A 56,147-nucleotide genomic window follows, 5' to 3' on the forward strand; every position below is an offset into this window, starting at 1 on the left:
CGTTGATGTCCAGCATCGCGGCGGCCCGCGGCGACGCGGGCGAGCCCAGCGCCGCGTACAGCGCGAGCAAGGGCGCGGTGGAGGCGCTCACCCGCCAACTCGCGGTGGAGTGGGGGCCGTACGGCATCCGGTGCAACGCGGTGGCGCCCGGCGTCATCGACACCCCCATGACCACCGTCTCGGGGAACCCGGACGCCTTCGCCCAGGTGCTGCGGCGCATTCCGGCCCGCCGGCTGGGTACGGCTGAAGAGGTCGCGCAGGTCTGCTTGTTCCTCGCGTCCGACCAGGCCGCGTACGTCAGCGGCACCGTGATCGCCGTGGATGGAGGACAGAGCGCGTCATGACCGCGGAACCGAACGCCGAGTCGCAGAACGCCGGAGGTCTGCCGGCCGAGCCCCTGTTCGTACGCACCAGCGGCAGCCCGCTGGACCGCGGACGGCAGTACGGCACCACCACCCGCACGCAGGTCCTGCGGTCGCTGGAGCACTACGAGCGCGTGTACGCGAAGTTCGCGGACGTTTCGTGGGACGCGGCGACCGCCCTCGCGGAGACCTTCGTCCCGGTGATCGCGGCGTTCGACGCCGATCACCTGGAGGAGATGCAGGGCATCGCGGAGGGCGCGGGCGTCACCTTCCCCGACGTCCTCGCGCTCAACCTGCGCACCGAGATCCTCTTCTCCGGCAAGGCGCGGAAGATCGCCGCGGGCGCGGCCGGACCGACCGCGCCGCCCGAGTGCACCGCGTTCGCGGACCTGCGCGGCCCGGAGCCGGTCGTCGGGCAGAACTGGGACTGGATCCCCTTCGCCCACGGCACCGTCGTGGTCCTGGAGACGGAGCCGACGAACGGCCCGCGCTGGGTCTCGGTGGTGGAGGCCGGGCTGCTGGCCAAGTTCGGGATGAACTCCGCCGGTCTGACCGTACTGACGAACGCCCTGGTCACGTCGTTGGACGTGGGCAGCCCGGGGATGCCGTACCACCTGCTGCTGCGGGCCCTGCTGGAGTCGGAGTCGCTGGAGGCGGCCGAGGAGAAGCTGCGTTCCGCGCACCGCTCGTCGTCGGCGAACTACCTCCTGGTGGGCGACGGTCGGGCGGTGGACGTGGAGACGCGCCCCGGCGGCGCCGACGACGTCAGCGTCCACCGGGTGGGCCCCGGCGGGCTGTTCGTGCACACGAACCACTTCGTCAGCGACGACTCGGCGTTCGCGTCCACGGGCACGGACCTCGGCCCGACCGTGATGGCGGACACCCTCTTCCGGCGCGGACGCACCCTGGAGTTGGCCGAGCGGATGCCGCAGCCGACCGTGGCCGGCTGGCACGAGGTGCTCAGCGACCACGGGAACTTCCCCGAGGCGGTGTGCTGCCATCCGAACCCGGCGGAGCACGCGTTGGAGCAGGGCTCCACGGTCGCCAGCGCCGTGATCGAGCCGGAGCGGCAGATCATGCACCTGGCGCTGGGCCACCCCTGCACCACGCCCCGCGCGCCGTACGGCTACCGCCCCTTCTTCAAGGGCCTGGCGTGAGGGGTCACGGGCCGGGCGTCACCGCGAGGATCTCCTGCCCGGCCCCGGACAGCCGGTAGGTCAGCGTGGGCTGGGACAGGCTCTGGTCGACGGAGTCGTACGGATAACCGGTGACCGACTGCCCGGCGTCCGCGAAGAGGTACGTCCCGTTCACCCCGCGGTAGGCGGACTCCCGCAGGTGCCCGCCGATCGCCGCCGGGTTGAACGAGCCCGTGATGGCGTGCGCGGCGTGCACCATCCGCACCTGGTCGTACGCGGCGCTCGCCTGGCTGCGACCGGGCGCGGAGCCGTACGCACGGGCGTACGCCGCGGTGAAGCGCCGTCCGAGCGGGTCGTCCGGCCGGCCGGTGACCGTCGACCAGATGACCTGCCCGCCGGGGTCGTGGGCGATGCGCCGGGCGAAGCCGGGCACCGACGGCGTGTAGATGTGGTACGTGAGCTGGCCCGGGTGGTGGCGGGTGATCGCGTTCTGGAGTTCGGCCGCGGTCTCCACGGACAGGTGCGAGAGCACCACGACGTCCGGCCGGTCGGCGAGCGCCTCGGCGACCAGGTCGTCGACGCGGTCCACGGTCAGACCGACCCGGTGCGTCGAGGTGACCTCCCAGCCGACGGCCGCGACCCGGGCTTCGAAGGTGTCGTCGGTGACCGCGCAGCCGTAACCGTCGAGTTCGACGACGGCGAGCCGGTGCCTGCGCTCGCCGCGGGAGGGGCAGCCACCGAGGAACGACAGCAGCGCCGCCTGGTACGTCGGCTCGGAGGGACAGGTCTGGAAGACGTGCCCGTACCGCCCCGGGTCCTCGCGCACGGCGGCCACGCTCCGCGTCCAGGTGTTGGTGTGCAGGAAGGTACGGCCGAAGTCCGCGGCGAACTCGAAGACGGCGGAGCTCAGGGCGCTGGCGTAGCTGCTAGTGATGGCGTCCGGGTCGGCCTCTTCCAGCGCGGCGAGTCCGGCGCGCACCGAGGCGTCGTCGAGGGGGTCGATGTGCACGGTGACGTGCTCCACGGCCTGCCCGAGGTCGCTGCGGAGGGTGTTGACGTCGCGGGCGGCGAGCGCCGCGCCCTGCGCGGTCTCGCGCCCGTCGGCGGCGAAGGCCCCGCCGACGGCGATGGTGGCGATGCGCAGCGTCTCCCGGCGCCGGGACCGGCCCGGACGGTGGGCCCGGGCGGTGGCGCGCAGCCCGGCCGCGGCGGCGCCGCCGCTGTGCCGCTCGATGTCAAGAACCCGAATGCTGTCGGTGCTGCTGTCGGTGCTGCTGTCGGTGCCGTTGGCCTCCGGCTTCTGTTCGACCCCGCCGGGGATCGGCAGCCGGATCAGGTCCCGGTCGACGGCGAGGGCCCCCGCCCCGGCCCGGGAGTCCTGCCCGAGCTTCTTCAGCAGCCGCTCGACCTGGGTGGTGACCGTACGGATGCTGGTGCCGAGCCGGCTGGAGATCTCCCGGTTCGACAGCCCGAGCGCCACCAGCGACACGATGTCGATCTCCCGGGCGGTCAGCCCGCCCGGAGGCCCGTCGAGCGGACTGAGCACGACCGCGACCTGCGCCTGCGCCCCGGGCCGCCGCTCCAGTGCGCACCGCGTCCAGCGTCCGTCCTCGCACCAGAGGAACCGCGCGTCCGGCAGCCCCGCGACGACGAACCCGACGACGCGCCGCAACAGCTCGGGCCCGAGCGCGGCGGACGCCCCCGGGACGTACGGGCCCGCGCCGCCCGGGGCGACGCTGACCTCCCAGAGCTGATCGACACCGCGGCCCGGGGCCACGTCGGTACGGGGAGCGGGCAGTGACCGCACGCGATGCCTCCTTCGTCCGGCCGGAGCAAGAAACCTCGCAAAGCACAATAATCGGCAAATCGCACGCGTACCAGACCCTTCTCCCGGGCGCCCGTCACACCCCCGGCGCGGTCCGCACCTCGATCCCGTGCCGCCCGAGCAGCGCGGCGGTGACCCCGTCCCCCTCCGTGAGCCGCCCCGAGAACCCCCCGTCGTACAAGACCCCCCGCCCGCACGACGGACTCCGCGCCATCAACAGCGCTTCCTCACACCCGGCCCGCCGCGCCACCTCCAGGGCCCGCCGCGCCCCCGCGACGAACTCCCCCGTGACGTCCCGCCCCTCGTCGTCCACCACCCGCGCCGCCCCGTCGAGCACCGCGTGCCCGTCGCCCCCCACCAGCTCGGCGGGCCGTCGCGGCGTCTCCAACCCACCCGCGACCTCGGGGCAGAACGCCACGACCTCCCGCCCCCCGATCGCCTCGACGACCTCGGGCACGGCCTTGTCGCGCCCGTCGAACCGACAGGGCACTCCTTGCAGACATGCACTGACCAGGATCTTCGTCATGGGGTCAGGCTAAGGGCCGCCCGGCGCGGGCCGTCCGGCACCCCGGACACAAAAAGGGCCCCTGACCTGCGTTTTAGCTGGTCAGGGGTCCTGAGCGACAGACGAGTCGGGACATACGCCGGGTTCTGTGCCCCGGGACCTCGCGGTCGTCGGGGCGACGGCCATCCATCTAGGACCGGTGTTGCCACCGGCCTCGTGCGGTCTACCCGCGGACTCGGGCGGGCAGCCCTCGAACGTCCGCGCAGGGACGCTTGCGCGTCCCCTTTTGACCTTGCTCCGAGTGGGGTTTACCGAGCCGCCTGGGTCACCCCAGGCGCTGGTGGTCTCTTACACCACCGTTTCACCCTTACCGAAGTCCGTACGGATACGGTCCCCGGCGGTCTGTTTTCTGTGGCACTGTCCCGCGGGTCACCCCGGGTGGCCGTTAGCCACCACCCTGCCCTGTGGAGCCCGGACGTTCCTCGGGAAGCCCGAAGGACTTCACGCGGCCGTCCGCCCGGCTCGTCTGCCGTGTCGACCATGCTACCCGCCCGCGGACCGGCGGCGGCGCGCCCGGGGCGCCGCGCTTGACCTTGCCGCAGCGTCATCGTTTCCACTGGGTGCATGAGGATCGGAGAGCTCGCAGCGCTCGTCGGGGTCACCCCGCGCACCGTACGCCACTACCATCACCTCGGGCTGCTCCCGGAGCCGGAACGACTGCCGAACGGCTACCGCAGCTACGGGCTCCAGCACGCCGTGACGCTGGCGCGGATCCGGCGGCTGACGGAGCTGGGGCTCGGGCTCGCGGAGGTGCGGGACGTGCTCGCGGACGACGCCGGGCACGAGTTGGCGGAGGTGTTGGAGGAGCTGGACGCGGACCTGGCGCGCCAGCAGGAGGCGATCGCGCGGCAGCGGGGCAAGCTGGCCGAGCTGATCGACCGGGCCCGCGCGGGGACGCTGCCCGTCGAGGGGCCCGTGTCGCCGGAGCTGGCCGGGCTGTGGGGGGCCTTCGCGCCCACCGACTCCGCCATCGCCGCGAAGGACCGCGAGCACCTGGCGCTGCTGGACGCGGTCATGGACCCCGCCGACCGCGGGCCGCTCTTCGACGCGCTGCGTCCGCTCGCCGAGGGCGGGGCGAACTCCCGGGTGCACGCCCTGTACGAGCAGCTGGACGAGTTGGCGGACGCCGGACGGGACGATCCGCGCGTGGCGCCCCTGGCCGCGGAGCTGGCCGCCTGCATGCCCGATGAACTCGTCGCGATGATGGGCGACCAGCCGCTGGAGGACGGCGGACTCGCGGAGGCGCTGTTCGCCGACTTCTCCCCCGCCCAGGCCGAGGTCGTCCGGCAGATGGTGGCCGTGTTGATCGCACGGAGGACGTCGTGAAGGACGTCGCGAAGGGAGACGCGGTGCATCAGGACTCGGTGAGGGAGAACCCGGTGAGGGAGGAGGCAGTGACGGAGCGCGGGCACAAGACGCGCGTCCTGCTGTGGACGCTGCTCCCCGTCGAGCTGGGCATCCTGGTCGCGGCGCTCGTCGGCGCCGGCGTCGCCCCCGCGGTGATCGCCGGCGCCATCGCACTGCTGCTGGGCACCGCGGCGGTGGAGTCCGCCCTGTTCGTACGGTTGTACGCGCGGGCCCGGCTCGACGGTGCGGCACCGCGCCCGGCGCTGCGGACGGCGGCCGGGCGGCTCGTGCCGCGGGTGGTGCGACGGCTGACGCTGCACGAGGTCCGCTCGGTGTACAGCATCTGGCTGTGGGTGCGGCGGCGCCGGCACGGGGTCGGCGCGGACGACCACGCGGCCGGCTACAACTCCGCGCAGGCCGCGATGATGTGGTCCTGGGTCGGGCTGTCGATCGTCGAGACGGTGGCGCTGGCGCTGCTGATCCCGTGGCCGCTGGTGCATGCGATCACGCTGTACCTGGGCCTGTACGGGCTGGTCGTCATGGTCGGCATCCTGGCTGCGTGCGTGGCCCGGCCGCACGTGGTGGGCGCGGACGGTTCACTGCGGCTGCGCTACGGCGCACTGTTCGACCTGCGGATACCGGCCGAGGACATCGTGCGCGTACGGCTGGACCGGCGGTTCCCGGACGGGCAGGCGATCGCGCCGCGCGAGGACGGCTCGCTGGACCTGGTCGTGGGCAGCCAGACGACGCTCGCGGTGGAGCTGGCGGCGCCGATCTCGTACCTACGACCGCTGGGGAAGACCGGCACCGCGCACACGGTCCGGTTCCACGCGGACGATCCGCAGGCGCTGCTGGCGGCGCTGAAGCGGACGGAGCGCGCGACGGGCTGAGGCGGGGGCTCGGGTGGTTCAGACGGCGGAGAAGAGGACCCTCGCCGTTCCGGGGCGGGCCGCGGGGTCCGCCCTGGTGAGCCGTACCCGCAGGGGTTCGCCCAGCGGGAGCGACCCGGCGCGGGCGCCGTCCGCCGTGACCCGGGCCACCACCGCGGGGTCGCGCAGCTGGACCGTGCCGGTCGCCGGGTCGTCGTCCCGTACGTCGATCACCTGGCCGTCGAAGACCTCGCCGACCCGCCCGTTCAACAGCGCCGCCTCGACGAGGTCGACGCACTCCCGCTCCACCGCAGCCGCGCGCCTGGCGCCCCCGGTCATCTCGGCCGGCAGGTCGTCGAGCGCGGTGAGCACCCACTCGGGCACCCCGCTCCCGGCGCAGGCGGCGACGCACAGTTCGCCCGCGTAGCGGTCGACGAGCCGGCGCAGGGGCGCGGTGCAGTGGGTGTAGGTGTGGGCGACGGCCGCGTGGACGGCCGGGTCGGGCAGCCGACCGCCGGTGAAGACGTGGTAGCCGGCGCCGCGCAGGAGCGTGGTGCACTCCTGGAGGAAGGCGGCGTCGCGGGGGTCGTGCGGATCGAGGGAGCGGACGAGGTCCGCGTACGAGACGTGGTGCGGCCAGTCGATGCGCAGGGCCCGCGCCGTGAGCCGCAGCCGGGCGACCGCGCCGACGGGGGCGGTCGGCAGCGTGCGCAGGACGCCGGTGCCGGCCGCGGCCATGAGGTCGGCCGCGGCCATGTTGGTGAGGAGGGAGAGCTGTGCGTTCCACCTCTCGACGGGCAGCGGCACCCGGTACGCGAGCGCGTAGCCGCCGTCGCTCGTGGTGATCTCCTGCTCGGGGACGCTGAGGGAGATGCCGCCGCGGGCGCGCTCCAGCGCCTCCCGCAGCAGCCCGATGTCCTGGAGCAGGGCGAGGGACTCCTCGGCGGTGCCGTCGTCGATGCGGCACTGGGCGGTGGCGTGGTCGAGCGCGGCGCGGCTGCGCACCAGGGCGCGGCGGACGTCGACGGAGGCGGTGCGGCCGTCCGCGTCGAGGTCGATCCGCCACAGCAGCGCGGGCACGGTGCGGTCGGGCAGGAGGCTGGCGGCGCCTTCGGAGAGGGCGGGCGGGTGCAGGGGGACGGTGCCGTCCGGGAAGTACAGCGTCTGGACGCGGCGGTGGGCTTCGGAGTCGAGGGTTCCGCCGGGCGCGACGAAGGCGGCGACGTCGGCGATGGCGTAGTGGACGCGGTAGCCGCCGCCGTCCCTGCGGGCCAGGTGCATGGCCTGGTCGAGGTCGCGCGAGCCGAGCGGGTCGACGGTGAAGAGGGGGAGGTGGGTGGCGTCGGCGTCGGGCAGCCGGGGCGCGGCGGCGGTGCGGTCGGCTTCGGCGAGCACGGCGGCCGGGAAGTCGGTCGGAACGCCGAGTTCCGCCCGGAGGTCGCGCAGCGCGTCGTGCAGCGCCTCTGCGGCTGCGCCGGTGGTGTGCATCACGCGGCGGGGCATGGGTCGAGCGTAGGGCGGGGCGGGCAGGGTCGCGCGGTGGGAGAGAGGTGCGTGGGGTGGGGCGGCGTTCGTGGGGGTGGGGCAGGTGCCGGGCGGCGGCGCGCTGCCTCGGGCGGGGCCGTGGGGCGGCGGCGGGATGGCGACAGTACGCCAGTGGGGTTTGGGCGGGGTGCGGTGCGGCTGCCTGCGCGTTCGTCGGGGAGGGCAGGGGCGCAACCCCGCGTTCACTCTTGCGAGTGACTGTAGGTGGTGGGATGCATACCTAACGTTGATGGCGAAGGGGGGTTGGAGCTGTCGAGCCCCCGTGGTCCTGGAGTTCACCGGAGGTATCGCCATGCGCCGTCTCGCCAGCACGCTGGGAGTCCTCGTCGCCGCTGCGACGCTCGCGGTCGCCGTCCCCCAGTCCGCATTCGCCGCCAACGGCGACCTGATTCTCAACGGTGTGGTGCACCACGACCCCAGCGGCTGTTTCGACAGCACGCGCAGACCGCTGTTCGTCGACAACAGAACGGACGAGTACGTGTACGTGTTCACCGGCGCGGACTGCACGGGGCGGGTGGTCGAGGTGGTCCCACCAGACGAGCGCGCGGTGTCGGAGTTCGGTTCGAGCGTGTACGTCCGCTGACGCCCCAACGTCACGGACACCGCCCGGGCGGGACAGCGGCGCGCCCACGGGACGGCGCCGAATCCGACGCAGCATCCGGCACCGGCTCCGGCACCGAGCCCGTTCACCCAGCCGTTGCCGCCCGCCTGGCTGCTTGTACCCGTCCGGCCGTGCTCGCGCATCGGACCGCTTGCGCGCGATCCGCTTGGCCCGCTCGATCTACCCGACCCGTCCGACCCGTCCGACCCGCTCGATCCACCTGAGCCATCTCCGCCGGCTTCCAGCCGCAGCCGGACTGGTCGGCGGCCCGTGCCGTCGACCGCCTCGGGGCCGGGCCGCCCGTACTCCTCCCCGGGCGGCCCGGTCACCCCGGGGGCGTACGCTGACGCGGGGCCCGCTCCGGGCCCCGTCCGTCCCGTCAGCGTCCGTGAGGAGATCGTTCGTGCTCGTGCTGTTGCCGCCGTCGGAGGGTAAGGCCGCTTCCGGGCGGGGCGCTCCGCTGAAGCCCGAGTCGCTGTCGCTGCCCGGGCTCGCCGAGGCGCGCGCCGCCGTGCTGGACGAGTTGGTGGCGCTGTGCACCGCGGACGAGGCGAAGGCGGCGGAGGTGCTGGGGCTGAGCGAGGGCCTGCGCGGCGAGGTCACGAAGAACGCGGCGCTGCGCACGGCCGGCGCCCGCCCCGCCGGGGAGGTCTACACCGGCGTGCTGTACGACGCGCTGGGCCTGGCGACGCTGGACGCCGCGGCTCGACGTCGGGCGCGCGCCTCGCTGTTGGTGTTCTCCGGGCTGTGGGGCGCGGTGCGGGTGGGCGACCGCATTCCGTCGTACCGCTGCTCGATGGGGGTGAAGCTGCCGGGGCTCGGCGCACTGGGTGCGCACTGGCGCAAGCCGATGGAGGCGGCACTGCCGGAGGCCGCGGGCGGTGGGCTGGTGCTGGACCTGCGGTCGTCCGCGTACGCGGCGGCGTGGAAGCCGAAGGGCGAGGTCGCCGGTCGGACGGCCACCGTGCGGGTGCTGCACTCCCAGTTGGTGGACGGCGTCGAGAAGCGTTCCGTCGTCAGCCACTTCAACAAGGCGACGAAGGGCCGGATCGTACGGGACCTGCTGGTCGCGGGCGCCCGCCCCAAGGGGCCCGGGCAGTTGGTCGAGGCGCTGCGGGACCTGGGGCACGCGGTCGAGGTGGAGCCGCCGGCGCGCGCCGGTCGGCCCTGGTCGCTCGACGTGGTGGTCACCGAGATCCACTGACCGGCGCGGCACGCCCTGCGTCGATGGCGCCGGGGCCGAGACTTCGCAGGTTGCACCATGCGCAACGCTCGTTGCGCATGGTGTGCGCCGCCGGCAGGATGAGGCCATGACCTCCGTTTTGGACCTCGCGCCCGTGATCCCCGTCGTCGTCATCGAGGACGCCGCTGACGCCGTGCCGCTCGCACGCGCCCTCGTCGCGGGCGGGCTGCCCGCGATCGAGGTCACGCTGCGGACGCCGGCCGCCCTGGACGCCATCCGCGCCATCGCGGCCGAGGTGCCGGAGGCCACGGTCGGCGCGGGGACGGTGATCTCCACGGCGAACGTGGACGCGGCGGTCTCCGCCGGGTCGCGCTTCCTGGTGAGCCCGGGCTGGACGGAGCGGCTGCTGGAGTCGATGAAGGGGTCGGGTCAGCCCTTCCTCCCCGGGGTCTCCACGGTGTCGGAGGTGGTGAACCTGCTGGAGCGCGGGGTCAGCGAGATGAAGTTCTTCCCGGCCGAGGCGGCCGGCGGCACCTCGTATCTGAAGTCCCTCGCCGGTCCGCTCCCCCAGGCCCGGTTCTGCCCGACGGGCGGCATCTCCCGGAAGTCCGCGCCCGCCTATCTCGCCCTGCCGAACGTCGGCTGCGTCGGCGGCACCTGGATGCTGCCGCCGGACGCCGTCGCCACCAAGGACTGGTCCCGCATCGAGTCCCTGGCGGCGGAAGCGTCCACGCTGGCAGCGCCCCCGGCCGCCTGACCGACCCCGGCGCACGAGAACGCCCTGCGACCGCGTTCGGTCGCAGGGCGTTTCAGCGCGGGCCGGTGCCCGGGGCCGCTATGCCCGGAGGTGGGCGGTGTCGTTCAGCAGGCGCACCGATGCGTTGCCGTCGGCGTAGTACGCCACGGCCGACAGGGACGCCGCGGACAGCTCCATCCGGAACAGGGACTCCGGAGGGGCGCCGAGCGCCAGCCGGACCAGGGTCTTGACCGGGGTGACGTGGGTGACGAGCAGCACCGTGCGGCCGGAGGAGCCGGCGAGGAGCCGGTCCCGGGCCGCGGTCACCCGGCGGGCGACCGTCGCGAAGCTCTCCCCGCCACCGGTCGGCGCCGCCTTCGTCGACGACAGCCAGGACGCGAGGTCGTCCGGGTGGCGCTCCTGGACCTCCGCGAACGTCAGGCCCTCCCAGGCGCCGAAGTCCGTTTCCCGCAGGCCCTTTTCGACGCGGACGTCGAGGCCGAGCCGGTCGGCCACGGCGGCGGCCGTCTGACGGCAGCGCCGCAGCGGGGAGCTGACGATCTCCTGGATCGTGCCGCGCGCGGCCAGCGCCGCGGCGACCGCCTCGGCCTGGCGGAGCCCGGCCGCGGAGAGCTCGGGATCGCTCCCGCCGCTGCCGGAGAAGCGCTTCTCGGGGGTGAGGGCGGTCTCGCCGTGCCGCAGCAGGACGAAGGTGGTGGGCGCGCCCAGGTCGGCGGAGCTGCCCCAGCCGACGGAGGGGGCCGCGGTGGTGACTGCGGTGCCGGAGTCCACCACGGCAGCCGGCGCCGATGCGGGCTTCCCGCCGGCGAGCGCCGCGCGGGCCTTGGCCGCACCCGCCGCCGCGTCACCGACGACCCGGGCCTCGTCCTCCTGCGCGGGCCGACCGGCGCCCCCGACCGCGGAGGTCGACGGCTCCCACTGCTCGCCCCGGCGCCCGGCGTCCATCGCTTCGTTGGCGAGCCGGTCCGCGTGCTTGTTCTTCTCGCGGGGGATCCACTGGTACGTCACGGCGGACGGCGGGAAGGCGTCCCGGGCCTCGGCGGCCAGCGGCTTCATGTCCGGGTGCTTGATCTTCCAGCGGCCCGACATCTGCTCGACGACCAGCTTGGAGTCCATCCGAACGCGGATCGTGGCGTCCGGCGCGATCGCGTGCGCGGCGCGCAGGCCGGCGATCAGGCCCTTGTACTCGGCGACGTTGTTCGTCGCGACGCCGATGTACTCGGCGGTCTCCGCCAGCGTCTCGCCGGTGGCGGCGTCGATCACCGCAGCGCCGTACCCGGCCGGGCCCGGGTTGCCCCGGGACCCGCCGTCCGCCTCGACGAAGAACGTGGGCATCAGAGACCGGACTCGGCGGTGCGGACCAGGATGCGGCGGCAGTTCTCACAGCGCAGCACCTTGTCGGCGGCGGCGGAGCGCACCTCGTTCAGCTCGGTGATGTTCAGCTCCAGGCGGCAGCCTTCGCAGCGGCGCTGGTAGAGCCGGGCGGCGCCCACCCCGCCCTGCTGGACGCGGAGCTTCTCGTAGAGGGAGAGGAGGTCGGCGGGGACGGCGGCGGAGACGGCGGTGCGCTCCTTGGTGGCCGTCGCGGCCTCGGCGTCCAGCTCCTGGGTGGCGGCGTCCCGGCGGGCGGTCGCGTCGTCGACCTTCGACTGCACGGAGGCGACGCGGTCGGTGAGTTCGGCGACGCGCTCCTGGATGGACTCCCGGCGCTCCATGACGTCGAGGACGACGTCCTCCAGGTCGCCCTGGCGCTTGGCGAGGGAGACGATCTCCCGCTGGAGGTTCTCCAGGTCCTTGGGCGAGGTGATCGCACCGGAGTCCAGGCGCTGCTGGTCGCGCACCGCGCGCTGGCGGACCTGGTCGACGTCCTGCTCCGCCTTGGTCTGCTCGCGCGCGGTGTCGCTCTCTTCGGTCTGCGCGGCCACCAGCAGGTCGCGCAGCTGGGTGAGGTCCTTGGTCAGCGAGTCGATCTCGGCGTGCTCGGGCAGCGACTTGCGCTTGTGGGCGAGCTGGGAGAGCCGAACGTCAAGTGCCTGGACGTCGAGGAGTCGGATCTGGTCGGCGGGCGCGGCGTTCAGTTGGGGGCTCCAGGAGAAGAGGTATGGGATGACCAGGGATCGGTGACCGTGGCCGAGACGTGGACGCGAAGGCCCCAGCCGTGCCGGTCGGAAACCTCGTCGAGCTGGGCAGCCGCCTGCTCGCACCAGGGCCACTCGGTGGCCCAGTGCGCGGCGTCCACCAGACCGAGCGGGGAGTGCTGGGTGGCTTCGGAGACGGGGTGGTGGCGCAGGTCGGCGGTGAGGAAGGCGTCCACTCCGGCGGCCCGGACGGCGTCGAAGAGGCTGTCGCCCGAGCCGCCGCTGACGGCGACCCGGCGCACCGGGGCCTCGGGGTCACCGGCGAGCCGGATGCCCTGGGCGGTGGCCGGCAGCCGCTTGGCGGCTCGCTCGGCGAAGGCGGCCAGCGTCTCGGGGTGGTCGAGCTCGCAGATCCGGCCGAGCCCACGGCGCCCCGCGGGGTCCGTGGCGTCCGGCACGAGGGGGCCGACGACCCTGAGGTCGAGCGCGCCCGCGAGGGCGTCGGACACTCCGGGGTCGGCGCTGTCGGCGTTGGTGTGCGCGACGTGCAGGGCGACGTCGTGCTTGATCAGGGTGTGCACGACGCGGCCCTTGAAGTGGCCGGCGGCGACCGTCGTGGTGCCCCGCAGATAGAGCGGGTGGTGGGTGACGACGAGCTGGGCGCCGAGGGCGATCGCCTCGTCGGCGATCTCCTGGACCGGGTCGACGGCGAAGAGGACGCGCTCCACCTCGGCATCGGGGTCGCCGCAGACGGTGCCCACGGCGTCCCACTGCTCGGCCCGGGCGGGGGGCCACAGGGCGTCGAGCGCGGCGATGACTTCGGATAGACGGGGCACGGGACACAGGTTACCCGCGCCCCGTGCTCGACCGTCCTGCCCTGTCCACAAGCGTGCGCCGATCATCACACCAACCCGTGAACAGCGCCTTTCATCGACCCTTGCGTCGACTTCTCGCAGGCCGCTCCCTCGACGGACGGGCGCGCTACTTGACCAGGAAGCCGCGCAGGTCGTCCAGGACCTCGTCGGCCGCGGTCACGCCGAGCCCGAGGTACCAGGTCTCGTCCGCCACGTCCTTGGCCTGGCCGGCCTTCACGGCCTCCAGGTTCTTCCACAGCGGGTTGCCGAGCGCGGTGTCGCGCTTGGTCGACTTGGGGTCCCCGTAGACGCCGGTGAAGATCCAGTCGGCGTCGGCCGAATCGATCTTCTCCGGGCTGATCTCCACGGCGAGGTCGTTCACCTGCTGGTTCGCGGGGCGGGGCAGCCCGGCGTCCTTGAGGATCGTGCCGATGAACGACGCCTGCGCGTACAGCCGGATCTTGCCGGGCATGTAGCGGACCATGGAGATCGTCGGCTTGTCGGCGCCGACGTCGGTGCCGAGCTTCTTGGCCTTCGCCTCGTACGCGGCCAGCTTCTCCTTCGCCTGCGCCGTCTTGTCCAGCGCGGCGGCGTTGAGGAGGTAGTTCTCCTTCCAGGTGAAGCCGGGACGGATGGAGAAGACGGTCGGAGCGATGCTCGACAACTCCTTGTACTTGTCGGCGGCGCGCAGCTGGCTGCCGAGGATCAGGTCGGGCTTGAGCGCCGCGATCGCCTCCAGGTTGAGGCTGTTGATCGTGCCGACGCTCTTGGGGCTGCCGGCCGCCTCCTTCAGGTAGCCGGGGATGCCGTCGTCGCCCTCGGTGGGCGCGTACCCGACGGGCTGCACGCCGAGCGACGCGACGTTGTCCAGCTCGCCGACGTCGAGGACGACCACGCGCTTGGGCGCCGCGTCGAGCTTCGTCTTGCCCATGGCGTGGGTGACGGTGCGCGGGAACTGGCCCGGTGCCGCGTCCGTGCCCATCGCCGCAGTCTTCGCCGACGCGTCCCCGAAGTCCTTGCCGCCCTGCGCCACGGACTTCTTGCCGTCCCCGCCGGCCTTGGCGGAGTCGGCCGCGCCGGACGAGCCCTTGTCCCCGTCGTCACCGCTGCCGCAGGCGGTGAGGGTGAGCGCGGCGGCGAGGAGTGCGGCTACGGCGGCGCCGCGGCGACGAAGGGACATGGCGGGCTCCAGATCAAGGAAGTGACGCAGGTGCAGTGGCGAGGTTAGGAATGCCTTACCTCAGCACCTTAAGCACCACACACCCCGGGCACATCACCACCCCCTCCTCAACACGACACCCCCTCCCCTTCGGGGAAATCCCCCACCCACCACCCATATGGGTGAAGTGGGGTGTCCCGTGTTGTTCGGCAGGAAGTGCGAAACCTAGCGTCATGACCGGAGGTGACGCCGTGATGACAGTCCGTGTCAACGACGGGGCGACGGTGGGGATGACGATCTCCGCGGACGGTGCGTACGCGGCCCGGCTCGCGGGCGGGGGCGAGGCCCTGTTCCCCGAGCGCTGGACGCTCGACGGTCCCGAGCCGTACGCCGTACCCCTGCCGCTGCACCAGCCCGAGGAGGCCGACACCGAGCTGCTGCCGCTGGCCGACGGGCGGGTGCTGGTGCACCGGCGGGCGGGCGAACGGCAGATGTTCTCCCTGCTGTATCCGACCGGCCCCGGCACGGGCGAACTCCCCCTCGGCGGCATCGAGTCACCCGCCGCCGGGCCCGTACGGCTGCTGCCCCCGGCGCCCGACGGCCGGCGCGCGTACGCCCTCGTCCCCGGCGGGTCCTCGACGGCGATCTGGCTGGTGGCCGGCGGCGCCTTCGGGCCCGAGCCCGTCGCCGAGGTGCCCGGGCGCTGCTCGGGCGGCGTCTGGCTGGACCGTACGGGGCAACTGCTCGGGCTCGACCGGCAGTCGGACGGCGGACCGACGAAGGCCGTCGCCGTGGACCTGGCGCGCGCCGGCGAGGTCTCGCCGCTGCTCCAGATCGCCGAGGACAGCGACGACCGGCTGTTGGTGGCCGCACCCGACAGCGGCCTCCTCGTCGTCCGGTCGAACGCGCCGGGCGAGGACCGCATCGGCTGGGGCGTCCTCGGCGGATCGCGGCCCGTCCGCTTCCCCGACTGCCTGCGGCTGCCCGACCGCACGGTCACGCCCTTCGCCGTCCAACCGGGGCAGGTCCTGCTGCCGGAGAGCTGCGCGGTGGCGTTCCGCGTCGACGGGAGCGAGGGCAGTCGGCTGGGGGTGTGGCGGCCGTCGGGGCGGCAGCTGCACCAACGTCCGGCGCCCGAGGGCTGGTTCCCGGGCGCGGGCCGCTGGAGCGATGCGGGCGCCCTGCACGTGCCGTACGCGAACGGGGCAGTGCCCTGCGGTGTCGCGGTCTTCGACGCACCGGCCGACCCCTCCCCGACCCCGCCGCCGCCGCCCCCACCGACCCGGCCCGCGGCGTGCCGCCCGGTCCCTTTGCAGCAGGCACCCCTCGGGGGCGTCAGGTTGGCTGGCTAAACTCTCCGACCTGCGCGTGACCCACGCGATCGCCCGTGCGCGGCGGTGGGGCGCGAAGACCACAGCAAGCCAAGACGACGGGGAAGTTACCGCCATGCCTGAGACCCGAACCGACACACCCCAGACCGCTCAGAAGGACGGTGTCGCCGCGTCCGGGGCACCCGGAGCGGAAGGCGCCGGAAAGCACCGCGGCAGGGCTGCGGCCGAAGTCGCGGCGGGCGAGCCGCACGGCAAGCACCGCCGTCCCGGAGCGGAGTGACACGACGTCCTGACGGCCCCGTGCCCGCCGGCTGACGGCGGAGCGTCGGACCGATCAAGGGGCCGTGAGCGGCGCCGCGCGTACGCACCGGACGCGTTCCGGACCGCGGACGGCAGCGGCGCCGCTTCGTCATGTTGGCCGAAGGCACTCCCAGCCGCCCATCGATCCCCCTGCCCCGAAGCCGACCCCACCGGCCCCGGTCGTACGGGGGACGTCCACCGCAACCGCTTCGCCGCGGCCGGTTCGCTCACCGCGGCGGCGGCTGCCGTCGGATCCGTCGTACGAGGAACTCGCCACGTCCGTGCGCCGTGCCCAAGAGCGCTCCATGCAGGTCTACGAGTTCGACGACGAGGCGATGAAGGACCTGACGAGGGCGTGCGAGCCCTGCAAGAAGGCGTGAGCCGGACCACCGCTCGGCGGCTCACCGCTTCTTCAAGCCCAGCACCTCCGTCGCCGCGAACGACTCGCCCGCCGGGCGCCCCGCGTAGTACGACGTCAGGAGCGCGTCGAGTTCGTCGTGGCTGAAGCACTCCTTCTCGGTGTCGAACTGCGCGACCACCTGCGGGCGGGCCACGACGGCGACCATGCCGCCGTGGACGACGAACAGTTGGCCGTTGACGCCCGCGGCGGCGGGGGCGGCCAGATAGCCGACCAGCGGCGCCACGTGCTCGGGCGACAGCGGGTCGAGCCCGTCGTCCGCCGGCTCCTGGAACCCGGCGAAGACGTCCTCGGTCATCCGGGTGCGGGCGCGCGGGCAGATCGCGTTGGCGGTGACGCCGTACCGGGCGAGCGCGCTCGCCGTGGACGTGGTCAGGCCGACGACGCCGCCCTTCGCCGCCGCGTAGTTCGGCTGGCCCGCCGAGCCCGCGAGGAACGCCTCCGACGAGGTGTTCACGATCCGGCCGTGGACCGGCCCGCCCGCGGCCTTGGAGCGCTCGCGCCAATGCGCGGAGGCGAAACGGGTGGTGTTGAAGTGCCCCTTGAGGTGGACGCGGATCACCGAGTCCCACTCGTCCTCCGTCATGGAGAAGACCATCCGGTCCCGCAGGATGCCCGCGTTGTTGACGAGGACGTCGAGCTTTCCGTACGTGGTGACGGCGAGCGCGACCAGCTCGCGGGCGGCGGCGAAGTCGGCCACGTCGCCGTGGTGGGCGACGGCCGAGCCGCCGGCCGCCCGGATCTCCTCGGCGACCTCCTCGGCCGGGGTGGCCGACGCCCCGCCCGTACCGTCCCGCCCGGGCTGTCCGTAGTCGTTGACGACGACGCTCGCGCCGAGGCGGGCCAGTTCGAGGGCTTCGGCGCGGCCGAGGCCGCGGCCCGCGCCGGTGACGATCGCGGACAGTCCGTCCAGTGGCAGGGACATCAGGTCTGCTTCCTCTCGGTCCTTCCGGCTGCCCGGCTCGTGCTGACGCGTTGCGCCACGGCCGAGGTCAGCCGATCTCGATGCAGGTGCGCAGCGCCGCCCCGGTCCGCATCTGCTCCAGGGCGTCGTTGACCTCCGCCAGCGGGACCCGGTGCGTGATCATCTCCGCCAGGTCGATGCGGCCGGCGCGCCAGAGCGCGATGGCCCTCTCGTACGAGGCCAGCACGTCCCCGCCGCCGTACATGGAGGGCAGGATCCGCTTCTCGTCGAAGAACAGCTCGAACATGTTCAGTTGCAGGAAGTCGTCCATCGCACCGGCCCCGACGACGCAGAGCGTGCCGCCGCGCCGGGTGGTCTCGTACGCCGTGCGCGCGGTGGTGGACTTCCCGACGACCTCGAAGACGTAGTCGAAGCCCTCGCCGGCGGTGATGCGCTGCCTGGCGTCGCCGAGTTCCTCGGGGGACACGGCTTCGGTGGCGCCGAACCGCAGCGCGCCTTCTCGGCGGGCCGCGACGGGGTCGACGGCGACGATCTGGGCCGCGCCCTTGAGCCGGGCGCCCTGGATCGCGGAGATCCCGACGCCGCCGCAGCCGATGACGGCGACCGACGACCCGGCCTGCACGTCGGCGGTGTTGACCGCGGCGCCGAGTCCGGTGGTGACGCCGCAGCCGATGAGCGCGGCGATGTCGTACGGCACGTCGTCGGGGATCGGCACGGCGCTGCCGGCGGCGATGACGACCTCCTCGACGAAGGTGCCGGTGCCGGCGAAGCCGAAGACGTCGCCGTTCGGGCGCTTGAAGTTGGGGACGCCGGCGTTCATGAAGCCGGCGAGGCACAGCTGGGTCTGTCCGCGCTTGCAGGAGGGACAGGTCCCGCAGGGCGGCATCCAGCAGATCAGCACCCGGTCGCCCGGGGCGACGTGGGTGACGCCGTCGCCGACGTCGACGACCTCGCCGGCGCCCTCGTGGCCGGGGATGAACGGCGCGGGCTGCGGCAGGACGCCGCTCATCGCGGAGACATCGGAGTGGCACAGGCCGGTGGCCCTGACACGGACCCTGACCTTGCCGGGGCCGAAGCCCACGGCTTCCACGTCGTCGAGGACTTCGAGCTTCTCCTGCCCGGTCTCGTGCAGTACGGCTGCGCGCACGGTGCGGCTCCTCTCGAAGCGGTGGTTCGTGAAGGGGGTACGGGTCAGGTGTGCTCGACGACGGTGTCCGCGAGGACGGGCGCGCCGTCCCGTTCGACCGCGGTGACCGCGACCTGCACCCGGCCGCCGCTCCCCGCGGACCACATCCGGATGCGCAGGGTCTCGCCGGGGAACACGACGCCGGCGAAGCGCGCGGTGTACGAGCGGACGCGCGCGACGTCGCCGCCGAGGAGGGTGTCGACGACCGCCTTGAGGGTCATTCCGTACGAGCACAGGCCGTGCAGGATGGGCCGGTCGAAGCCGGCGCGCGCGGCGAACTGGGGGTCGGCGTGCAGCGGGTTGAAGTCGCCGGACAGCCGGTACAGCAGCGCCTGGTCCTCGCGCACGTGCTGGTCGACGGTCTTGTCCGGGTCGCGGGCGGGCGGTTCGGTACGGGTGGACGGGCCGCGCTCGCCGCCGAAGCCGCCCTCGCCGCGGACGAAGATCTGGGACTCGTTCGTCCACAGCGGGCCGTCGGCGTCGGCGGCTTCGGTGCGCAGGACGAGGACGGCCGCCTTGCCCTTGTCGTGGACGGCGGCGACCCTCGTGGACGAGGTGGCGGTGCCGACGGGCGGAAGGGGGCGGTGGACGCGGACCGTCTGGCCGCCGTGGAGCACGGACGTGAGGTCGATGTCGAGGCCGGGGCCGGTGAGTCCGCCGGCGATGCCCTTGCCGGCGCCCGCGACGGTGGCGAAGCTGGGCAGGACGTGGAGCCGGGATTCGAGGGTGTAGCGCAGTTCGTCGGGGTCGGTGGCGGGAGTGCCCGCGCCGAGTCCGAGGTGGTAGAGCTGGACGTCCTTGTGGTCCCAGCTGATGTCGGCGCTGCGGGGTTCGGCGGCGACGGCCCTGGCGGGATCGATGGGCATGAGGCTGCTGCTCCCTTGCTGTCCCTGGTAGTCCGTGCTGACTTGCTGTCCCGAGTGGTCCTGACGCGTGCTGTCCTGACGGGTCCTGACGTGCCGTCCTGGCTGGTGGTCGCTGGTGGTCACGGCTGGAAGACCTCGGCGCGGCCGTCCGCACCGTCGGCCGCACCGAGGTCGCCGGGGGCCGACCCCCGCCGCTGTTTTAGAACGCGTTCCAGGGGTGGCTTGGGTATGTATAACGCAGCCCTCGGCACTTGGGAAGAGTCCTGACGCACCGTCAGCTCAATGACTGACGATACGTCAACTCACGGAGTTCGGAGCGTCACCCTAGGGGTTCCTCTCCGGGACGGGCCAGGGACGTGATCGCTTGCGGGCCGGCGGGGGCGCCGGTGAGACTCGAAGGGACAGTCGATGCCTCCGCTCCTGCACGACGATTGCCCGACGATTGCCCGACGGCGAGATGAGGTGCCCGTATGCTGCCCGTCCCACCCGCTGGACCGCCCCGACGCACCCTCCTCCTGACGGGCGCCCTGGCCCTGACCGCCGCCACCGGCGGGGCCGCGCACGCGACGCCCGCCACGCCCCGCGCCGAGGTGCTGCGCGAGGAGCACACCGGCCGCCGGATCGTCGACCTGACGGTGTCGTCGACCGCGCTCGGCCGGCCCGCGCAGGTCCGGCTGCTCACCCCCGAGGGGTGGCACGCCCGCCGCCCCGCCCACCGCTGGCCGACGCTGTACCTGTTGCCGGGCGGGGACGGCGACCACCTGCCGTGGACGGAGAGCTATGGCATCGAGCGCCTGTCCGGGCTGCGGCACGTGCTCGTGGTGATGCCGGAGATGCCGTTGTTCGGCTTCTGCACCGACTGGTGGCAGCACGGCGCCGGCGGTCCGCCGGCCGTCGAGAGCTTCCACCTCGCGGAGGTGCTGCCGCTGGTGGAGAAGTACTACGGCGCAGGGCCGCGCCGAGCGGTCGCCGGGCAGTCGCAGGGAGGCTTCGGCGCGCTCTCCTACACCGCACGCCACCGCGGGCTGTTCCGCGCCGCCGCGAGCTTCAGCGGATTCGTCCATCCGCACCGGCACCCGCGCGCGGTGCGGGCCGCGATGCAGTACCTGGGCCTGGACTGGCTCGCCCTGTGGGGGCACCCCGGGCGCCAGCGCCACATCTGGGAGGCGCACGACCCCGCGTATCTGACGCGTCGACTGGCCGGCGTCCCGGTCCAGCTGTCCTGCGGTGACGGCCGGCTCGGCCCGCTCGATCCTCCGGACACCGCACCCGACGAGCACATACCGGGGCTGGAGGATCCCGAGGCCCCCTTCCCCGCCGACGTCCTCTCCCCCACCGAGGCGATCATGCGGGCCGAGAACGAGGTGCTGGCCCCGCGGCTGCGGGCGGCCGGTGCCCGGGTGGTGACCCGCTTCCACTCCGGCACGCACGACCCGCCCTACTGGTCCCGGGAGCTCCGCGTCTCGTTGCCGATGCTCCTGGCGGCGCTGCACGCCTGAGCCGGCCCGTACACCCTGGTCAGGACGAGTTGGTGGCGGTGGCGGCGGCGTTGCGGCGCGGCAGCCACAGCAGCATCAGGACCGCGCCGACCAGCAGCACTCCCGCGCCCACCCGGAAGGCCAGTGCGTAGCCGGCCGTCAGTTCCTCCGGGGACGTGCCGCCCGCGGTCCTGGACGCCGCCACCGTCGCCAGGACGGCGAGGCCGAGCGCGCCGCCCATGGTGCGGGAGGTGTTGATCAGGCCGGAGACCAGGCCCGCGTCCGAAGGGTTGGCGCCGGAGGTGGCGAGGGTGGAGAGCGGGGTCGCGACCAGGCCGATCCCCGTCATCATCACGATGCCCGGGCCGAGCACGTCGGTGAGGTAGCTGCCGTCCGCCGTCATCATCGACTGCCAGCCGAAGCCGGTGGCCGCCAGCAGGGCGCCGACGACGGCGACCGTCAGCGCACCCGCCCTGGCCATCAGCGGCGGCGCCGCCTTGGAGCCGAGGACGACGGCGACAGAGCTGGGGATCAGCGCGAGACCTGCCTCCAACGGCTCGTAACCCAGCACGTTCTGGACGTACACGGTCATGAAGAACCAGCTGGAGAAGGAGGCCGAACCAGTCACCAGCATCGTGACGTTGGCCGCGGAGACGGCCCGGGTGCGGAAGAGCTTCAGCGGCATCAGCGGGGCGGCGGAGCGCGCCTCCACCACGACGAACAGCCCGAGCAGCGCCAGCCCGCCGAGCAGCGGCAGCAGGGTCGCCGGCGCGGCCCAACCGGCCTGCTCGGTCTCGACGATGCCGTACGCGACGGCCGCGAGTCCGCCGGTGACCAGCACCGCGCCCGGCAGGTCGAGCCGGCGTCCCCGGCCCCCGCGGCTCTCGGTGAGCCAGATCGCCGCGCCCAGCAGCACGAGCACCCCGACGGGGACGTTGATCAGCAGCACCCAACGCCACGACAGCAGGTCGGTGAGGATCCCGCCGACCAGTCCACCGGCGGCGCCGCCGGCCCCGCCGACCGCGGCCCAGGTGCCGATCGCCCGGGTGCGCGCCGGCCCGGGCGGCACGGCCGAGGTGACGATCGTCAGCGTGGCCGGGGCGAGCACGGCGGCCCCGAGGCCCTGCCCCGCGCGCGCCGCCAGCAGTTGCCAGCCCTCCTGCGCCAGGCCGCCGGCGAGCGACATGACCGTGAAGAGCCCCAGCCCGGCGAGGAAGGTCCGCTTGCGGCCGAAGAGGTCGGCGGCCCGCCCGCCGAGCAGCATGAAGCCGGCGAAGGCGATGGAGTACGCGTTGAGCACCCACTGCAGCCCGGCCGGGGACAGCCCGAGGTCGGAACGGAGCGACGGCAGGGCCACGTTGACCACGGAGACGTCGAGGACGACGAGGAACTGCCCGGCGCACGCGACGGACAGCACCAGCCAGGTCCGTGCGGGTGGCGCCGAGCCGGTGGGTATGACGGGGTCGGACGGGCCGTCGGCGGGGGCTTTCACGGGCTGCTGGACCATGCCCGTCATGGTCGCAGCCGGCTTCCGGTCCGCACATCCGGATATCGACGTACGGGGCAGCGCGGTTCGTCGCCGCCGCGGCCGTGCGCGCTCCTCCTCGTGCAGCAGGCCGACCGCCGCGCCCGTCCCGGGTGCGCTACGGCGCGAGCAACAGGGTGACGACGGCGGCTCCGCCCAGTCCGATGTTGTGGGCGAGGCCGACGCGGGCGCCGGTCACCTGGCGGTCCGCCGCTTCGCCGCGGAGCTGCCACACCAACTCGGCGGCCTGCGCGAGCCCGGTGGCGCCGAGCGGATGGCCCTTGGAGATCAGGCCGCCCGACGGGTTGACCACCCAGCGCCCGCCGTAGGTGGTGGCACCGTCCTCGACCAGCTTCCCCGACTCACCGGCGGCGCACATGCCCAGCGCCTCGTAGGTGAGCAGTTCGTTGATGGAGAAGCAGTCGTGGAGTTCGACCACGTCGACGTCCTCGATGCCGAGGCCGGACCGTTCGTACGCCCCGCGGGCGGCGGCCCGGGACACGGGCGCGCCGACGACGTCGATGCACGACCCGGAGGCGAAGGTCTCCTCGGTGTCCGTCGCCATCGTCTGGGCGGCGATCTCCACGGCCTTCTCCCGCAGCCCGTGCCGCGCCACGAACCGCTCGGACACCACGACGGCCGCCGCCGCGCCGTCCGACGTCGGCGAGCACTGGAGCTTGGTCAGCGGGCGGTGGACGGTCCGCGTGGTGAGGATCTCCTCGATCGTGTACACGTCCTGGAACTGCGCCCGCGGGTTGTGGGCCGAGTGCCGGTGGTTCTTGGCGGCGACGGCCGCGAGTTGCGTCGGCGTCGTGCCGTACCGCTCCATGTGCTCCCGGGCCGCGTTGCCGAAGAGCTGGGCGGTCGGCGGGGACTTCTCGAAGCCGTGGCGGGCGGCCATCACGCCGTAGTGGCGTGCGACGGGCGAGGTCGCGAAGTCCCCGGCGCCACCGTCCGCGCTGCCGCTGCCGGCGCCCAGCGGGCCCTTGCGCATCTTCTCGAAGCCGAGGGCGAGCACGCAGTCGCTGAGGCCGCCCTCGACGAACTGCCGCGCCATCATCAGCGCGGTGGCGCCGGTGGCGCAGTTGTTGTTGACGTTGTAGACGGGGACGCCGGTGAGGCCCAGCGAGTAGGCGGCGCGCTGGCCGGCCGTGGAGGGCTGGAAGCAGTAGCCGACGGGCACCTGTTCCACGTCGGCGTACGTCACCCCGGCGTCGGCGAGCGCCTGGGTGCCGGCCTCCCGCGCCATGTCCCAGTACTGCCAGTCCCGCGCTTCGGGCTTCTCGAACGACGTCATGCCGACGCCCACGATGTAGCTCTTCATGGTGTGCGTGCTCCTTCGTCTCGGTCGTCGGGCCGACGTCGCTCGGGACGCGGGCGGGCCCGTCAGTCGCGGGGCAGGCCGAGGATGCGTTCGGCGACGACGTTGAGCTGGACCTGGGTGGTGCCGCCGGCGATGGTCAGACAGCGCGACATCAGCAGTTCGTGCACGGCCCGCTCCCCCGCGCCCTCCCGGACCGCGCCGTCGGGGCCGCGGAGTTCCAGGGCGAGTTCCGCGGTCCGCTGCTGGTGGAGGGTCTGGACGAGCTTGCGCACGGAGGCGCCGGCGCCGGGCTCCAGACCCGACACCCGCAGCAGCGTCGTCCGCAGGTCGATGCAGCCGAGGGCGTGCGCCTCGGCCGCGAGGGCGCCGATCCGGACGCGGTGCGCGCCGTCCAGGTCGGGCACGGCGGCCAGCAGTGCCGCGAGCCCGGTGCCGAAGGTGATCTGGTCGGCCATGTGGACGCGTTCGTTGCCGAGGGTGTTGCGGGCGACCCGCCAGCCGTCGTCCACCGTGCCGACGACGGCGTCCGCCGGCAGCAGCGCGCCGTCGAACCAGACCTCGTTGAAGAGGGACTCCCCGGTGATCTCCTTCAGCGGGCGGACGTCGATGCCGGCGGTGTTCTTCATGTCGACGACGAAGTACGTCAGCCCGCGGTGCTTGGGGGCGTCGGGGTCGGTGCGGGCGAGCAGGATGCCGTAGTCCGCGCGCTGCGCCGCGCTGGTCCACACCTTCTGGCCGGTGATGCGCCAGCCGCCGTCCGCGGTGCGTTCGGCGCGGGTGCGCAGGGCGGCGAGGTCGGATCCCGCGCCGGGTTCGCTGAAGAGCTGGCACCACACCAGGTCGCCGCGCAGGGTGGGCGGTACGAACCGGCTCCGCTGGGACTCGGTGCCGTAGCTCAGCAGGGAGGGCACGACCCAGGTCGCGATCCCGATGCCGGCGACGCGCACGCCGGCGTCCGCGAGTTCGCGTTGGACGGCGAGCTGCTGGAGGGGGCCCGCGCCCAGGCCGTACGGGGCGGGCAGGTGCGGGGCCGTGAGCCCCTGGGGCGCGAGGGCGCGGCGGGCGGCGGCGGGGTCGAGTCCGCGGGCGGCGGCCACGGCGTCCCGTACGGCCTCGCGGTGCGCGGTCGCCTCCGCGGGCAGATCGATGCGCAGCAGCCGGCGGGCGCCGTCGGCGCCGAGTTCGGCGGCGCGGGTGCGGTGGCCGTCGCCCGGCCCGAGGAGCTGGCGGGCGACGAGGGCGCGGCGCAGGAGGAGGTGGGCGTCGTGCTCCCAGGTGAAGCCGGTGCCGCCGAGGATCTGGATGCAGTCCTTGGCGCAGTCGTACGCGGCGTCGAGGGCGGTGGCGGCGGCGAGCGCGGCGGTGAGGCCGCGTTCCGCGGCGGGTGCGGCGTCGGGCGGCCGGGCACCGGCGACGGTCGCGGCGTCCCAGGTGAGCGCCCTGGCCTGTTCGAGGCGGACGAGCATGTCGGCGCAGAGGTGCTTGACCGCCTGGAACCGCCCGATGGGGCGGCCGAACTGCTCGCGGACCTTGGCGTGCTCGACCGCGGTGTCCAGCGCGCGGGCGGCCACCCCGCAGGACTCGGCCGCGAGGAGCACGGCGGCGAGGTCGCGTACGAGCGGGGGGTCCGCGCCCGCACCGGTCAGGACGCGGTGCGCGGGCACGCGGACGCGGTCGGCGCGGACTTCGGCGGTGGGGCGGGTGGGGTCGGCGCTCTCGTGGACGCGGACGGCGAGGGCGTCGACGTCGACGGCCACCCAGACGGTGCCGGCCGGCCCGGTGGCGGCCGGCCCGGTGGCGGACTCGGTCTCGGTCCCGGCGGGCTGTGGCGTGGTCGCGGCGAGGATCAGCAGGTCGGCCTGGGCGCCGGCGAGGACGGGCGGGGCGGTGCCGTCGAGGACGAGGGAGCCGTCGGCGTCGCGGACCGCGGTGACGCGGCCCGGCCCGAGGGCCACGGCCGCGGTCCTGCCGCCCGTCGCGAGTGCGCTGACCAGGTCGTCGTGGCGGCCGTCGCGCAGCAGGAGTTCGGCGGCGAGGGCGTTCGTCGGATACGGGCCGGGGAGCAGCGCCCGCCCGGTCTCCTCCAGCACCACGGCGAGGTCCAGGAGGGTGCCGCCACCGCCGCCGTGCACTTCGGGGAGGTGCGGCCCGAGGAGCCCCTGGGCCGCGGCGCCGTCCCAGTACGAGGGCCGGCCGAGCCCTGCGGAGGGTGCGTCGAGGAGCTTGCGGACGGCTTCGGGCGGCAGGGCGCGGGCGAGCCAGCGACGGACGGACGCGGCCAGTTGCTGGTGTTCGGGCGTGATTCCGATGGCCATGGAGCGCAGAGTAGAACGTGTTCCAATATGACGGAAGGTCAGAAGGGGAGGAGATTCCACGAGCGGGGCCAGGGGCCCCTCTCGGGCCCTCCGGGCGTGGGGCACCATGGGGGCGCGGGCCGGACGGACGGCCGCGACACATGGCGTCACCAGGAAGGACCCGACATGAACCAGGCTCCAGCCGGCACGGCTGCGCACCCCTCAAGCGACGTGCTCGCCGCGTTCGAGGCGGCCAAGGGGTTCATGCCGAAGGGCGAGGGGCTGGCGCTGTACGCCGCGGCGACGCGGGCCGCGGAGCGGGGACTGCCGCTACTGGAGGTGGGGACGTACTGCGGACGCTCCACCGTGCTGCTCGCCGACGCGGCGCGCCATGGCGGGACGACGGCCGTCACCGTGGACCACCACCGGGGCAGCGAGGAGCAGCAGCCGGGGTGGGAGTACCACGACCCCTCCGTCGTCGACCCGGAGGTCGGCCGGATGGACACCCTCCCGACGTTCCGCCGCACCCTGCACCGGGCCGGCCTGGAGGAGCACGTCATCGCCGTCGTCGGGCGCTCCTCACAGGTCGCACGGGTGTGGAGCAGCCCGCTGGGCCTGGTCTTCATCGACGGCGGGCACACCGACGAGCACGCGAGCGGCGACTACGAGGGGTGGGCGCCGCACCTGGCGCAGGACGGTCTGCTGGTGATCCACGACGTCTTCCCCGACCCGGCCGACGGCGGCCAGGCGCCGTACCGGATCTACCGGCGGGCGCTGGAGTCGGGCGCCTTCGTCGAGGAGTCGGCCACCGACTCGCTGCGCGTGCTGCGCCGCGTCGCCCCGGGAACGTGACGCCGCCGACTTAGGCTTCGCACGTGTCGTACGACGAGCAGCAGCCCCCGCACCCCGAGCACGACGACCGCGACCGCATCGACGGCGGGGGCGAGGAGCGCCGTCGGCGGGCGCGGCGGCCCGCCGTGCTGGTCGCGTGCGCCGCGGCGCTCGTGCCGGCCGCGTTCGTCGGCTGGCTGCTGTGGCGGGACACCGGCGGCGACCGTGCCGACCGGGTGACGACCCCGCAGGCGCACGCCTCCGACGCCCACGAGCACGGAGGCAAGGGCGAGCACGTCCACGGCGATGTCACCGACGACAAGCCCACCGCACCGGCGGAGCAGCCCCGTCCGTCGACCAAGGCCCGGGAAGGGCGGCTGGCGGGCACGGTCGTCGTGATCGACCCCGGCCACAATCCCGGGAACTTCCAGCACACCGCGGAGATCAATAAGCTCGTCGACATCGGAACCAACCGCAAGGAATGCGACACAACGGGTACGGCCACCGCGGACGGTTACAGGGAAGCCGCATTCACCCGCGACGTTTCACAACGTCTTCGCACTCTGTTGGAAAAGGAAGGGGCCGAGGTCGCCTTCACCCACGACGGCGATCGCGCGTTCGGCCCGTGCATCGACGAGCGGGCGCGGATCGGGAACGACGCGAAGGCGGACGCGGTCATTTCCGTGCACGCCGACGGTTCGGCGAAGGGCAACCGCGGATTCCACGTGATCCTGCCGGGCCCGGTCAAGGCGGGCTCCGCCGACACGTCCCCGATCGTGGCCCCCTCGCGCGACCTCGGCGTGCGCGTCGCCGACGGTTTCGCCGCGGCGACCGGCAGCGCCCGTGCCAACTACGTCGGTGCCGGCACCGGGCTGGACGTGCGCACCGACCTGGGCGGCCTCAATCTCTCCACGGTGCCCAAGGTCTTCGTCGAGTGCGGCAATATGCAGGACCCGCAGGATGCCGCCCTGCTCAAGAACGCCGACTGGCGGCAGAAAGCGGCGCGCGGATTGGCGGACGGCCTGCGCGCGTACCTGACGGCCCGTAATAACTGACGGTCCGCGATTCCCGCAGCCTCCGGCTTCCGGTCCCGCCGATTCGCGAACGGACGTCCGAACGCCGCCGAGCGCGGTGATTCCCGACGAATCCACCGGACAAGATCCCGATCTGATTCCGATCCGGTTTCCATCGGGTCCATTTCCCCCTGCGTCGGGGGTGACTGAGCGCACCCGGCAGACGACGCGAACGGTCAGACGATAGATTCGACCCCGACGACGGGGAGTCACCCCCGAACTCCCTGCCGCACACACCGCCGCAACCCCGGCGGCGGCCAGGGCGTGGCTGACGGATCAGGCTGGATCGATCAGAAGCGCCCCGACACCCCCGATGAGACGACCCGAGACAACCGACGAAGGATTCATACGTGAACATCCGCTCCCTCACTAGAGGCGATGGCGTGGTGATCGGAGCAGCGGTGGTGCTGTTCATCGCCTCGTTCCTCGACACGTTCGACTGCACCGGCAGCGGCTGCGACGACGTGCCGACCGCCTGGGACAACGGGTCCCTGCTCCTCGGGGTCTATCTCGCGGGCATCATCGGCGCCCTGCTGATCGTGCTGTCGCACGTGCTCCCCCGCGCGCCCCGGGTCCTCGGGATCGAACTGGGCCACATCGGCGTCGTCGCGACGATCTTCGCCGCGTGGACCGGGCTCGGCATGATCTTCGACCCGGCGGGCTCGCTGGACGTCGGCGAGTTCAGCCCGGACGCCGGTACGGGCCTGATCCTGGGCTTTATCGCCGCGCTGGTGCTCGCGGCCGGCGCGGTCTGCGGCGCGGTCGTGCCCGCGTTCAAGGCCCCGCTGCTCGGTGCGCCGCGGCCGGCCGCGCCCGCGGCCCCGTACGGCGGCCAGCCGCAGGGCGGCTACGGCTACCCGGGCGCCCAGCAGCCCCCGTTCGGCGCGCAGCAGTCCGGCCCGCCGTCGTTCGGCGGTCCGCAGCCGGCGCAGCCCGGCCCGGCCGCGGCGCCGCAGGGCGGCCCGGCCCCGGCTCCGGCCGCCGGCGGTGCGCCGGAGTTCGCGCCGTTCTGGTTCGCGGTGCCGGTGGCGCGTCCGCTGTACGGCGAGGACGGCTCGCCGACCCCGATCGCGGAACTCGCCCCGGGCACCTGGTACCTGGCGGTCGAGCAGCGGGGCCAGAGCCTGGTCGCGCAGACGCAGGACGGCCGCAGGGGCGTCCTGCAGGACACCTCCGGCATCCAGCGCGGCTGATCCCCGGATCGCCGGTTCGCTTCCGCAGCGGCCCTCCACCCCTTCCGGGTGGGGGGCCGCTGCCCTATTCTGACGCCTCGTCAGATTCGTCCAGTGCCCCCTTCCCGGGGCCGGGCGCACAGCGAAGGGACGGGTGGTGCGACCGTGCGACTGGGACTCGCCCTCGGATACTGGGGCCGCGGCCCCGACCCGTCCCATCTGGCGCTGGCCAAGGAGGCGGAGCGGCTCGGCTACGACTCGGTGTGGACGTCGGAAGCCTGGGGCTCCGACGCCTTCACCCCGCTGACCTGGATCGCCGCGCACACCTCGCGGATCCGGCTGGGCACCGCGGTCGCCCAGATGTCCGCGCGCACCCCGACCGCGACGGCGATGCACGTGCTCACCCTCGACCACCTCTCCGGCGGCCGGATGGTGCTGGGCCTCGGACTGTCCGGCCCGCAGGTGGTGGAGGGCTGGTACGGCCGCCCCTTCCCCGCGCGCCCGCTGGCCGCGACGCGGGAGTACGTCGACGTCGTCCGCCAGGTCCTGCGCCGCGAAGCGCCGGTCGCCCTCGACGGACGCTTCCACGCCGTGCCGTACGACGGCCCCGACGGCACGGGCCTCGGCCGCCCCCTCAAGCCCATCACGCACCCGCTCCGTCCGGACCTGCCGATCCTCCTCGGCGCGGAGGGCCCGAAGAACGTGGCGCAGACGCTGCGCATCGCGGACGGCTGGCTGCCGCTGTACTGGTCACCGCTGCGCAGCGACGCGTACGCCGAGGCGCTCGCCGAACTCCCCGGCGCCTTCACGGTCGCCCCGCTCGTACGCGCCCACGTCTGTGACGACGTGGCGGAGGGTCTGCTGCCGGTCAAGGCGATGCTCGGCTTCTACATCGGCGGCATGGGCCACGCGACCCGCAACTTCCACGCGGACCTCATGTCCCGCATGGGCTACGAGGAAGAAGCCCGCCGCATCCAGTCCCTCTTCGCCGAGGGCCGCCGCGACGAGGCGATCCGCGCGGTCCCCGACGCCTTCGCCGACGAGATCTCCCTCATCGGCCCGAGGCCCCGGATAGCGGACCGCCTCCACGCCTGGCGCCAGGGCCCCGTGACGGACCTGCTGATCACGTCCCCGGACGAGCCGACGCTGAGGGTGCTGGCGGAGTTGGTGCTGTAGGCGCCGGGGCACCCACGGGCCCGAACTACCCGCCGCAGCAGTCCGGCCCCAGGCCCGTCGGCAGGCGGTCGGGGGCGAAGACCGTGCACGTCGGTTCGTCGCCGCCCAGGGCCGCGACCGCCAACAGGAGGGAGCCCGCCGTCCAGGTCGTCCGTTCGCGGGGCCAGACCGCTTCGTCCTCGAAGACGTAACCCGTCCAGTACATGCCGTCGTCGGCGCGCAGGTGGGTGATGGACTTGAGGACGTCGAGCGCGCGGTCGGACTCGCCCGTCGCCCAGAGCGCCAGGGCCAACTCGCAGCTCTCGCCGCCGGTCACCCACGGGTTCGGCAGGACGCAACGCACCCCGAGGCCGGGGACCACGAAGTCGTCCCAGCGTTCGGCGATGCGGGCCTTCGCCGCCGCGCCCGTGACCGCGCCGGCGAGGACGGGGTAGTACCAGTCCATGGAGTAGCGGGACTTGTCGAGGAAGCGTTCGGGGTGGTGGCGTATCGCGTGGGCGAGGGCGCCGACGGCGAGTTCCCAGTCGGGCTGGGGCTCCTCGCGCTCCGCCGCGATCGCCAGGGCGCAGCGCAGGGCCTGGTGGATCGAGGAGGAGCCGGTGAGGAGGGCGTCGGTGACGGGGGTGCCGTCGGGCTCCCGCTTCCAGCCGATCTGGCCGCCCGGCTGCTGGAGTTCCAGGACGAAGCCGACCGCGGCGCGCACGACGGGCCACATCCGGTCGAGGAAGGGTTCGTCGCCGGTGGCCAGGTAGTGGTGCCAGACGCCGACGGCGACGTACGCGGTGAAGTTGGTCTCCGCGCCGCGGTCCGTGGGCCGGGCGGCGTCGCCGTCGTCGTACGCCGCGTACCAGGAGCCGTCGGGCCGCTGGTGGGTGCGCAGCCAGTCGTACGCCCGGGCCGCGGCGTCGTGTTCGCCGGCCGCGTCCAGCGCCATCGCGGCCTCGGTGTGGTCCCACGGGTCGAGGTGGTGGCCGCGGAACCACGGGATGGCGCCGTCCGCGCGCTGCTCGGCGCGTATCCCGGCGACGGTCCGCGCCGCCTCGGCGGCGGTGAGCACGCCCGGCAGGACCAGGTGTTCGGTGCGCGGGGTGGTCACGGCTGCGCCCGGGGCAGCTGGGGCTTGGTCGCGTACGCCACGAAGCTCTTGCCGATGACCGGGTTCAGCGCCTGCTCGGCGAGGCGGGTGGCCATCGGCTTCTTCATGATGTCCCAGACGAGCAGCTTGTGGTACGCCCGGACCGGCAGGGCCCGGTCGTTGTCGACGCCGAAGGCGCACTTGAGCCACCAGTAGGGGCTGTGCAGGCCGTGGGCGTGATGGGTGCCGTACGGGGCGAGGCCGGCCTCCGTCAGCTTCGCCAGCAGCTCGTCGGCCTTGTAGATGCGGATGTGGCCGCCCTCGACCTCGTGGTACGCGTCGCTCAGCGTCCAGCAGACCTTCTCGGGGCCGTACCTCGGGACGGTGACCGCGAGGCGCCCGCCGGGCTTGAGCACCCGCACCATCTCGGCGAGCACGCCCTTGTCGTCGGGGATGTGCTCCATCACTTCGGAGATGATGACGACGTCGAAGGACTCGTCGGGGAAGGGCAGGTTGAGCGCATCGCCCTCCAGGGCGGTGGCGGTGGCGCCCTCGGGGGCCTCGCCGGCCTCCTTCATCGCGGCGAACCACTTGGCGACTTCGCGGATCTCCTCGCCGTTGCGGTCGAGCGCGACGACCCGGGCGCCGCGCCGGTAGCACTCGAAGGCGTGCCGGCCGGCGCCGCAGCCCAGGTCCAGGACGCGGTCGCCCGCGGCGAGCGGGAAGCGGGAGAAGTCGACGGTCAGCACGCGTTCCTGCTTTCACGGTGGGGGTGGTTCGAGGTGGACGGGAAGGTCGTCACCGGGTCGCCTCCGTCGTCACCGGTTCGTACGGGCGGTCACGGGGCGGCCGGGGCGGTCACCGCTGCGCCGCCCGGGCGACCGCCGCGTGGTACAGCTCCGCCGTCCCCTGCGCGGCCCGGGCCCAGGTGAATCGTTCCAGCACCCGTTGCCGGCCCGCCGCGCCCAGTCGGGTCCGCAGGTCCGGATCGTCGAGGAGCCGGCCGAGCGCCGCGGCCAGCGCGCCCGCGTCCCCGGGCGGCACCGCGAGGCAGGTCTCGCCGTCGGGTCCGGTGACTTCGGGAATGGCCCCACCCGTGGTGGCGACCAGCGGCGTCCCGGTGGCCATCGCCTCGGCGGCGGGCAGCGAGAACCCCTCGTACAACGACGGCACGCAGGCGATCTGCGCGCCGCGCACCAGGTCGACCAGCTCCGCGTCGGAGATGCCCTTGACGAACTCGACCGCACCGCCGAGCCCGTACCGTTCGATCGCCTGGGCGACGGGGCCGTCCTCGGCGCGCTTGCCGACCACGACGAGGTGCGCGCCGGGGTGTTCGGTGCGCAGCTTGGCGAGCGCCTCCACCAGGTGGACGAGGCCCTTGAGCGGGACGTCGGCGCTGGAGGTGGTGACGATGCGGCCGGGGACCTCGGGGACCGCGGGGTCGGGCGCGAAGAGTTCGGTGTCGGCGCCGATGTGGACGACGTGGATGCGGTCGGGGCGCACGCCGAGGTCGTCCACGATCTCCTGGCGGGAGGAGCCGGAGACGGTGAGGACGGAGGGGAGCCGGCGGGCCACCCGCCGCTGCATCCGGGTGAAGCCGTACCAGCGGCGTACGGAGTGGCGGCGCTGCCAGCCCTCCGCCGCCGCCAGGTCCAGGCGCCGGTCGACGGTGATGGGGTGGTGGACGGTGGTGACCAGCGGCGCGCCGAGGTCGCCCAGCAGCCCGTATCCGAGGGTCTGGTTGTCGTGGACGACGTCGAACTCGCCGCGGCGGGCGCGCAGATGGCGACGGGCGCGCAGGGAGAACGTCAGCGGTTCGGGGAAGCCGCCGGTCCACATGGTGGCGACTTCGAGGGCGTCGACCCAGTCGCGGTACTCGTCGCGGCGGGGCGTGCGGAAGGGGTCCGGGCTGCGGTAGAGGTCGAGGCTGGGCAGTTCGGTGAGGGGGACGCCGTCGTCGAGCACGGGGTAGGGCTGGGCGCCGATCACTTCGACCTGGTGGCCGAGGCGGGCGAGTTCGCGCGAGAGGTGGCGCACGTACACGCCCTGGCCGCCGCAGAAGGGGTTGCCCTTGTAGGTGAGGAGCGCGATGCGCAGCGGTCGGTCCGGGGGGCCGGCGTCGGCTGCCGCGGGGGTGGCCGGTGCGGTGCCGCGCGGCCGGCGCTCCGGGTCACGGGGACCGGCCTCGATGGCCTCAGCGGTCACTCACGGCCCCCTTCTCCCCATACGTTTCGCCGGAGCGTAACCGCTCGCGCTAATCTAGAACAAGTTTCAGACTCGGTGGCTCAAGGAGCTTCGAATCTACCCGCAGGTAGCTCCGGTGTGACGGCCGGATCAGGTGATTCGCGCCACCACGGGGGACGGACAGGAACGGGGACGACGGGGACCATGACAGCCGAAGCCCAGCAGGCACGGCAGACGTCCGACACACGGGCCGGAGCCCGGACCGGCACGCCGTCCGGTGCGCGCTCCGAGCCGGTCCGACGCCCGGGACCGGTCCCGGGCGCACCGCCCCTGACGGAGCGCCAGGAGGCCCGTCGCCGCCGCATCCTGCACGCCAGTGCGCAACTGGCCGGCCGCGGCGGCTTCGACGCGGTGCAGATGCGGGAGGTCGCCGAGGCCGCCGGAGTCGCCCTCGGCACCCTGTACCGCTACTTCCCCTCCAAGATCCATCTGCTCGTCGCCACCATGCAGGACCAGCTCCACCATCTGCACACGACCCTGCGCAAGCGCCCCCCGGGCGGGGCGGACGCCGCCGAGCGGGTGGCCGAGACGCTGATGCGGGCCTTCCGCGCGCTCCAGCGGGAGCCGCACCTCGCGGACGCGATGGTGCGGGCGCTGACCTTCGCTGACCGCAGCGTCAGCCCCGAGGTCGACACGGTCTCCCGGCAGACGACGGCGATCATCCTGGACGCGATGGGGCTCGACGACCCCACGCCCGAGCAGCTTTCGGCGGTGCGGGTGATCGAGCACACCTGGCACTCCGCGCTGATCACCTGGCTGTCGGGGCGGGCGTCGATCGCCCAGGTGAAGATCGACATCGAGACGGTGTGCCGACTGATCGACGTGGTGGACACGGCGGACGGGACGGGAGCACGGCCGGGGCGCCGCACCTGAGGAGCGGTGCCCCTGCACGGCGTACGCCCGTACCGTACGACCGTTCCGAGCGCCCCCGTTCGCCGCGGGGCGTTCACTCCTCCGGCGGGAAGACCGGCTCACCGCTGCCGACCAGGCTGATCGCGATCGCCTCCACCGGGCAGCCCTCCGCCGCCGCGAGCACCGGCTCGCTCGCGTCCGTCTCGGGGTCCCTGGGGTGCGACTGCCGGGCCGAGTCGAGCACGAAGCCCCCGGGCGCCAGGCCGGCGCACATCCCGGAGCCGATGCACACGCCCCGGTCGACCTCGACGAGCCAGCGGTCGCCCATCAGCCCTCGCCCCCGTGCCCCGCCGGCAGGTGGATCATCTTGTGCTCCAGGTACGCGGCGTACCCCTCGGGGCCGAACTCCCGCCCGATGCCGGAGTTCTTGTAGCCGCCGAAGGGTCCGTACATGTCCAGGCTGAAGGTGTTCACGTTGTACGTGCCCGTCCGCACCCGCCGCGCGAAGTCGATGCCGCGCTCCACGTCCGCCGTCCACACGCTGCCGCTGAGCCCGAAGTCGGAGTCGTTGGCGATCCGTTCCGCCTCGGCCTCGTCCCCGTACGGCAGCAGACAGATCACCGGGCCGAAGACCTCCTCGCGGGCCACCCGCATGGCGTTGTCGACATCGCCGAGGAGGGTGGGCTCCACGTACCAGCCCCGCTCCAGGTCGGCGGGGCGACCACCGCCGACGAGGACCTTGGCGCCCTCCTCCTGGGCCAGCCGCACGTAGTCGAACGAGCGCCGCTGTTGGCGCTCGGCGACCAGCGGGCCGACCTGGGTGGCGGCGTCCAGCGGGTCCCCCACCACCAGGGCGGAGGCGGCTGCGCCCAGCGCGTCGGCGATCTCGTCGTACCGGCTGCGCGGCGCCAGCACCCGGGTCTGGGCCACGCACGCCTGGCCGTTGTTCATCCACGCGGCCGGGACGACGCCGGCGATCGTGGACTCCAGGTCGGCGTCGGGCAGGATCACCGCGGCCGACTTCCCGCCGAGTTCGAGGGTGACGCGCGTCAGGTGGCGCGAGGCGACTTCCATGACGCGCCGGCCGGCCGCGACGGAGCCGGTGAAGGAGACCTTGTCCACGCCGGGGTGACCGACCAGGTACTCGCTGACCTCGCGGTCGGCCGGCAGGATCGACAGCACGCCCTCCGGCAGGCCGGCCTCCTGCGCCATCTCGGCCAGGACGTACGCGTCCAGCGGCGTCTCCGGCGACGGCTTGAGCACCACGGTGCAGCCGGCGAGCAGGGCGGGGCCGAGCTTGGCCGCGGCGGTGAACTGGGGGACGTTCCACGGCACCACGGCGGCGACGACCCCGACGGGCTCGCGGCGCACGAGGATCGGCCCGAGCGCGCCCGCGCGGCGCTCCTCGTGCGCGAAGCCCCGGGCGACCGTGATCGCCGAGTCCCACACCATCATCGCGCCGAGCGCCTGCGCGAGCACGCTCCAGGAGTACGGGGAGCCGTTCTGGGCGCTGATCAGCCGGGCCAACTCGTCGTGCCGCGCGGCGATCGCGTCCTTGATGCGGGCGACGACCCCGATCCGCTCCTCCAGCGTCATCCGCGGCCAGGGCCCCTCGTCGAAGGCCCGGCGGGCGGCGGCCACCGCACGGTCCACGTCCGCCCGCGAGGCGTGCGGGACGCGCCCGATGACCTGCTCGGTGTGGGGGGAGACGACCTCGATCGCGTCGGTGCCGGCGGGGTCGGTGAACTCACCGCCGATGAACAGCTTCCGGTGTTCCACGAACTCGGTCATGGCCGCTGCCTCCTGTGGTGCTGGGCGGTATCTGACACTCGGATCTGACGCTGCTTCAGAACTGATACCAGTTCTAGTTGAACTATGCCAGTGCAGCCGGCGAAGAGGCCCTCACCAGCGGGTTTCCCAGGCGGAGGGGATCGGCCCGTCAGCTCGCCGCGGGCCGCACCCGGTACGGGCTCCGATTGCGCGGGCCGTGCGGGCGGCGGAAGATGGCGGTGCACCCTCATGATTCCGAGGAGGGGCCGTGAGTGACGAGAACCTGGACGGCGGCCTGCCCGGAGGAGCACCGGCGCACGTTCCATGCGACTGCGGGCCGTGTCCCACGTGCAGCGAGGAGCGACAGCAGTCGAGCCCCTGCACGATGCTGCTGGGCCACGACGGCGATCACGTGTGCCCCCAGCAGGACGTGTGGTCGCAGGCGGGCCCTGCCGACGTGCCGATACCGAAACCGCCACCGGTACCGAAGTGCCGGAGGGTGTGCCCACAGGACAACACCACCTGCATGCTGGTGCTGGGGCACGAGGGGGCCCACCAGTGCGGGCACTCCTTCTGACCGGCACCTCCCGTCGAAGCGGCGGGGTCGGGGCGCCGGTCGCCCTCCACCGCCCGAGCACCCCGTGAAAGAAGGGGCAGAAGAGGCAGAAGGGGAAGCAGACCAGTTGACGACCCCCGAGCGCCCCGCCCCCGTCCCCGCCGCCGACCGCTCCCCCACCGAGGGCCCCCACCTGGTCTGGTACGCGTCGTACGGATCGAACACGGACCCGCAGCGGCTGCACCACTACATCGCCGGTGGGCGCCCGCCGGGCGCGACGCGCGGACACCCGGGGTGCCGGGACCGTACGCCGCCGCAGGCGTCCGTCCCCCTCGCACTGCCCGGCGCCCTGTACTTCGCGACCTGGTCGAAGCTCTGGTCGGGCGGGCGGGCCTTCTACGATCCCGACGCCCCCGGCACCACGTGGGCGCACGCGCACCTGGTCACGGCCGAGCAGTTCGGCGACATCGCGGCGCAGGAGATGTACCGGACTCCGGGCAGCGGCCCCGAGATCGACCTGGGCTCGGCGATCGCCCTCGGGCGGTTGGCGATCGGGCCCGGGCGCTACGAGACGCTGGTGCACCCGGGGTTCGTGGCGGGGGTGCCCGTACTGACGTTCACCGCGCCGTGGCACCTGGCCGACGTGCCCGCGGTGAGCCCGTCCGCCGCCTACCTCCGACACCTCGCGCTCGGCCTGCGCACCGCGGGCGCCTGGGAGGCAGCGGCCGTCGCCCGCTATCTGGCGGGCGCGCCGGGGGCGGCGCCGTGGACCGCGGAGGCGGTCGCGGAACTGGTGGACGAGCGCGGCTGAGCCCGACCAGGGAGCTGACGATCCGTCAGTTAACCTTCTATAGTGGCCGGGTGATCGCGTGCGCGGCGACGCCCGCGCGGCAGCGAGCCGAGGGGGCGTGGCATGTCGCAGGTGATCGACCACGGCGGAGGCGTCTGGTCCATCGAGGTCCCCATCCCCGACAACCCCCTCGGCCACACCCTGGTCCACCTCCTCGACACCGACCGCGGACCCGTGCTCGTCGACACCGGTTGGGACGACCCCGCGTCCTGGTCCGCGCTCGTGTCCGGACTGGACGCCGTGGGCGTCGCCGTCGCCGACGTCCACGGCGTCGTGATCACCCACCACCACCCGGACCACCACGGGCTGTCCGGCCGGGTGCGGGAGGCGTCCGGCGCGTGGATCGCGATGCACCCCGCGGACACGGCCGTCGTCCGCCGCGCGCGCCGCTCCGCACCCGCAGACCGGCACGACTGGCTCGACTACCTCGCCGACAAGCTCGAACGCGCCGGAGCGCCCGCGGAGCACGTCGCGCCCCTGCGGGCGGCGCGCGCGGCGGGCCGCGGGCGGACGCTGCCGGGAATGGGGGCGGCGCTGCCGGACCGGGAGATCGTGCCGGGCGAACTGCTGCCGACGGCCGGCCGCCGACTACGGGCGATCTGGACGCCGGGGCACACGCCCGGACACGTCTGCCTCCACCTGGAGGAGGCGCACCCGGCGAACCTGCCGGGCCGCGGACGGCTGTTCTCCGGGGACCACCTGCTGCCGGGGATCACACCGCACATCGGTTTGTACGAGGACCCCGACGCGGGCGAGGGCGACGGGGCCGCACTCGACCCGCTCGGCGACTACCTCGCCTCGCTGGAGCGCGTCGGGGAACTGGCCCCGGCGGAGGTGCTGCCCGCGCACCAGCACGCCTTCACCACGGCGGGCGCGCGGGTGCGGGAGCTGCTGGCCCACCACGAGCGGCGGCTGCGCGACCTGCTGGCGCTGCTGACGGTGCCGCTGACGCCTTGGCAGGCGGCGGAGCGGATGGAGTGGAACCGCCCGTGGGCACAGATCCCCCATGCGTCCCGCACGATCGCGGTCTCGGAGGCGGAGGCGCACTTGCGACGCTTGGTGAAGCGGGGCGACGCGGTCCGCGTGGAGGCCGCGCCCGAGCGCTACGTGGCGCGCTGAAGCCACGGCGCGCCGGGCGCGCCGACTACTACGACACCGCAGTTGCCTCAAGTTCGACCAGCTGGCCGGGGATGGCCAGGCGGGTCACGCCCAGCATCGTGGTCGTGGGGGCCACCCCCGCCGCGGCGAGGCGGGACGTCAGGACGCCGTAGTGCGGGAAGAGGAGGTCGACGTCCGTCGTGTGGACGTTGAGGCGGACGAGGTTCGCCAGGGTCATGTCGGCCTCGGTGAGCACGGCCTCAAGGTTGGCGATGCTCAAGGCGAGCTGAGCCGCCATGTCGCCCTCGTGTTGGGGTTCGCCGGCTCCGTTCATCGCGGTCTGGCCGGAGACGTAGAGGGTGCGGGTGTGTCCGGTGACGAGTTCGCCCTGGTTGAAGCCCAGGCCCGTCGACCACGTCACGGGGTTGATCGCCGTTCGTTCCCTTGCCACAGCAGCTCGATTCGTTCGATTCCTCGGGGTACGCACACGAGCCTCCCCGGCAAACACGACACCCTTCGTCATGTATTCGGTACGGTTCCCGGATGCGCGCCGATCGACTGGTCTCCCTGGTGCTCCTGTTGCGCCAGCGCGGTCAGCTGACCGCGGAGGTGCTCGCCCGCGAGTTGGAGGTGTCGACGCGGACCGTGCTGCGGGACGTCGAGGCGCTGTCCGCGGCGGGGGTGCCGGTGTACGCCGAGCGGGGGCGGCACGGTGGGTTCGCACTGCTGCCCGGGTTCCGGACCGAGCTGACCGGGCTGAACCACGACGAGGCGCTGGCGCTGCTGGCCGCGGGGGCGGGGCGCGGGGAGCAGGTGTTCGGGCTGGGGGCGGCGCTCGCTTCGGCCATGCGGAAGGTGGTCGACGCGCTGCCCGAAGGGCATCGGGCCACCGCGAGCGACGCGGCCCAGCGCTTCCTCGTCGATCCGGAGAGCGATCTGCTGTCGCGTCGGCTGGTCACCGACGAGGTGCCCGGGTCCGCGATGGTCGAGGTGCGGCGCGCGGTGCTCGCCGGGCGGAAGCTGCGGATCCACTACGCGGCGGCGGGCCAGCCGCCGCGGTGGCGCACGGTGGACCCGATCGGGCTGGTCACCGTGCGCGGACAGGGTTATCTGCTGGCCACGAGGTCGGGCGAGGACCGCACGTACCGGCTGTCGCGGGTGCTGGCCGCCGAGGAGCTGCCCGAAGCGGCGGAGCGACCTGGCCGGGTCGACCTGGACCGGATCTGGCGGGAGCGCTCCGCGCGGTTCCTCTCCGGCAGCGATCACGTCGTCGTGCTCGTACGACTCGATCCGGCGCGGCGGGAGGAGCTGCTGGACACCGCGCTGGCCGTCCGCTCGGAAGAAGCGGAGGAGGCGGAAGGGCCGGAGGCGGACGGTTGGCTGCGGCTGGAGGTGACCTTCCAGGACGCGCGCCATGCCGAATGGGCACTCTGGCAGCTCGGCACGGACGCCGAAGCCCTGGCCCCGCAGACGTTGCGCACCGCCCTGCGTCACCGCGCCGCCGCGATCGTCGCCCGTTACGAAAGCCCCACCGAGGGCCCCACCGAGGGCCTTGTCGAGAGCCGCACCCAGAACGCGTCATCACCGCTCTGACCAGCAGAGACATCCAGAACGCAAGCAGCCTCGGGCCACGGTGGGCCAGGGGCGCGGCGGGGGCAGCCGCGGGGCGTCGGTAAGGTAGGTGGGTCGTATCACGCCCGTACGGGGGGAAGCCGGTGGAAGTCCGGCGCTGACCCGCAGCCGTGAGCCCCGGGCACCCGGGGCACAGCCGGAACGCCCCGTACGCGGCCGTGACCGCTCAAGCCGTCGGCACCCCGCCGACGGTCGGCACCGTCGAGGAACGCGGGCCGGAGCCCGGTGCGTCGCCGTACCCGCGCCCTGCCCCGCGCCCGTCAGCGTCCCGCAGGGAACCCGCAGGGAAGAGGCAGCACCCGTCATGACCACCGTCCGCCGCAACACCACCGCGCTCGCCCTCTCCGCAGCGCTCGGCGCCGCCGCCCTGCTCGGCGCCCCCGCGGCGCACGCCGCCCCGGCGACCGCGTCGACCGCCTCCCCCTCCCCCGCCCCGCTGCCGTCCGGGCTCTTCGGCACCGCCGACCCCGCGTACGACGGCGTCTGGCGGCAGTCGCTGGCGCTGCTGGCGCAGGACGCCGTGGGGCTGAAGCCCGCCGCGAAGGCGGTGGACTGGCTGACGGCCCAGCAGTGCGCGGACGGCGCGTTCTCCGCGTACCGCGCGGACGTCTCCGGCGCCTGCGACGCCAAGCTGCCCCGGGACTCGAACGCGACCGCCGCCGCCGTCCAGGCGCTGACCGCCACCGGCGGCCAGGACGCGACGGTCACCAAGGCGGTCGGCTGGCTGAAGTCCGTGCAGAACGCGGACGGCGGCTGGAGCTACAACCCGGGCGGCGCCAGCGACGCGAACTCCACCGCCGTCGTGATCGGCGCCCTCGCCGCGGCCGGCGAACAGCCGCAGGCCGTGCGGTCGAAGGGCGGCAAGTCGCCGTACGACGCCCTGCTGACGTTCGCCCAGCCGTGCGGCGGCAAGGACGGCGGCGCCTTCGTCTACCAGCCGGGACAGCCCGGCGTCGTCGCCGACTCGACCGCCGCCGCGGTGCTCGCCGCCCAGGGCAAGGGCCTGGTCGCGAAGGCCGGCGCCGCGCACGCCGCGGGCACGACCTGCGCGAAGGCCACGGACGTCGAGGGCGCTGCCCACAACGGCGCCGTGTACCTCGCGGGCGCGCTCGCGAAGTCCGGGCACCTGCTCGCCCCGCCGATGCCGGGCGCCGAGGACACCGCCCCGAAGCCGGACTTCGGCAACACCGCGGACGCGGTCGTCGCGCTCTCCGCGCAGGGCCTGGCCGAGCCGGCGAAGACCTCCCTGACCTGGCTCCAGAAGAACGCGCCGGCCTGGGCGAAGGAGTCGGGCCCCGCCGCGTACGCGCAGCTCATCCTGGCCGCGCACGCCACCGGCGCGGACCCGAAGGACTTCGGCGGCACCGACCTGGTCGCCGGGCTGAACGCCACCGGCCCGGCCCCGCAGAGCGCGGAGTCGGACACCTCGAAGAAGCAGGACGAGAAGAAGGAAGAGAAGGACGGCGGGGTCGGCGTGTGGTGGATCGTCGGCGCCTTCTTCGCGGCGAGCGTCGGCGCGGGCATCCTGTTCAGCGGCCGACGCAAGTCCCAGTCGTGAGCCGGGACCGGGCCCCGGGCGGGGCGCGACCGCTCGCCGCCGTCCTCGCGCTGGTCACCGCCGCGCTGGTGACCGTGCTCACCGGCGCGGCCCCGGCGCAGGCCGCCGGCTACCGCTACTGGTCGTTCTGGCAGGCCGACGGTACGACGTGGACGTACGCCACCGAGGGCCCGGCCACCGCCCGCCCCGCCGACGGCGCGGTCCACGGCTTCCGGTTCGCCGTCAGCGCGGACTCCTCGGACGCGTCTCAGCCGCGCCCCGCACCCGACTTCGACGCGGTCTGCGGCAGCACGCCCGCGGAGGACGGGAAGAAGCGCGTCGCCCTGGTCATCGACTCCGGGACGGCGACGGACGCCGCCGGTGGCGAGAGCCCGCCGGACGTGCGCGCCGTCTGCGCCAAGGTCGCCGGGAGCGCGACGACCGCGGAGGCCCTGGCGCAGGTGGCGAAGCCGCTGCGCTACGACGGCAACGCGCTGCTGTGCGCGATCTCCGGCTACCCCGCGCAGGGCTGCGGCGAGCAGGTCTCGGACACCTCGAAGAAGTCCGAGCAGGCGGAGGAGACCGCGCCGAGCGCGAAGGCCGTGGAGTCCGACGCGCAGGACGACGGCGGGCCGTCGCTCGGCACCGTCGCCGGCCTCGCGGTCTTCCTCGTCCTGGGCGCCGCCACCTTCTGGCAGATCCGCCGCCGACGCCCCTGATGGCCGCCCGATCCCTCTCCGCCACCGAGGCCGCGCCCACGGCCCCGTCCGCGTGGGCGCGGTGGCGGGCGCCCGAGGCGAACCGGTCCAACGCGGTGCACCCGGGCGCCTGGTGGCTGTGGGCCGTCGGGCTGGCCGCCGCCGCGTCCCGCACCACCAACCCCTGGCTCCTCGGACTGGTCGTGGCCGTCGCCGGCTACGTCGTCGCGGCCCGCCGCACCGATGCGCCCTGGGCCCGTGCGTACGTCGCCTTCCTCAAGCTGGGCCTGCTGGTGCTGGCGATCCGGGTGCTGTTCTCCGTGCTCCTCGGCGCCCCGATCCCCGGGACGCACCTGGTGGTGACGCTGCCGGAGGTGCCGCTGCCCGAGTGGGCGAAGGGCATCCGGATCGGCGGGCCGGTGTACGCGGAACAGTTGGTGTTCGCGCTCTACCAGGGCGCGAAGCTGGCGACGCTGCTGATCTGCGTGGGCGCGGCGAACGCGCTCGTGAACCCGGCCCGGCTGCTGAAGTCGCTGCCGGGCGCGTTGTACGAGGCGGGCGTCGCCGTGGTCGTCGCCATGACCTTCGCGCCGAACCTGGTCGCCGACGTGGCCCGGCTGCGCACCGCCCGCCGGCTGCGGGGCCGGCGCACGGGCGGGCTGCGGGCGATGGCGCAGATCGGGCTGCCGGTGCTGGAGGGCGCGCTGGAGCGGTCGATCGCGGTGGCGGCGTCGATGGACGCCCGCGGCTACGGCCGCACCGCCGAAGTGCCGCGCGCCGTGCGGCACACCACCACCGCGCTCACCCTCGGCGGACTGCTCGGGGTGTGCGCCGGCACGTACGCCCTGCTCGCGGCGGAAGGCGGGGCCTACGGGCTGCCGCTGCTGGCCGCCGGGGTGGCCGCCGCGGTCGGCGGGCTGCGGCTCGGCGGTCGGCGCACCGTACGCACCCGCTACCGGCCCGACCGGTTCGGGCCGCGGTCCTGGCTGATCGCCGGATCGGGGGCGACCGTGGGCGCCCTGCTGGCGTGGGCCGCGAACAGTTCCCCCGCGGCGCTGGAGCCCGGGGTCCTGCCCCTGGTGGCGCCGACCCTGCCGGTGTGGCCGGCGCTGGCGGTGCTGATCGGGCTCCTGCCGGCGTTCGTCGCCCCCGTACCCCGTGGGGCCCCGCTTCCCCTACTTCCAGGACCCGGCCCGAAGGAACAGTCGTGATCCGGTTCGAGAACGTGTCCGTCACCTACGACGGCGCCGCGGCGCCCACCGTCGAGGGGGTGGACCTGACGGTCCCGGAGGGCGAGTTGGTGCTGCTCGTCGGCCCGTCCGGGGTCGGCAAGTCGACCTTGCTGGGCACGGTCTCCGGTCTGGTGCCGCACTTCACCGGCGGCACGCTGGGCGGGCGCGTCACGGTCGACGGCCGGGACACCCGGACGCACCGGCCGCGGGAGCTGGCCGACGTCGTCGGCACGGTGGGCCAGGACCCGTTGGCGCACTTCGTCACGGACACCGTCGAGGACGAGTTGGCGTACGGCATGGAGTCGTTGGGCGTCGCGCCGGACGTGATGCGCCGCCGAGTCGAGGAGACCCTCGACCTGCTCGGCCTCGCGGACCTGCGGGACCGGCCGATCGCGACGCTCTCGGGCGGTCAGCAGCAGCGGGTGGCGATCGGCTCGGTGCTGGCCGCGCACCCCAAGGTGCTGGTCCTCGACGAGCCGACGTCGGCGCTGGACCCGGGGGCGGCGGAGGAGGTGCTGGCGGTGTTGCAGCGGCTCGTCCACGACCTGGGGACGACCGTGCTGATGGCCGAGCACCGACTGGAGCGGGTGGTGCAGTACGCGGACCAGGTCGTCCTGCTGCCCGGGCCGGGCCGGGCGCCCGTGCTGGGCGCGCCGGACGAGGTGATGGCGATCTCACCGGTCCGTCCGCCGGTGGTGGCGCTGGGCCGGCTCGCCGGCTGGGACCCGCTGCCGCTGTCCGTGCGCGACGCGCGGCGCCGGGCGGCCGGGCTGCGGGAGCGGCTCGGGGACCCGGTGTCCCTGCCCGCGCCCGCGGCCGGCGAGCCGCTGGCGGAGGTCACCGGGCTCCAGGTGCTCCGCGGACGCACCGAGGCGCTGCGCCGGGTGGACCTGGCGGTGGCAGCCGGGGAGACGGTGGCGCTGATGGGCCGCAACGGCGCCGGGAAGTCCACGCTGCTCGCGGCGCTCACCGGCCTGGTGCAGCCCGCGGCCGGCTCGGTCTCCGTCGGCGGCGACGCACCCCACCGCGTGCGGCCACGGGACTTGGTCCGCCGCGTCGGTCTCGTACCGCAGGACCCCCGGGACCTGCTGTACGCGGAGACGGTGGCCGCGGAGTGCACGGCGGCCGACCAGGACGCGGGCGCGGCGCCGGGCGCCTGTCGGGAACTGGTCGCCGGACTGCTGCCGGGCATACGCGACGACACGCATCCGCGCGACCTGTCGGAGGGGCAGCGCCTCGCGCTCGCGCTGGCGGTGGTGCTGACCGCGAGGCCCCCGCTGATCCTCCTCGACGAGCCGACGCGGGGCCTCGACTACGCGGCGAAGGCCCGGCTGGTCGGCGTGCTCAAGGGGCTCGCCGCCGACGGGCACGCCATCGTGCTCGCCACGCACGACGTGGAACTCGCGGCGGACCTCGCGCACCGGGTGGTGATCCTCGCGGACGGCGAGGTCGTCGCGGACGGCCCGACGCCGGAGGTCGTGGTGGCGTCGCCCGCGTTCGCCCCGCAGGTCAGCAAGGTGTTGGCGCCGCTGCGGTGGCTGACGGTGGCCCAGGTGGAGGCGGCGCTGTGAGCGGCGGAACCGCGCGTCCCGTACGGCTGGGGCCGCGCTCGGTCGTGGCGCTCGGGCTGGTCAGCGCGATCGGGCTGGCCTTCTTCGGCTGGCCGCTGCTGGCCGACGAACGCTCCGGGATCGTCGCCCACGCCGAGGACGCGCCCTGGCTCTTCGCCCTGCTGCTGCCGCTGCTGGTGGGCGTCGTCGTGGCGACGATCGCCGACACCGGGATGGGCGCGAAGGCGGTCGCGATGCTGGGGGTGCTGGCCGCGGTGGGCGCGGCGATGCGCCCGCTCGGCGCGGGCACGGCCGGCCTGGAGCCGATGTTCTTCCTGATGGTGCTCGCCGGCCGGGTGCTCGGGCCGGGCTTCGGCTTCGTCCTCGGCTCGGTGACGATGTTCGCGTCCGCGCTGCTGACCGGCGGGGTCGGCCCGTGGATGCCGTTCCAGATGTTGGCGATGGGCTGGTTCGCGATGGGCGCGGGCCTGTTGCCGGGCGCGGACCGGATCCGCGGGCGCGCGGAGGCGCTGCTGCTGGCGGCGTACGGTGCGGTCGCCGCGTTCGGGTACGGCACGGTGATGAACCTCCAGGGCTGGACGATCATCCCGGGCATGGCGTCCAGCATCTCCTTCCAGCCGGGCGATCCTCTTCTGGACAACCTGGTGCGGTTCTTCGCGTACGTCGCGGCGACGTCCCTGGGCTGGGACCTGGGCCGCGCGGTCCTCACCGTGGCCCTGACGCTGACGGTGGGTCCGGCGGTGCTGCGGGTGCTGCGACGGGCGACCCGCAAGGCGGCGTTCACCGGGGCGGTGGAGTTCTCGACGGACGGGCGCCGGGACGGGCGCTAGAAGGTGTTCGTGGTGTCCTGGAGCACGTTCCCGCTGCCGTCGACGACCGTGGTGTGCGTGGTGCCGTGACCGTCCGCGTCCTTGGTCTCGGTGGTGAGCGTCGTGTTGCCCGTCGCCGGATCCAGGGTCGAGTCGCTGACCGACGTGTTGCCGACGGCGTCCTTCGTCTCCGCCCTCCGCGACTCGTCGATGACGTTCCCGGCGGAGTCGGTGTGCCGTTCGGTCTCGACGTGCGACGTCGCACCCGTGCCGCCGTTCGCGGTGTCGACGGTCTGCGACGTGGTGGTCTCCCCCGTCTGCGGATCTCGGAAGAAGTTGTCCTCGGTGTCGGTCGTGACCGGGTTGCCGTCGGCATCGGTCGGGGACGTCTCGGTGAAGGTCCGTTCCCGGATGGTCGCGCCGGTGGCGTCATCCGTGATGACCATGTGCTCCCTCAGCTTCGTCCCGTCCGGCCGGGTCACCGTCTCGGTGACCTTCGTCTGCCCGCTGTTCTGCTGCGTGTCGACGACGGTGACGTTACCGTCAGCGTCCGTCGTGCTGGTCATGGTCATCGCGCCACCTCCGCGTTCGCGCGGGCGCACGCACGACGACTCTCGGGATGCGGCGGCGCACGTCCACGTCCGGTCGAGCCCCCTCTTCAAGGCTAGGGCGGCCGGACCGTCGCCGCACGGCGCGGGCGGGGCGGGACAGCGGCACGACTTCGCTGCGGCACGCTCTCGTGCCTGATCGAGGTCGGACTGACGAGAGCCGTTCCACAGCGGTGGACTTGCCGAATGCCCTAGCGTCGTGTCCAGGGATGCATCACGGGCCCCGTCGCCGGGACCTCATCCGCTGGGCTCGCGCCGCATCCGCCACGGCGGTCGGTGATCCGGGGCGAGGGCGGACATCGGCGCATGCGGCCACGACGTGGGAGGAAGACCATGCACGCGAACCGCGGTGCAAGGAGCAACGAGGCAGAAGGCAGCCGGTCATCGGTGCGCAGGCCCACCGGCCGGGTCACGGCACCGCCTCCGCCGCTCATGGCCCTCCAACGCAGCGCCGGCAACTCGGCTGTCGTCCAGATGCTCCGTCAGGCCGGCCACCCCTGGGCCCGGGAAGGACACCAGCACAGCGCCGGCTGCGGTCACCAGCCGGCCGAGCGCGCCGTGCAGCGCTCCACCGTCCCCGACGTCCTGCGCTCCCCCGGCCGCCCCCTCGACGACGACACGCGCGCCGAGATGGAAGCCCGACTCGGCGCGGACTTCTCCGACGTACGACTGCACACGGACACCGCGGCGCGCACGTCCGCCGCGGAGATCGGTGCGCGTGCCTACACGTCAGGCAGCCATGTGGTCATCGGGGCCGGCAGCGGCGACAAGTTGACCCTGGCCCATGAGCTGACGCACGTCATCCAGCAGCGCGGCGAGCCGGTGTCCGGCACGGACCACGGGGACGGCCTCCGCGTGTCGGACCCGTCCGACCGCTTCGAGCGCGCGGCCGAAGCGAACGCGGCGCGGGTGATGTCCCGGGCCGTCCCGCCCGGCACGAGCGCCGGTGAGGAACGTACCGGCAGCGCCCCGTCGACCGCCCCCGCCGGAACACCCGTCGTGGCACGCCTGATGAGCCCGGACGCCTTCCGCCACAGGGCGAGGAGGAGCGCGCTGAGTCGCGGAGTGGACAAGGTGGATGCCGCGCTGGGGGCCTACAGCGCCATTCCCCCGGAGCAGTACCAGAATCGGGTGGCGGCGCTGGACGCCCTCATCACCGAGTGCCGCGGCGTGCTGTCGCGACGGCTCGCGCTGAACACCGCGGAGGAGAAGAGGACGGTCGAGTTGCTGCTGCGCGAGGCGGAGGTCGAAAGGGAAGTCTGTGCCGGCATGATCGTCGCGCTGGCCCGGACGTCACCGCTGGAGAAGTTGCTCCGGCTGTATCCGCTGCACGAGATCGCGCTGAAGGCCGCGGACGAGTTCGGCGGCGACGTCGAGCTGAGCCTGAGCCCTCCGGGTGGCGGATGGGATCCGCTCCTCACCCGGACCGTCGCCGAAATCCGCACGCAGGATCCCGCCGCCTTGGTCGACGTCGTGAAGAGGGACGTGGCGAAGCTCCGTGCGCTGAAGGACGATCCGACCCTTCCGGAGACCACTCGCCAGACCCTCGAAGAGGTACTCGGCCACGAGAACCTGGTGGACTTCAAGGAAGGTCTCCCCGGCACCGACAAGAACCCGGCCGGCTCCCCCGAGTACACGTTGAAGCACGGACTGGTCCAGGGGTCCGGGCAGGAGGAGCGGCTGGGTTCCCTGGCCCATGAACTCACGCACGTGGCAGCCGGGCAGGCATACGACAACACCAGGTTGCTCCTGCTCTTTCAGCGCGGCCTTCCCGACGCCGAGGTGATCAGCCTCGCCCACCGGCGAAACCGGACGATCCACGAGCTCGAAGTGATGAGCGAGCAGCAGGGCTTCACCCCTCGACAGGTTTCCATGATCGACTTCAAACTGAGGTACGCCAAGGGGGACAAGCTCGGCACCTACGCCAGCAACTTCCGATCCGCCGGCAAGATCGACCAGAGGACCGCGGACTGGGCGAGGCGGCTGGCCGCTGCCATCGGCGACGGCAGCAGCACCCTTGTCGAGTACGACACCGTGCTGACGCAGTTGCTCACGTATCTGCACATGTGGAAGGTGCCGGCGTCGAACGCGTTCCACGCGCGCGTCCTCGCTCTTGCCGAGCAGGCCCAACGGGACCGGCGGGACGCCTCCCGCGCCAACTTCGCCGACTGGCAGCCGGACTCCACTCCCCTTGAGGCGCCGTAATCGGTGCTCGGTTTCGCCTTCGGGCCGCCTGACACATCGGCTGCTCCCCTGCGGGAGCACCGTTCGCTGCGGCCCGGTGGTGCCACGGCGAGGGCGTCCAGGGCCAGGGCGCGCGCACCGCACCAACCCACGGACCACCCGCAGAGGGCGTCGCCCGCGCAGGGCGGCGGCGACTCCGTCAGGGGCCCGGGGTGGTCACACCCGTTGCAGGAGCGTCGCCGTGGCCAGCGCGCCGCCCGCGCACATCACCACCAATGCCACCTCCCCGCCCCGCCGCTCCAACTCGTGCAGCGCCGTGGTGATCAGGCGCGCGCCCGTCGCGCCCACCGGGTGGCCCAGCGCGATCGCGCCGCCGTTCACGTTCACCTTCTCCAGGTCCTGGCCGAAGACCTGCGCCCAGCTCAGCACCACGGACGCGAACGCCTCGTTGACCTCCACCAGGTCGATGTCCTTGAGGGACATCCCCGCCTTCCCGAGCACTGCGCGCGTCGCGTCGATCGGGCCGTCGAGGTGGAAGCGGGGGTCCGCGCCGACGAGGGCCTGGGCGAGGATCCTGGCCCGCGGCTTGAGCTTCAGCGCGCGGGCCATCCGGCGCGACGCCCACATGATCGCCGCCGCGCCGTCGGAGATCTGCGAGCAGTTGCCGGCGGTGTGGACGGCGGTCGGCATCACGGGCTTGAGGCGCCCCAGCGCCTCCATGCTGGTGTCGCGCAGCCCCTCGTCGCGGTCGACGAGCCGCCACATGCCCTGGCCCGTGGCCTGCTCATCCTCCGTGGTGGGGACCTGGACGGCGAACGTCTCGCGCTTGAAGCGCTCTTCGGCCCAGGCGGTCGCGGCCCGCTCCTGGGACAGCAGCCCGAGCGAGTCGACGCGTTCGCGGCTCAGCCCGCGGTGTCGGGCGATCCGCTCCGCCGCCTCGAACTGGTTGGGGAGGTCGACGTTCCACTCCTCGGGCACGGGCTTGCCCGGGCCGTTCTTGGACGCGCTCCCGAGCGGCACCCGCGACATCGCCTCCACGCCACAGCTGATGCCGACGTCGATGACGCCCGCGGAGATCATGTTGGCGACCATGTGGGACGCCTGCTGGGACGAGCCGCACTGGCAGTTGACCGTCGTCGCCGCCGTCTCGTACGGCAGCCCCATCGCGAGCCAGGCCGTGCGCGTGGGGTTCATGGACTGCTCGCCGGCCTGGGTCACCGCGCCGCCGACGACCTGTTCGACGCAGTCGGGTTGGATGCCGGTGCGGCCGAGGAGCTCGCGGTAGGTCTCCCCCAGCAGGTACGCGGGGTGCAGATTGGCGAGGGCGCCCCCGCGCTTGCCAATGGGGGTGCGTACGGCTTCGACGATGACGGGTTCGGCGGCCATGACTCGTCCTCTCCTTGAACTGCGCGGGCGGGCGTCCCGGCCCCGGCGCTCCGCAAGAGAACTAGTACGCGTTCTAGTTCCACCGTCAGTCTGATGAGAGTTACCGTCAGTACGCAAGGGTCTTGCACACCCTTGCCGCACGCACCGCGCGCAACGGATCCGGCCGCGCCCCTTGCCACTTGTAGAACTCGTTACTAACTTTCGGTCGAATCTGATGGGTCATCAGAGAACCGGAGCTGCCGATGTCCTGCCCCCGCCATCTGACCGAGGGATTCGACCCCACCGACCCCGACCTGTTGCAGTCGCGGGTACCGCTCCCCGAGTTCACCCTGCTGCGCGAGACCGCACCCGTGTCGTGGTGCCCGCAGCGGCGGGGCGCGTCCGGCTACGACGACGAGGGCTACTGGGCGGTGACGCGGCACGCGGACGTCAAGTACGTGTCGACCCAACCCGAGCTGTTCTCATCCTGGACCAACACCGCGATCATCCGCTTCGACGAGTCGATCCAGCGCGACCAGATCGACGTACAGCGGCTGATCATGCTGAACATGGACCCGCCCGAGCACACCCGGGTGCGGCAGATCGTGCAGCGCGGCTTCACCCCGCGCGCCGTGAACTCCCTGCGGGACGCGCTGCGCGAGCGGGCGCTGAAGATCGTCGCCGAGGCGGCGCAGCGGTCCCGCTCCGAGGGCTCGTTCGACTTCGTCTCCGACATCGCGGTGGAGCTGCCGCTCCAGGCCATCGCCGAGCTGATCGGCGTCCCCCAGGAGGACCGGGCCAAGATCTTCGACTGGTCCAACACGATGGCCGGCTACCACGACCCGGAGTACGCCGTCACCCAGGAGGCGGGCGTCGAGGCGTCGATGGACTTCCTGGCGTACGCGATGAACCTCGCCGCCGCCCGCAAGGAGTGCCCGGCCGACGACATCGTCACCCGGCTCGTGGCGGCGGAGGGCTCGGGCAACCTGTCGACGGACGAGTTCGGCTTCTTCGTGATCCTGTTGGCGGTCGCCGGCAACGAGACCACGCGCAACGCCATCACGCACGGCATGCACGCCCTGCTCACCCACCCCGAGCAGTGGGAGCGGTACAAGAGCGAGCGCCCGCAGACCGCGGCGGAGGAGATCGTGCGCTGGGCCACCCCCGTGGTCGCCTTCCAGCGCACCGCCACGCAGGACCTGCTCCTCGGCGGCCAGGAGGTCAAGAAGGGCGACCGGGTGGGGATGTTCTACGCGTCCGCCAACAACGACCCCGAGGTCTTCACCGACCCCGAGCGCTTCGACGTCGGCCGCGACCCCAACCCGCACCTCGGCTTCGGCGGCGGTGGCCCGCACTTCTGCCTCGGCAAGTCGCTGGCCGTGATGGAGATCGACCTGATCTTCAACGCGATCGCGGACGCCCTCCCCGACCTGCGGCTCGTCGGCGAACCGCGCCGACTGCGCTCGGCCTGGCTGAACGGCGTCAAGGAACTCCGCGTCACCGTCTAGGGCGTGTCCGGAAAGTCCTGTGTGCCTTTGCCTTGGCAGGCGCGGTGGCACCGTGAGGGCTCAGCGATCGTGGCGACTTCGGCCCGGTGGTCACCTGCGGGCCGGGTACGGGTTTGCCCCTACGCCCGCAGGGCGTGGGCAACAAGGGGCGCTGGGGGTCCCCCCACGCCCTCTGGGCGTAGGGGGCGGAACTGCGCGATCAGCCCACCACCGGGCCGCAGAGACCAACGCTCCCGCAGGGCTACGGCGGCTACGTCCAAAGGCACAAGGAAGCACGCGGGACTTACCGGACACGGCCTGGTCAGGGCGTGGGCACCGCCCCGAGTGGCGGAACGCGGCGCGCTGACGGATCCTGACGACACGCGACGATCCACCCCGGGGGGCACGGGCGGCGTACCGTCCGTGTCCTCCGGGGCCGTTGCGCTGCCGGAACCGCGCCCCGGCGCTACTTCGGGGCTGCGGGGACGACGGGCTCGGCAGCGCCCCCCGCCGGTGAATCCGGCGCATCCGACGACTCGACCTTGTCCGGCGACGCCGGCGCCGCGTCCGACGGGCCCGGTGCGTCCTCGGACTTGCGCGCTGCCGGGACCGCACCCACGCCCGCCGTCTTCCCGGTCGCGCGCGGCAGCACCTGCCGACGGCCGGACAGGACGTACGTCAGGGCGAAGCCGGCGCCGACGACGACCGCGCCGCCGACCGCGTCCAGGATCCAGTGGTTCGCCGACGCCACGATCACGTACAGCGTGATCAGCGGGTGTATCAGGCCGAGCGCCTTCATCCAGACCTTCGGCGCGAGCACCACCACCACGACTCCGCACCACAGCGACCAGCCGAAGTGCAGCGAGGGCATCGCCGCGTACTGGTTGGTGACGGCGGTCAGCGCACCGAAGTCGGGGTTCGTGAGGTCCTGCGGGCCGTGGACGAGGTCGGTGAAGCCCATGCCCGGCATCAGCCGCGGCGGGGCCAGCGGGTAGAGCCAGAAACCCACCAGGGCCAGCAGCGTGGCGAAGGCCAGCGACGCGCGCGCCCAGCGGTAGTCCGTCGGCCGCCAGATGTAGAGGACGGCGAGGATCGTCAGCGGCACCGGGAAGTGGAACGAGGTGTAGTAGAAGGCGAGGAAGTCCGTCAGCCACTCCGACTTCGCCGCGGCCTGGTTGATCGCGTGCTCGATGTCGATGCCGATCGCCTGCTCCATGGAGGAGATCTGGCGGCCGTGCGCCTCGGCGTCCGCGGTGGACGCGGTCGCGGCGAGTCGGATCTTGGAGTAGATGGAGTAGCCGACGCGGATCGCCAGCAGCTCCAGCAGCAGGTTCGGGCGGCTGAACGCGCGCCGCCACACCGGCAGCAGCGGGATCCAGCTCCAGCGGGAGGCGACGGGGGTGGCGTACTCGGTCGGCACCGGCTTGCGGAAGTGCGGGTCGGTGCGGGAGAGGAAGGGCACCACGCAGGCGGCGCAGAGCGCGGCGATGAGGACGGCGTTGTCCCGCACGGCGTCCAGGAACGCCATGTTCGGCAGCAGCATCTTGCCGGGCAGGGTCATCGCCAGGACGACGAAGACGGGCCACAGCATGCGGTCGGCGAGCTTGCGGCCGACCCGGCCGACGACGGCGAGGAGCACCCACAGCAGCTGGTGCTGCCAGGTGGTGGGCGAGACGACGACGGCGACGCAGCCGGTGACGGCGACGGCGAGCAGCAGCTGTCCGTCCCGGGCGTAGCGGATCGCGCGGCGCAGGCCGAACCAGGCGACGAGGGCGGCGAGGGCCAGGTAGAGCGCGATCTCCAGCGGGCCTTCCAGCCCGAAGCGGAGCAGGGCGCCGTGCAGGGACTGGTTGGCGAGGCCGTCCGGGCTGCTGCCGAGGCCGGCGCCCACGGCGTGGTCGATCCAGTACGTCCGGGAGTCGCCCGGCATCGCGGCCCAGGCCAGGACCGTACAGGCGGCGAAGGTGGCGGCGGTGCTGACCGCCGCGCGTCTGCGTCCGGTGAACCAGAGCAGCGGGACGAAGAGGAGCACGGTGGGTTGGAGGGCGGCGCCGATGCCGATGAGGACGCCGGAGGCTCGTTCGCCGCGGACGACGAGGGCGCCGACGAGGACCAGCAGCACCGGGATGATGCTGGTCTGTCCCAGGTAGAAGCTGTTGCGCACCGGCAGCGAGAGCATCAGCAGGCTGATGGCGACGGGGGCGGCGAGGAGCTGGGTGAGGCGGGACGCGGGGCCGGGCACGGCCCGGGCCGCGACCAGGCCGATGCCGACGACCAGCAGCAGCGTGGCGAAGGTCCAGACGACGCCCAGGCTCTGCTCGGCGGAACGGGTGAGCGGCTTGAGCACCAGACCGGCGAAGGGCGTGCCGGTGAAGCTGTCCGTGTCGTACAGCGAACCGTTGACGTGCAGGACGCCCTCGGGACCGATCCAGGTCTCCAGGTCGATCAGCCGCTCGCCGGGCGGCTGGCGCAGCACGGCCACCAGCTGCCGTATCGCGAGGACGGCGGCCACGAGCCAGAGCGCGGCCCTCGCCGCGCTCGTCTTCGTGGCGGTCCCCCTCGCCGCATCACTCCCGCGCACGCTGTGCTCCGCGTTCGCCACGTCGCGCCGCGCCTCCCCTACATCCCGTTGTGTCTGTCGATCCGGTCGTCCGGGCCGTCACCGACCGGTGAAAACCTGGTGAAGCCCTTGAGAAGCCTCGCATTGCCCGCTGAAAGAGACTCGGGCAACCCCCTCTTTGCCTGACTGTCGCCCGGTTTTGTTCGGATGTCCGGCCAGATACGTGCGGAGGGCACCTCGGGAAGATACAAGAACGAGCCCTCGGACACCCGTGCGTCACCGTTCGCGATCGCGCCGCGACGGCGGACGAACGGGGCCCGACCGGCATAGGTTGGGCAGATGACCAAGGAAAACCGTCAGGACCCGCAAGAGCTCTGGAACGCCGTCGACGACTACGTGAACGAACGGCTGGTTCCGGCCGACGAGGCGCTCACGGGCGCACTCGCGGCGAGCGACGCTGCGGGGCTGCCCGCGATCGCGGTGGCGCCGAACCAGGGCAAGTTCCTGCACCTGCTGGCCCGCACGCTGGGCGCCCGTACGGTCCTGGAGGTCGGCACCCTCGGCGGGTACAGCACGATCTGGCTGGCCAGGGCGCTGCCGGCGGGCGGCCGGCTGATCTCGCTGGAGTACAGCGAGCAGCACGCGGAGGTGGCGCGGGCGAGCCTGGCCCGCGCGGGGCTCGACGCGATCGCCGAGGTGCGCACGGGGCCGGCGCTGGAGACCCTGCCCAAGCTGGCGGCGGAGCCGGGGGCGGGCCCGTTCGACCTGTTCTTCATCGACGCGGACAAGGTGAACAACCCGCGGTACGTGGAGTGGGCGCTGCGACTGTCCCGCCCGGGGAGCCTGATCGTCGTCGACAACGTGGTGCGCGGCGGGAGGATCACCGAAGCGAGCGAGGACCCGGCGGTGCGGGGCACCCGGGAGATGTTCGACGCGATCGCGCAGGAGCCGCGGCTGGACGCGACCGCGGTCCAGACGGTGGGCACGAAGGGGTACGACGGCTTCCTGCTGGCGCGCGTGGTCGACTAACCGCGGTTCGTAGGCGTCTACGCGGACGCGGTACCGGCGGCGCGCTGGGCGGCGATCCGCCGGTCGGCGTCGCCCCAGGCGAGCGGCAGTTCCGCCGCCTTCACCTCCCAGTAGGTGAAGGCGGAGTCCTTCATGATGGGCGCCAGCTCGCGCATGATCCCCTGGTGGGGTTCGGCGCGGGCGAAGGCGTACAGGGCGTCCTTGCTCTCCCAGGCGGAGAGCGTGCAGAACTCCCGCTTCAGCGGGCGCGCCCGCAGCGAGGCCCCGAGCGCCCCGGGCGCGCTGCGGACCTGCTTCCAGACGGCGAGCGACCTCAGGAAGAAGCGCGGGACGTCGGCGAGCGAGGCGACCTCGAACCGGGACGCCATGACGACGGCGGTGCTGCCGGGCGCCGCGGGCTGCGGCGTGGTCCAGGGGATGGTGGGCACGGTGTCCTCCCGATGCGGATGGGTGGTTCCTCCCTTCCCACCATAATGGCTAGTGGCACTATCTGCTACCTGTTGCATCGGCAAGGGTGGGCCACTCCGAACGCCCTTGGATGCGCGCGGTACGGTCGAGTTCCCTCTATGCGAAGGATGTCCCCGTGGCCAGTGTGGTGAAGATCAACGTCCTGACCGTCCCCGCGGAGCAGCGCGAGGTCCTGGAGCAGCGGTTCGCAGCCCGCGCCGGTTCGGTGGAGAGCTCCGACGGCTTCGAGTGGTTCGAGCTGCTGCGCCCGCTGGAGGGCACGGACCAGTACCTCGTCTACACCCGCTGGCGCAGCGAGGCCGACTTCGAGGCATGGATGGCCGGCTCGATGCGCGGCGCCCA

General features: G+C 73.4%; 50 protein-coding genes, 1 other RNA gene and 1 riboswitch (2 of these 52 only partly in view). Of the genes, 27 read left to right on the top strand and 24 right to left on the bottom strand.

Annotated elements, in window-relative coordinates; translation table 11 throughout:
• Positions 1-344, top strand: partial view of an SDR family NAD(P)-dependent oxidoreductase gene (locus AB0E05_RS27560; protein WP_361968212.1) — the 3' portion only. It extends 388 nt beyond the left edge of the window; the window shows 344 of its 732 coding nt (coding positions 389-732); the start codon falls outside the window, past its left edge; its stop codon occupies positions 342-344.
• Positions 341-1,519, top strand: a complete 1,179-nt coding sequence (locus AB0E05_RS27565) for a C45 family peptidase (protein ID WP_361968214.1) — start codon at positions 341-343, stop codon at positions 1,517-1,519. The genes AB0E05_RS27560 and AB0E05_RS27565 overlap by 4 nt, the downstream gene beginning before the upstream one ends.
• A 4-nt stretch (positions 1,520-1,523) precedes the next feature.
• Here the strand turns inward: AB0E05_RS27565 and AB0E05_RS27570 are convergent, their stop codons facing one another.
• From AB0E05_RS27570 to rnpB, 3 genes are all read right to left on the bottom strand, one after another.
• Entirely contained in the window at positions 1,524-3,305 is a 1,782-nt protein-coding gene (locus tag AB0E05_RS27570; RefSeq protein WP_361968216.1) for an ABC transporter substrate-binding protein, read from the bottom strand.
• A gap of 94 nt (positions 3,306-3,399) precedes the next feature.
• On the bottom strand, positions 3,400-3,849 hold the full coding sequence (locus AB0E05_RS27575; protein WP_361968218.1) for a DUF523 domain-containing protein: 450 nt from the start codon (positions 3,847-3,849) through the stop codon (positions 3,400-3,402).
• Between the two features lie 98 nt (positions 3,850-3,947).
• Positions 3,948-4,353: RNase P RNA component class A (gene rnpB, locus AB0E05_RS27580), an RNA gene on the bottom strand.
• Positions 4,354-4,452: 99 nt separating this feature from the next.
• Between rnpB and AB0E05_RS27585 the strand changes: the two genes are divergently transcribed.
• Together AB0E05_RS27585 and AB0E05_RS27590 are read left to right on the top strand one after the other, a co-directional pair.
• On the top strand, positions 4,453-5,214 hold the full coding sequence (locus AB0E05_RS27585) for a MerR family transcriptional regulator (RefSeq protein ID WP_361968220.1): 762 nt from the start codon (positions 4,453-4,455) through the stop codon (positions 5,212-5,214).
• A gap of 53 nt (positions 5,215-5,267) precedes the next feature.
• Complete coding sequence (locus AB0E05_RS27590; RefSeq protein WP_361968222.1) at positions 5,268-6,125, top strand: hypothetical protein; 858 nt, start codon at positions 5,268-5,270, stop codon at positions 6,123-6,125.
• An 18-nt stretch (positions 6,126-6,143) separates the two neighbouring features.
• Here AB0E05_RS27590 and AB0E05_RS27595 read toward each other — a convergent pair whose 3' ends face one another.
• A complete protein-coding gene (locus AB0E05_RS27595; RefSeq protein ID WP_361968224.1) occupies positions 6,144-7,607 on the bottom strand; it encodes an RNB domain-containing ribonuclease in 1,464 nt (487 codons plus the stop codon).
• Positions 7,608-7,878: 271 nt separating this feature from the next.
• Here AB0E05_RS27595 and AB0E05_RS27600 point away from each other — a divergent pair, with 271 nt between their 5' ends.
• The 3 genes from AB0E05_RS27600 (at position 7,879) to eda (ending at position 10,190) form a co-directional block, all read left to right on the top strand.
• The gene (locus AB0E05_RS27600; RefSeq protein ID WP_361968226.1) at positions 7,879-8,232 is read left to right on the top strand and encodes a hypothetical protein; all 354 of its coding nucleotides are present in this window, start codon (positions 7,879-7,881) and stop codon (positions 8,230-8,232) included.
• Positions 8,233-8,653: 421 nt separating this feature from the next.
• Positions 8,654-9,454 (top strand): peroxide stress protein YaaA, encoded by an 801-nt coding sequence (gene yaaA, locus AB0E05_RS27605; RefSeq protein ID WP_361968228.1) that lies wholly within the window; start codon positions 8,654-8,656, stop codon positions 9,452-9,454.
• Between the two features lie 106 nt (positions 9,455-9,560).
• Positions 9,561-10,190 carry a bifunctional 4-hydroxy-2-oxoglutarate aldolase/2-dehydro-3-deoxy-phosphogluconate aldolase gene (gene eda / locus AB0E05_RS27610; protein WP_361968230.1) on the top strand — a complete coding sequence of 210 codons (630 nt, stop codon included), beginning with the start codon at positions 9,561-9,563 and terminating at the stop codon, positions 10,188-10,190.
• A 78-nt stretch (positions 10,191-10,268) separates the two neighbouring features.
• On the opposite strand, the gene AB0E05_RS27615 is transcribed toward eda, so the two are convergent.
• From AB0E05_RS27615 to AB0E05_RS27630, 4 genes are all read right to left on the bottom strand, one after another.
• The gene (locus AB0E05_RS27615) at positions 10,269-11,525 is read right to left on the bottom strand and encodes a bifunctional RNase H/acid phosphatase (RefSeq protein ID WP_361968232.1); all 1,257 of its coding nucleotides are present in this window, start codon (positions 11,523-11,525) and stop codon (positions 10,269-10,271) included.
• Complete coding sequence (locus AB0E05_RS27620) at positions 11,525-12,268, bottom strand: C4-type zinc ribbon domain-containing protein (protein ID WP_361968342.1); 744 nt, start codon at positions 12,266-12,268, stop codon at positions 11,525-11,527. Before AB0E05_RS27620 ends, AB0E05_RS27615 begins: the two co-directional genes overlap by 1 nt.
• On the bottom strand, positions 12,265-13,104 hold the full coding sequence (locus tag AB0E05_RS27625; protein ID WP_361968234.1) for a Nif3-like dinuclear metal center hexameric protein: 840 nt from the start codon (positions 13,102-13,104) through the stop codon (positions 12,265-12,267). The genes AB0E05_RS27620 and AB0E05_RS27625 overlap by 4 nt, the downstream gene beginning before the upstream one ends.
• A 145-nt stretch (positions 13,105-13,249) precedes the next feature.
• Positions 13,250-14,302 carry an iron-siderophore ABC transporter substrate-binding protein gene (locus tag AB0E05_RS27630; protein WP_361968236.1) on the bottom strand — a complete coding sequence of 351 codons (1,053 nt, stop codon included), beginning with the start codon at positions 14,300-14,302 and terminating at the stop codon, positions 13,250-13,252.
• Positions 14,303-14,535: 233 nt separating this feature from the next.
• Here AB0E05_RS27630 and AB0E05_RS27635 point away from each other — a divergent pair, with 233 nt between their 5' ends.
• Together AB0E05_RS27635 and AB0E05_RS27640 are read left to right on the top strand one after the other, a co-directional pair.
• Complete coding sequence (locus tag AB0E05_RS27635; protein ID WP_361968238.1) at positions 14,536-15,633, top strand: hypothetical protein; 1,098 nt, start codon at positions 14,536-14,538, stop codon at positions 15,631-15,633.
• Positions 15,634-15,727: 94 nt separating this feature from the next.
• Positions 15,728-15,892 carry a hypothetical protein gene (locus AB0E05_RS27640; protein WP_361968240.1) on the top strand — a complete coding sequence of 55 codons (165 nt, stop codon included), beginning with the start codon at positions 15,728-15,730 and terminating at the stop codon, positions 15,890-15,892.
• 421 nt (positions 15,893-16,313) lie between these two features.
• Here AB0E05_RS27640 and AB0E05_RS27645 read toward each other — a convergent pair whose 3' ends face one another.
• The 3 genes from AB0E05_RS27645 to AB0E05_RS27655 form a co-directional block, all read right to left on the bottom strand.
• Positions 16,314-17,255, bottom strand: a complete 942-nt coding sequence (locus tag AB0E05_RS27645; protein ID WP_361968242.1) for a 3-oxoacyl-ACP reductase — start codon at positions 17,253-17,255, stop codon at positions 16,314-16,316.
• 67 nt (positions 17,256-17,322) lie between these two features.
• Entirely contained in the window at positions 17,323-18,402 is a 1,080-nt protein-coding gene (locus AB0E05_RS27650; RefSeq protein WP_361968244.1) for a Zn-dependent alcohol dehydrogenase, read from the bottom strand.
• Between the two features lie 44 nt (positions 18,403-18,446).
• On the bottom strand, positions 18,447-19,307 hold the full coding sequence (locus AB0E05_RS27655) for a MaoC/PaaZ C-terminal domain-containing protein (RefSeq protein WP_361968246.1): 861 nt from the start codon (positions 19,305-19,307) through the stop codon (positions 18,447-18,449).
• A gap of 470 nt (positions 19,308-19,777) precedes the next feature.
• Here AB0E05_RS27655 and AB0E05_RS27660 point away from each other — a divergent pair, with 470 nt between their 5' ends.
• On the top strand, positions 19,778-20,806 hold the full coding sequence (locus AB0E05_RS27660) for an alpha/beta hydrolase-fold protein (RefSeq protein WP_361968248.1): 1,029 nt from the start codon (positions 19,778-19,780) through the stop codon (positions 20,804-20,806).
• 19 nt (positions 20,807-20,825) lie between these two features.
• On the opposite strand, the gene AB0E05_RS27665 is transcribed toward AB0E05_RS27660, so the two are convergent.
• From AB0E05_RS27665 to AB0E05_RS27675, 3 genes are all read right to left on the bottom strand, one after another.
• On the bottom strand, positions 20,826-22,292 hold the full coding sequence (locus AB0E05_RS27665) for an MFS transporter (RefSeq protein ID WP_361968250.1): 1,467 nt from the start codon (positions 22,290-22,292) through the stop codon (positions 20,826-20,828).
• 136 nt (positions 22,293-22,428) lie between these two features.
• Positions 22,429-23,634 (bottom strand): lipid-transfer protein, encoded by a 1,206-nt coding sequence (locus AB0E05_RS27670; RefSeq protein ID WP_361968252.1) that lies wholly within the window; start codon positions 23,632-23,634, stop codon positions 22,429-22,431.
• A gap of 62 nt (positions 23,635-23,696) precedes the next feature.
• Positions 23,697-25,949, bottom strand: coding sequence for an acyl-CoA dehydrogenase (locus AB0E05_RS27675; protein WP_361968254.1), 2,253 nt, complete (start codon positions 25,947-25,949; stop codon positions 23,697-23,699).
• Between the two features lie 165 nt (positions 25,950-26,114).
• On the opposite strand from AB0E05_RS27675, the gene AB0E05_RS27680 reads away from it, so the two are divergent.
• The 4 genes from AB0E05_RS27680 to AB0E05_RS27695 all read left to right on the top strand — a co-directional run bounded on the left by AB0E05_RS27680 (position 26,115) and on the right by AB0E05_RS27695 (position 30,180).
• Complete coding sequence (locus tag AB0E05_RS27680) at positions 26,115-26,780, top strand: class I SAM-dependent methyltransferase (protein ID WP_361968256.1); 666 nt, start codon at positions 26,115-26,117, stop codon at positions 26,778-26,780.
• Positions 26,781-26,908: 128 nt separating this feature from the next.
• The gene (locus AB0E05_RS27685) at positions 26,909-27,814 is read left to right on the top strand and encodes an N-acetylmuramoyl-L-alanine amidase (RefSeq protein WP_361968344.1); all 906 of its coding nucleotides are present in this window, start codon (positions 26,909-26,911) and stop codon (positions 27,812-27,814) included.
• A 368-nt stretch (positions 27,815-28,182) separates the two neighbouring features.
• A complete protein-coding gene (locus tag AB0E05_RS27690; RefSeq protein WP_361968258.1) occupies positions 28,183-29,025 on the top strand; it encodes a hypothetical protein in 843 nt (280 codons plus the stop codon).
• A 144-nt stretch (positions 29,026-29,169) separates the two neighbouring features.
• Positions 29,170-30,180, top strand: coding sequence for an LLM class F420-dependent oxidoreductase (locus tag AB0E05_RS27695; RefSeq protein WP_361968260.1), 1,011 nt, complete (start codon positions 29,170-29,172; stop codon positions 30,178-30,180).
• Positions 30,181-30,205: 25 nt separating this feature from the next.
• Here AB0E05_RS27695 and AB0E05_RS27700 read toward each other — a convergent pair whose 3' ends face one another.
• The 3 genes from AB0E05_RS27700 to AB0E05_RS27710 all read right to left on the bottom strand — a co-directional run bounded on the left by AB0E05_RS27700 (position 30,206) and on the right by AB0E05_RS27710 (position 33,445).
• Positions 30,206-31,276: a prenyltransferase/squalene oxidase repeat-containing protein gene (locus tag AB0E05_RS27700; protein WP_361968262.1), complete on the bottom strand. Its 1,071-nt coding sequence runs from the start codon at positions 31,274-31,276 to the stop codon at positions 30,206-30,208.
• A complete protein-coding gene (locus tag AB0E05_RS27705) occupies positions 31,273-32,004 on the bottom strand; it encodes a class I SAM-dependent methyltransferase (RefSeq protein WP_361968264.1) in 732 nt (243 codons plus the stop codon). Before AB0E05_RS27705 ends, AB0E05_RS27700 begins: the two co-directional genes overlap by 4 nt.
• A 109-nt stretch (positions 32,005-32,113) precedes the next feature.
• A complete protein-coding gene (locus AB0E05_RS27710; protein WP_361968346.1) occupies positions 32,114-33,445 on the bottom strand; it encodes a glycosyltransferase family 4 protein in 1,332 nt (443 codons plus the stop codon).
• Positions 33,446-33,643: 198 nt separating this feature from the next.
• Here AB0E05_RS27710 and AB0E05_RS27715 point away from each other — a divergent pair, with 198 nt between their 5' ends.
• The gene (locus AB0E05_RS27715) at positions 33,644-34,372 is read left to right on the top strand and encodes a TetR family transcriptional regulator (RefSeq protein WP_361968266.1); all 729 of its coding nucleotides are present in this window, start codon (positions 33,644-33,646) and stop codon (positions 34,370-34,372) included.
• Between the two features lie 73 nt (positions 34,373-34,445).
• On the opposite strand, the gene AB0E05_RS27720 is transcribed toward AB0E05_RS27715, so the two are convergent.
• Both AB0E05_RS27720 and AB0E05_RS27725 read right to left on the bottom strand, forming a co-directional pair.
• The gene (locus AB0E05_RS27720; protein WP_361968268.1) at positions 34,446-34,679 is read right to left on the bottom strand and encodes a ferredoxin; all 234 of its coding nucleotides are present in this window, start codon (positions 34,677-34,679) and stop codon (positions 34,446-34,448) included.
• Positions 34,679-36,142, bottom strand: a complete 1,464-nt coding sequence (locus AB0E05_RS27725; protein ID WP_361968270.1) for an aldehyde dehydrogenase — start codon at positions 36,140-36,142, stop codon at positions 34,679-34,681. Before AB0E05_RS27725 ends, AB0E05_RS27720 begins: the two co-directional genes overlap by 1 nt.
• A 662-nt stretch (positions 36,143-36,804) precedes the next feature.
• Here AB0E05_RS27725 and AB0E05_RS27730 point away from each other — a divergent pair.
• The gene (locus AB0E05_RS27730; protein ID WP_361968272.1) at positions 36,805-37,488 is read left to right on the top strand and encodes a histone deacetylase; all 684 of its coding nucleotides are present in this window, start codon (positions 36,805-36,807) and stop codon (positions 37,486-37,488) included.
• Positions 37,489-37,590: 102 nt separating this feature from the next.
• Complete coding sequence (locus tag AB0E05_RS27735) at positions 37,591-38,646, top strand: MBL fold metallo-hydrolase (protein ID WP_361968274.1); 1,056 nt, start codon at positions 37,591-37,593, stop codon at positions 38,644-38,646.
• 28 nt (positions 38,647-38,674) lie between these two features.
• Here the strand turns inward: AB0E05_RS27735 and AB0E05_RS27740 are convergent, their stop codons facing one another.
• Positions 38,675-39,076, bottom strand: a complete 402-nt coding sequence (locus AB0E05_RS27740; RefSeq protein ID WP_361968276.1) for a RidA family protein — start codon at positions 39,074-39,076, stop codon at positions 38,675-38,677.
• 92 nt (positions 39,077-39,168) lie between these two features.
• Between AB0E05_RS27740 and AB0E05_RS27745 the strand changes: the two genes are divergently transcribed.
• From AB0E05_RS27745 to AB0E05_RS27770, 6 genes are all read left to right on the top strand, one after another.
• Positions 39,169-40,218: a WYL domain-containing protein gene (locus AB0E05_RS27745; protein ID WP_361968278.1), complete on the top strand. Its 1,050-nt coding sequence runs from the start codon at positions 39,169-39,171 to the stop codon at positions 40,216-40,218.
• A gap of 112 nt (positions 40,219-40,330) precedes the next feature.
• Positions 40,331-40,404: riboswitch (cobalamin riboswitch) on the top strand.
• Between the two features lie 157 nt (positions 40,405-40,561).
• A complete protein-coding gene (locus AB0E05_RS27750) occupies positions 40,562-41,815 on the top strand; it encodes a prenyltransferase/squalene oxidase repeat-containing protein (protein ID WP_361968280.1) in 1,254 nt (417 codons plus the stop codon).
• On the top strand, positions 41,812-42,513 hold the full coding sequence (locus AB0E05_RS27755; protein ID WP_361968282.1) for an SCO2322 family protein: 702 nt from the start codon (positions 41,812-41,814) through the stop codon (positions 42,511-42,513). Before AB0E05_RS27750 ends, AB0E05_RS27755 begins: the two co-directional genes overlap by 4 nt.
• On the top strand, positions 42,513-43,703 hold the full coding sequence (locus AB0E05_RS27760; protein WP_361968284.1) for a CbiQ family ECF transporter T component: 1,191 nt from the start codon (positions 42,513-42,515) through the stop codon (positions 43,701-43,703). Before AB0E05_RS27755 ends, AB0E05_RS27760 begins: the two co-directional genes overlap by 1 nt.
• On the top strand, positions 43,700-45,295 hold the full coding sequence (locus AB0E05_RS27765) for an ATP-binding cassette domain-containing protein (protein WP_361968286.1): 1,596 nt from the start codon (positions 43,700-43,702) through the stop codon (positions 45,293-45,295). Before AB0E05_RS27760 ends, AB0E05_RS27765 begins: the two co-directional genes overlap by 4 nt.
• Positions 45,292-46,125, top strand: coding sequence for an ECF transporter S component (locus tag AB0E05_RS27770; RefSeq protein ID WP_361968288.1), 834 nt, complete (start codon positions 45,292-45,294; stop codon positions 46,123-46,125). The genes AB0E05_RS27765 and AB0E05_RS27770 overlap by 4 nt, the downstream gene beginning before the upstream one ends.
• On the opposite strand, the gene AB0E05_RS27775 is transcribed toward AB0E05_RS27770, so the two are convergent.
• Positions 46,122-46,676, bottom strand: coding sequence for a hypothetical protein (locus AB0E05_RS27775; protein ID WP_361968290.1), 555 nt, complete (start codon positions 46,674-46,676; stop codon positions 46,122-46,124). The two genes, AB0E05_RS27770 and AB0E05_RS27775, sit on opposite strands and share 4 nt — an antisense overlap.
• Positions 46,677-47,144: 468 nt before the next feature.
• On the opposite strand from AB0E05_RS27775, the gene AB0E05_RS27780 reads away from it, so the two are divergent.
• Positions 47,145-48,917 carry a DUF4157 domain-containing protein gene (locus tag AB0E05_RS27780; RefSeq protein WP_361968348.1) on the top strand — a complete coding sequence of 591 codons (1,773 nt, stop codon included), beginning with the start codon at positions 47,145-47,147 and terminating at the stop codon, positions 48,915-48,917.
• Positions 48,918-49,112: 195 nt separating this feature from the next.
• On the opposite strand, the gene AB0E05_RS27785 is transcribed toward AB0E05_RS27780, so the two are convergent.
• Complete coding sequence (locus AB0E05_RS27785) at positions 49,113-50,282, bottom strand: steroid 3-ketoacyl-CoA thiolase (RefSeq protein ID WP_361968292.1); 1,170 nt, start codon at positions 50,280-50,282, stop codon at positions 49,113-49,115.
• A 242-nt stretch (positions 50,283-50,524) separates the two neighbouring features.
• Here AB0E05_RS27785 and AB0E05_RS27790 point away from each other — a divergent pair, with 242 nt between their 5' ends.
• Positions 50,525-51,769, top strand: coding sequence for a cytochrome P450 (locus tag AB0E05_RS27790; protein WP_361968294.1), 1,245 nt, complete (start codon positions 50,525-50,527; stop codon positions 51,767-51,769).
• Between the two features lie 445 nt (positions 51,770-52,214).
• On the opposite strand, the gene AB0E05_RS27795 is transcribed toward AB0E05_RS27790, so the two are convergent.
• Positions 52,215-54,329: a bifunctional glycosyltransferase 87/phosphatase PAP2 family protein gene (locus AB0E05_RS27795; protein ID WP_361968296.1), complete on the bottom strand. Its 2,115-nt coding sequence runs from the start codon at positions 54,327-54,329 to the stop codon at positions 52,215-52,217.
• A 318-nt stretch (positions 54,330-54,647) separates the two neighbouring features.
• On the opposite strand from AB0E05_RS27795, the gene AB0E05_RS27800 reads away from it, so the two are divergent.
• Positions 54,648-55,337 (top strand): O-methyltransferase, encoded by a 690-nt coding sequence (locus tag AB0E05_RS27800; protein WP_361968298.1) that lies wholly within the window; start codon positions 54,648-54,650, stop codon positions 55,335-55,337.
• Positions 55,338-55,354: 17 nt separating this feature from the next.
• Here the strand turns inward: AB0E05_RS27800 and AB0E05_RS27805 are convergent, their stop codons facing one another.
• Positions 55,355-55,765, bottom strand: a complete 411-nt coding sequence (locus AB0E05_RS27805) for a DUF3291 domain-containing protein (protein ID WP_361968300.1) — start codon at positions 55,763-55,765, stop codon at positions 55,355-55,357.
• 155 nt (positions 55,766-55,920) lie between these two features.
• Here AB0E05_RS27805 and AB0E05_RS27810 point away from each other — a divergent pair, with 155 nt between their 5' ends.
• Positions 55,921-56,147, top strand: partial view of an antibiotic biosynthesis monooxygenase gene (locus AB0E05_RS27810; protein ID WP_361968302.1) — the 5' portion only. The gene runs 115 nt beyond the window's last position; the window shows 227 of its 342 coding nt (coding positions 1-227); it begins with the start codon at positions 55,921-55,923; its stop codon lies beyond the right edge, outside the window.

The organism is Streptomyces sp. NPDC048057, assembly GCF_040653095.1.
Lineage (GTDB): Bacteria > Actinomycetota > Actinomycetes > Streptomycetales > Streptomycetaceae > Streptomyces.

Bases quoted from the DNA above. Each gene is read 5' to 3' on its own strand.
- AB0E05_RS27565 (WP_361968214.1), top strand. From the start codon at position 341: ATGACCGCGGAACCGAACGCCGAGTCGCAGAACGCCGGAGGTCTGCCG.
- AB0E05_RS27575 (WP_361968218.1), bottom strand. From the start codon at position 3,849: ATGACGAAGATCCTGGTCAGTGCATGTCTGCAAGGAGTGCCCTGTCGG.
- AB0E05_RS27585 (WP_361968220.1), top strand. From the start codon at position 4,453: ATGAGGATCGGAGAGCTCGCAGCGCTCGTCGGGGTCACCCCGCGCACC.
- AB0E05_RS27595 (WP_361968224.1), bottom strand. From the start codon at position 7,607: ATGCCCCGCCGCGTGATGCACACCACCGGCGCAGCCGCAGAGGCGCTG.
- AB0E05_RS27600 (WP_361968226.1), top strand. From the start codon at position 7,879: ATGGCGAAGGGGGGTTGGAGCTGTCGAGCCCCCGTGGTCCTGGAGTTC.
- eda (WP_361968230.1), top strand. From the start codon at position 9,561: ATGACCTCCGTTTTGGACCTCGCGCCCGTGATCCCCGTCGTCGTCATC.
- AB0E05_RS27615 (WP_361968232.1), bottom strand. From the start codon at position 11,525: ATGCCCACGTTCTTCGTCGAGGCGGACGGCGGGTCCCGGGGCAACCCG.
- AB0E05_RS27630 (WP_361968236.1), bottom strand. From the start codon at position 14,302: ATGTCCCTTCGTCGCCGCGGCGCCGCCGTAGCCGCACTCCTCGCCGCC.
- AB0E05_RS27635 (WP_361968238.1), top strand. From the start codon at position 14,536: ATGACAGTCCGTGTCAACGACGGGGCGACGGTGGGGATGACGATCTCC.
- AB0E05_RS27640 (WP_361968240.1), top strand. From the start codon at position 15,728: ATGCCTGAGACCCGAACCGACACACCCCAGACCGCTCAGAAGGACGGT.
- AB0E05_RS27645 (WP_361968242.1), bottom strand. From the start codon at position 17,255: ATGTCCCTGCCACTGGACGGACTGTCCGCGATCGTCACCGGCGCGGGC.
- AB0E05_RS27655 (WP_361968246.1), bottom strand. From the start codon at position 19,307: ATGCCCATCGATCCCGCCAGGGCCGTCGCCGCCGAACCCCGCAGCGCC.
- AB0E05_RS27660 (WP_361968248.1), top strand. From the start codon at position 19,778: ATGCTGCCCGTCCCACCCGCTGGACCGCCCCGACGCACCCTCCTCCTG.
- AB0E05_RS27665 (WP_361968250.1), bottom strand. From the start codon at position 22,292: ATGGTCCAGCAGCCCGTGAAAGCCCCCGCCGACGGCCCGTCCGACCCC.
- AB0E05_RS27670 (WP_361968252.1), bottom strand. From the start codon at position 23,634: ATGAAGAGCTACATCGTGGGCGTCGGCATGACGTCGTTCGAGAAGCCC.
- AB0E05_RS27675 (WP_361968254.1), bottom strand. From the start codon at position 25,949: ATGGCCATCGGAATCACGCCCGAACACCAGCAACTGGCCGCGTCCGTC.
- AB0E05_RS27680 (WP_361968256.1), top strand. From the start codon at position 26,115: ATGAACCAGGCTCCAGCCGGCACGGCTGCGCACCCCTCAAGCGACGTG.
- AB0E05_RS27715 (WP_361968266.1), top strand. From the start codon at position 33,644: ATGACAGCCGAAGCCCAGCAGGCACGGCAGACGTCCGACACACGGGCC.
- AB0E05_RS27720 (WP_361968268.1), bottom strand. From the start codon at position 34,679: ATGGGCGACCGCTGGCTCGTCGAGGTCGACCGGGGCGTGTGCATCGGC.
- AB0E05_RS27725 (WP_361968270.1), bottom strand. From the start codon at position 36,142: ATGACCGAGTTCGTGGAACACCGGAAGCTGTTCATCGGCGGTGAGTTC.
- AB0E05_RS27735 (WP_361968274.1), top strand. From the start codon at position 37,591: ATGTCGCAGGTGATCGACCACGGCGGAGGCGTCTGGTCCATCGAGGTC.
- AB0E05_RS27745 (WP_361968278.1), top strand. From the start codon at position 39,169: ATGCGCGCCGATCGACTGGTCTCCCTGGTGCTCCTGTTGCGCCAGCGC.
- AB0E05_RS27750 (WP_361968280.1), top strand. From the start codon at position 40,562: ATGACCACCGTCCGCCGCAACACCACCGCGCTCGCCCTCTCCGCAGCG.
- AB0E05_RS27760 (WP_361968284.1), top strand. From the start codon at position 42,513: ATGGCCGCCCGATCCCTCTCCGCCACCGAGGCCGCGCCCACGGCCCCG.
- AB0E05_RS27775 (WP_361968290.1), bottom strand. From the start codon at position 46,676: ATGACCATGACCAGCACGACGGACGCTGACGGTAACGTCACCGTCGTC.
- AB0E05_RS27780 (WP_361968348.1), top strand. From the start codon at position 47,145: ATGGCCCTCCAACGCAGCGCCGGCAACTCGGCTGTCGTCCAGATGCTC.
- AB0E05_RS27785 (WP_361968292.1), bottom strand. From the start codon at position 50,282: ATGGCCGCCGAACCCGTCATCGTCGAAGCCGTACGCACCCCCATTGGC.
- AB0E05_RS27790 (WP_361968294.1), top strand. From the start codon at position 50,525: ATGTCCTGCCCCCGCCATCTGACCGAGGGATTCGACCCCACCGACCCC.
- AB0E05_RS27800 (WP_361968298.1), top strand. From the start codon at position 54,648: ATGACCAAGGAAAACCGTCAGGACCCGCAAGAGCTCTGGAACGCCGTC.